Source organism: Bacillus sp. JJ1532, assembly GCF_036965085.1.
In the GTDB taxonomy this organism is placed as follows: Bacteria; Bacillota; Bacilli; order Bacillales; family Cytobacillaceae; genus Cytobacillus.
Genome location: NZ_JBALOW010000029.1, coordinates 1 through 57671, shown reverse-complemented (window position 1 = coordinate 57671; position 57671 = coordinate 1). Strand labels below are relative to the sequence as shown.

54 protein-coding genes, 2 pseudogenes and 1 riboswitch (1 of these 57 running past the window's edge) are annotated in these 57671 nt (G+C 39.7%); of the genes and pseudogenes, 8 read left to right on the top strand and 48 right to left on the bottom strand.

Annotated elements, in window-relative coordinates:
• The 5 genes and pseudogenes from V7122_RS11545 to V7122_RS11525 all read right to left on the bottom strand — a co-directional run.
• Positions 1-227: the 5' portion of a hypothetical protein gene (locus V7122_RS11545; protein ID WP_335526836.1), read on the bottom strand. Its footprint begins 64 nt before the window's first position; only the first 227 of its 291 coding nucleotides appear in the window; the start codon lies at positions 225-227; its stop codon lies beyond the left edge, outside the window.
• A gap of 34 nt (positions 228-261) precedes the next feature.
• Positions 262-1293, bottom strand: coding sequence for an NAD-dependent epimerase/dehydratase family protein (locus V7122_RS11540; RefSeq protein ID WP_335526834.1), 1032 nt, complete (start codon positions 1291-1293; stop codon positions 262-264).
• 135 nt (positions 1294-1428) lie between these two features.
• Positions 1429-1998: pseudogene (locus V7122_RS25750) on the bottom strand (methyl-accepting chemotaxis protein); the annotation flags it as partial.
• A gap of 600 nt (positions 1999-2598) precedes the next feature.
• Positions 2599-4041, bottom strand: coding sequence for a PH domain-containing protein (locus V7122_RS11530; protein ID WP_335526830.1), 1443 nt, complete (start codon positions 4039-4041; stop codon positions 2599-2601).
• Complete coding sequence (locus V7122_RS11525) at positions 4034-4513, bottom strand: PH domain-containing protein (protein ID WP_335484864.1); 480 nt, start codon at positions 4511-4513, stop codon at positions 4034-4036. Before V7122_RS11525 ends, V7122_RS11530 begins: the two co-directional genes overlap by 8 nt.
• A gap of 187 nt (positions 4514-4700) precedes the next feature.
• On the opposite strand from V7122_RS11525, the gene V7122_RS11520 reads away from it, so the two are divergent.
• Entirely contained in the window at positions 4701-5111 is a 411-nt protein-coding gene (locus V7122_RS11520; RefSeq protein WP_335484862.1) for a VOC family protein, read from the top strand.
• A 39-nt stretch (positions 5112-5150) separates the two neighbouring features.
• On the opposite strand, the gene V7122_RS11515 is transcribed toward V7122_RS11520, so the two are convergent.
• The 29 genes and pseudogenes from V7122_RS11515 to V7122_RS11375 all read right to left on the bottom strand — a co-directional run bounded on the left by V7122_RS11515 (position 5151) and on the right by V7122_RS11375 (position 34161).
• The gene (locus tag V7122_RS11515) at positions 5151-6623 is read right to left on the bottom strand and encodes a DEAD/DEAH box helicase (RefSeq protein ID WP_335526829.1); all 1473 of its coding nucleotides are present in this window, start codon (positions 6621-6623) and stop codon (positions 5151-5153) included.
• Between the two features lie 197 nt (positions 6624-6820).
• Positions 6821-7519: an alpha/beta hydrolase gene (locus tag V7122_RS11510; protein WP_335348143.1), complete on the bottom strand. Its 699-nt coding sequence runs from the start codon at positions 7517-7519 to the stop codon at positions 6821-6823.
• Positions 7520-7661: 142 nt separating this feature from the next.
• The gene (locus tag V7122_RS11505; protein WP_335348142.1) at positions 7662-9035 is read right to left on the bottom strand and encodes a globin-coupled sensor protein; all 1374 of its coding nucleotides are present in this window, start codon (positions 9033-9035) and stop codon (positions 7662-7664) included.
• Positions 9036-9494: 459 nt separating this feature from the next.
• Positions 9495-10868 carry a UDP-N-acetylmuramoyl-tripeptide--D-alanyl-D-alanine ligase gene (locus V7122_RS11500; protein ID WP_335526827.1) on the bottom strand — a complete coding sequence of 458 codons (1374 nt, stop codon included), beginning with the start codon at positions 10866-10868 and terminating at the stop codon, positions 9495-9497.
• Positions 10869-10961: 93 nt separating this feature from the next.
• A complete protein-coding gene (locus V7122_RS11495; protein ID WP_335484854.1) occupies positions 10962-12044 on the bottom strand; it encodes a D-alanine--D-alanine ligase in 1083 nt (360 codons plus the stop codon).
• A gap of 319 nt (positions 12045-12363) precedes the next feature.
• Positions 12364-13371 carry a histidinol phosphate phosphatase domain-containing protein gene (locus tag V7122_RS11490; protein ID WP_335484892.1) on the bottom strand — a complete coding sequence of 336 codons (1008 nt, stop codon included), beginning with the start codon at positions 13369-13371 and terminating at the stop codon, positions 12364-12366.
• Positions 13365-14153 carry a DeoR/GlpR family DNA-binding transcription regulator gene (locus V7122_RS11485; RefSeq protein WP_335484852.1) on the bottom strand — a complete coding sequence of 263 codons (789 nt, stop codon included), beginning with the start codon at positions 14151-14153 and terminating at the stop codon, positions 13365-13367. The genes V7122_RS11490 and V7122_RS11485 overlap by 7 nt, the downstream gene beginning before the upstream one ends.
• Positions 14150-15154 (bottom strand): ABC transporter ATP-binding protein, encoded by a 1005-nt coding sequence (locus tag V7122_RS11480; protein WP_335526825.1) that lies wholly within the window; start codon positions 15152-15154, stop codon positions 14150-14152. Before V7122_RS11480 ends, V7122_RS11485 begins: the two co-directional genes overlap by 4 nt.
• Complete coding sequence (locus tag V7122_RS11475) at positions 15151-15930, bottom strand: ABC transporter permease (RefSeq protein ID WP_335526823.1); 780 nt, start codon at positions 15928-15930, stop codon at positions 15151-15153. The genes V7122_RS11480 and V7122_RS11475 overlap by 4 nt, the downstream gene beginning before the upstream one ends.
• Complete coding sequence (locus V7122_RS11470) at positions 15927-16763, bottom strand: ABC transporter permease (RefSeq protein ID WP_335344648.1); 837 nt, start codon at positions 16761-16763, stop codon at positions 15927-15929. Before V7122_RS11470 ends, V7122_RS11475 begins: the two co-directional genes overlap by 4 nt.
• 120 nt (positions 16764-16883) lie before the next feature.
• Positions 16884-17711 (bottom strand): alkaline phosphatase family protein, encoded by an 828-nt coding sequence (locus V7122_RS11465; RefSeq protein ID WP_335344649.1) that lies wholly within the window; start codon positions 17709-17711, stop codon positions 16884-16886.
• A complete protein-coding gene (locus tag V7122_RS11460; protein ID WP_438824783.1) occupies positions 17701-18750 on the bottom strand; it encodes an ABC transporter substrate-binding protein in 1050 nt (349 codons plus the stop codon). The genes V7122_RS11465 and V7122_RS11460 overlap by 11 nt, the downstream gene beginning before the upstream one ends.
• A 326-nt stretch (positions 18751-19076) precedes the next feature.
• The gene (locus V7122_RS11455; RefSeq protein WP_335526818.1) at positions 19077-20543 is read right to left on the bottom strand and encodes a SulP family inorganic anion transporter; all 1467 of its coding nucleotides are present in this window, start codon (positions 20541-20543) and stop codon (positions 19077-19079) included.
• A gap of 408 nt (positions 20544-20951) precedes the next feature.
• A complete protein-coding gene (locus V7122_RS11450) occupies positions 20952-21335 on the bottom strand; it encodes a VOC family protein (RefSeq protein ID WP_335526817.1) in 384 nt (127 codons plus the stop codon).
• A gap of 464 nt (positions 21336-21799) precedes the next feature.
• The gene (locus V7122_RS11445; protein ID WP_335526815.1) at positions 21800-22408 is read right to left on the bottom strand and encodes a histidine phosphatase family protein; all 609 of its coding nucleotides are present in this window, start codon (positions 22406-22408) and stop codon (positions 21800-21802) included.
• Positions 22402-23124 carry an ATP-binding protein gene (locus tag V7122_RS11440; RefSeq protein WP_335526813.1) on the bottom strand — a complete coding sequence of 241 codons (723 nt, stop codon included), beginning with the start codon at positions 23122-23124 and terminating at the stop codon, positions 22402-22404. Before V7122_RS11440 ends, V7122_RS11445 begins: the two co-directional genes overlap by 7 nt.
• The gene (locus V7122_RS11435; RefSeq protein ID WP_335526811.1) at positions 23121-23615 is read right to left on the bottom strand and encodes an ECF transporter S component; all 495 of its coding nucleotides are present in this window, start codon (positions 23613-23615) and stop codon (positions 23121-23123) included. Before V7122_RS11435 ends, V7122_RS11440 begins: the two co-directional genes overlap by 4 nt.
• The gene (locus tag V7122_RS11430) at positions 23616-24200 is read right to left on the bottom strand and encodes a cob(I)yrinic acid a,c-diamide adenosyltransferase (protein ID WP_335526809.1); all 585 of its coding nucleotides are present in this window, start codon (positions 24198-24200) and stop codon (positions 23616-23618) included.
• A 95-nt stretch (positions 24201-24295) separates the two neighbouring features.
• The gene (locus V7122_RS11425; protein WP_335526807.1) at positions 24296-24727 is read right to left on the bottom strand and encodes a hypothetical protein; all 432 of its coding nucleotides are present in this window, start codon (positions 24725-24727) and stop codon (positions 24296-24298) included.
• The gene (locus tag V7122_RS11420) at positions 24679-25284 is read right to left on the bottom strand and encodes a histidine phosphatase family protein (protein ID WP_335344658.1); all 606 of its coding nucleotides are present in this window, start codon (positions 25282-25284) and stop codon (positions 24679-24681) included. Before V7122_RS11420 ends, V7122_RS11425 begins: the two co-directional genes overlap by 49 nt.
• Positions 25242-26033, bottom strand: a complete 792-nt coding sequence (cobS, locus tag V7122_RS11415) for an adenosylcobinamide-GDP ribazoletransferase (protein ID WP_335344659.1) — start codon at positions 26031-26033, stop codon at positions 25242-25244. The genes V7122_RS11420 and cobS overlap by 43 nt, the downstream gene beginning before the upstream one ends.
• A 142-nt stretch (positions 26034-26175) precedes the next feature.
• A pseudogene (locus tag V7122_RS11410) lies at positions 26176-26895 on the bottom strand (cobyric acid synthase); the annotation flags it as partial.
• Between the two features lie 2 nt (positions 26896-26897).
• Complete coding sequence (locus V7122_RS11405; protein ID WP_335353496.1) at positions 26898-27470, bottom strand: bifunctional adenosylcobinamide kinase/adenosylcobinamide-phosphate guanylyltransferase; 573 nt, start codon at positions 27468-27470, stop codon at positions 26898-26900.
• Positions 27452-28528, bottom strand: coding sequence for a threonine-phosphate decarboxylase CobD (gene cobD, locus V7122_RS11400; RefSeq protein ID WP_335526806.1), 1077 nt, complete (start codon positions 28526-28528; stop codon positions 27452-27454). Before cobD ends, V7122_RS11405 begins: the two co-directional genes overlap by 19 nt.
• On the bottom strand, positions 28503-29468 hold the full coding sequence (gene cbiB, locus V7122_RS11395) for an adenosylcobinamide-phosphate synthase CbiB (RefSeq protein ID WP_335526844.1): 966 nt from the start codon (positions 29466-29468) through the stop codon (positions 28503-28505). Before cbiB ends, cobD begins: the two co-directional genes overlap by 26 nt.
• Positions 29465-30934 (bottom strand): heme ABC transporter ATP-binding protein, encoded by a 1470-nt coding sequence (locus tag V7122_RS11390; RefSeq protein ID WP_335526805.1) that lies wholly within the window; start codon positions 30932-30934, stop codon positions 29465-29467. Before V7122_RS11390 ends, cbiB begins: the two co-directional genes overlap by 4 nt.
• 3 nt (positions 30935-30937) lie before the next feature.
• On the bottom strand, positions 30938-31996 hold the full coding sequence (locus V7122_RS11385; protein WP_335526803.1) for a FecCD family ABC transporter permease: 1059 nt from the start codon (positions 31994-31996) through the stop codon (positions 30938-30940).
• On the bottom strand, positions 31962-32936 hold the full coding sequence (locus V7122_RS11380; RefSeq protein WP_335526801.1) for an ABC transporter substrate-binding protein: 975 nt from the start codon (positions 32934-32936) through the stop codon (positions 31962-31964). Before V7122_RS11380 ends, V7122_RS11385 begins: the two co-directional genes overlap by 35 nt.
• Positions 32937-33096: 160 nt before the next feature.
• A riboswitch (cobalamin riboswitch) is annotated at positions 33097-33284 on the bottom strand.
• A gap of 100 nt (positions 33285-33384) precedes the next feature.
• Positions 33385-34161: a hypothetical protein gene (locus V7122_RS11375; RefSeq protein ID WP_335353495.1), complete on the bottom strand. Its 777-nt coding sequence runs from the start codon at positions 34159-34161 to the stop codon at positions 33385-33387.
• A 489-nt stretch (positions 34162-34650) separates the two neighbouring features.
• Between V7122_RS11375 and mgtE the strand changes: the two genes are divergently transcribed.
• Entirely contained in the window at positions 34651-36009 is a 1359-nt protein-coding gene (gene mgtE, locus V7122_RS11370; protein WP_335345148.1) for a magnesium transporter, read from the top strand.
• A gap of 150 nt (positions 36010-36159) precedes the next feature.
• Entirely contained in the window at positions 36160-37353 is a 1194-nt protein-coding gene (locus V7122_RS11365) for an FtsW/RodA/SpoVE family cell cycle protein (protein ID WP_335345147.1), read from the top strand.
• A 71-nt stretch (positions 37354-37424) separates the two neighbouring features.
• Here the strand turns inward: V7122_RS11365 and V7122_RS11360 are convergent, their stop codons facing one another.
• A complete protein-coding gene (locus tag V7122_RS11360) occupies positions 37425-38297 on the bottom strand; it encodes a sulfite exporter TauE/SafE family protein (RefSeq protein WP_335526800.1) in 873 nt (290 codons plus the stop codon).
• A 343-nt stretch (positions 38298-38640) separates the two neighbouring features.
• On the opposite strand from V7122_RS11360, the gene V7122_RS11355 reads away from it, so the two are divergent.
• From V7122_RS11355 to V7122_RS11335, 5 genes are all read left to right on the top strand, one after another.
• Positions 38641-39078, top strand: coding sequence for a Dps family protein (locus V7122_RS11355; protein WP_335484814.1), 438 nt, complete (start codon positions 38641-38643; stop codon positions 39076-39078).
• Positions 39079-39192: 114 nt separating this feature from the next.
• Complete coding sequence (locus tag V7122_RS11350; protein WP_335345144.1) at positions 39193-39849, top strand: VC0807 family protein; 657 nt, start codon at positions 39193-39195, stop codon at positions 39847-39849.
• Positions 39850-39916: 67 nt separating this feature from the next.
• Entirely contained in the window at positions 39917-40810 is an 894-nt protein-coding gene (locus tag V7122_RS11345; protein WP_335484812.1) for a DMT family transporter, read from the top strand.
• Positions 40811-40835: 25 nt separating this feature from the next.
• Positions 40836-41462, top strand: coding sequence for a pyridoxamine 5'-phosphate oxidase family protein (locus tag V7122_RS11340; protein WP_335526798.1), 627 nt, complete (start codon positions 40836-40838; stop codon positions 41460-41462).
• Positions 41463-41691: 229 nt separating this feature from the next.
• The gene (locus V7122_RS11335; RefSeq protein ID WP_335526796.1) at positions 41692-43014 is read left to right on the top strand and encodes a TrkH family potassium uptake protein; all 1323 of its coding nucleotides are present in this window, start codon (positions 41692-41694) and stop codon (positions 43012-43014) included.
• Positions 43015-43351: 337 nt separating this feature from the next.
• Here the strand turns inward: V7122_RS11335 and V7122_RS11330 are convergent, their stop codons facing one another.
• From V7122_RS11330 to V7122_RS11270, 13 genes are all read right to left on the bottom strand, one after another.
• Positions 43352-44134 (bottom strand): serine hydrolase, encoded by a 783-nt coding sequence (locus V7122_RS11330; RefSeq protein ID WP_335526794.1) that lies wholly within the window; start codon positions 44132-44134, stop codon positions 43352-43354.
• Positions 44135-44136: 2 nt separating this feature from the next.
• The gene (locus V7122_RS11325; protein WP_335526792.1) at positions 44137-45159 is read right to left on the bottom strand and encodes an ABC transporter ATP-binding protein; all 1023 of its coding nucleotides are present in this window, start codon (positions 45157-45159) and stop codon (positions 44137-44139) included.
• A gap of 2 nt (positions 45160-45161) precedes the next feature.
• Positions 45162-46091: a C40 family peptidase gene (locus V7122_RS11320; RefSeq protein WP_335526790.1), complete on the bottom strand. Its 930-nt coding sequence runs from the start codon at positions 46089-46091 to the stop codon at positions 45162-45164.
• Positions 46075-47184, bottom strand: coding sequence for a dipeptide epimerase (locus V7122_RS11315; RefSeq protein ID WP_335345137.1), 1110 nt, complete (start codon positions 47182-47184; stop codon positions 46075-46077). Before V7122_RS11315 ends, V7122_RS11320 begins: the two co-directional genes overlap by 17 nt.
• Positions 47185-47248: 64 nt before the next feature.
• On the bottom strand, positions 47249-48169 hold the full coding sequence (locus V7122_RS11310) for a S66 peptidase family protein (protein ID WP_335526788.1): 921 nt from the start codon (positions 48167-48169) through the stop codon (positions 47249-47251).
• Positions 48170-48485: 316 nt separating this feature from the next.
• Positions 48486-50129, bottom strand: coding sequence for a peptide ABC transporter substrate-binding protein (locus tag V7122_RS11305; protein ID WP_335345135.1), 1644 nt, complete (start codon positions 50127-50129; stop codon positions 48486-48488).
• 162 nt (positions 50130-50291) lie between these two features.
• A complete protein-coding gene (locus V7122_RS11300) occupies positions 50292-51290 on the bottom strand; it encodes an ABC transporter ATP-binding protein (RefSeq protein WP_335345134.1) in 999 nt (332 codons plus the stop codon).
• Between the two features lie 5 nt (positions 51291-51295).
• Complete coding sequence (locus tag V7122_RS11295) at positions 51296-52249, bottom strand: ABC transporter permease (RefSeq protein ID WP_335345133.1); 954 nt, start codon at positions 52247-52249, stop codon at positions 51296-51298.
• Positions 52249-53181 carry an ABC transporter permease gene (locus V7122_RS11290; RefSeq protein WP_335345132.1) on the bottom strand — a complete coding sequence of 311 codons (933 nt, stop codon included), beginning with the start codon at positions 53179-53181 and terminating at the stop codon, positions 52249-52251. The genes V7122_RS11295 and V7122_RS11290 overlap by 1 nt, the downstream gene beginning before the upstream one ends.
• A gap of 13 nt (positions 53182-53194) precedes the next feature.
• Positions 53195-54019: a M55 family metallopeptidase gene (locus V7122_RS11285; RefSeq protein ID WP_335345131.1), complete on the bottom strand. Its 825-nt coding sequence runs from the start codon at positions 54017-54019 to the stop codon at positions 53195-53197.
• Positions 54020-54170: 151 nt separating this feature from the next.
• Positions 54171-54488, bottom strand: coding sequence for a DUF3870 domain-containing protein (locus tag V7122_RS11280; protein WP_335345130.1), 318 nt, complete (start codon positions 54486-54488; stop codon positions 54171-54173).
• Positions 54489-54660: 172 nt separating this feature from the next.
• The gene (locus V7122_RS11275) at positions 54661-55872 is read right to left on the bottom strand and encodes an alanyl-tRNA editing protein (RefSeq protein WP_335345129.1); all 1212 of its coding nucleotides are present in this window, start codon (positions 55870-55872) and stop codon (positions 54661-54663) included.
• A gap of 34 nt (positions 55873-55906) precedes the next feature.
• Complete coding sequence (locus tag V7122_RS11270) at positions 55907-57259, bottom strand: D-serine ammonia-lyase (protein WP_335353491.1); 1353 nt, start codon at positions 57257-57259, stop codon at positions 55907-55909.
• Positions 57260-57671: the final 412 nt, after the last annotated feature.

Here is a 57671-nt window from a genome sequence, read left to right as displayed (position 1 = left end):
AATGCAAAAGCAAGCAGGATTGCCCCTATCGTAAGCCCTATCGTCATTCCTAATTGAAAAATCAGCAAAAGGAACTGGCTATCAAAGATAAAGCCTACAAATCCAATCATGCAAAATAAGCTTGTTAAGTAAAATGATACTCTAATTCCTAAATGTATTCCTTTCCCTTTAAATATCATTCCAAGGAATAATGTAGACAGCCCTAAAAATAAGCTCCACCCAAGCATGTTGATCGCAAATGAAAAAGACCGGGGATTAAATTTAATAATTACTTTTTACGGTCGCATGCCACCGTTCTAATAATTCCCTTTCTTTCATATATTCCATGCCTGCTTTACGTTCAATGTCCACCGCCCGGCTAGAGTCCCATTCTAACGTATCACGAATGGTGTCTGCCAAAGAGCGAAATGTTAGACCTTCATTTACTGCTTTTTCAATGTTTAGTGCAAGGAACCCGGGCATATTTAATTTTTCAGGGAGCCACAAAGGCATTTCGGTCCAATATTTCACTTGATTTTTATCTAAAAATTCTTCATCTATCCACGTAAAGATAGCATCACTCTTACTGACTGATTTACATTCCTGAAGAAAATCTCCCATTGTCAACGTATCATTTGGTCCAGTTACGTTGAAAACACCTGATTTTCTTCTCTCAACCATGTTGATGATCCCTGTTGCCAGATCTCTTACATCGATTAATTGAATTTGTTTATCTGGGCTCCCAGGAGCAAACACTTCCCCACCTTTAGCTACTCTTTGAACCCAGTAGGTGAAACGATCGGAATAATCATGTGGACCAACAATCAAACCCGCACGAATGAACAAAGCTCTATTAGGCATTACCTCTTCAATCACTTGTTCACAGGAGTACTTTAAGGGACCATAATATTCGTTATATAAGGGACCAGCTATGCCTTTTGTAATTTCCTCTTCCTTCTCCTTTGAGATTGTAAGAACAGGATGATTTTCATTAATACCTATTTTGGTTAAGTCCGTATAAACGGAGGCACTTGAAATGAAGGTATAGTGCTCCGTTACATCAGATAATAGTTCTGCTGATTCTCTCACGATACGTGGAATAAAACCGCAAGTGTCAATAACTGCATCCCACTTTTTCCCCTTCAATGCTTCTAGGTTCCCATTCCTGTCACCAATAAGCGTGTCAACATCAGGAAACAAATTAGGGTTTTCTTTTCCCCGATTAAAGAGTGTTACCTGATGTCCCTTTTCTAAAGCAGCTTCGACAAGATATCGTCCCAAAAACCTTGTTCCCCCAAGTATTAATAATTTCATCTAAACCTCCTATTAATAATAACTTAAGTTTATGTATTGCCCGTAACTATACCTATTCTTAATAACTATAATCATTCCCTTTTTTCCTTTAGCAAAGAAAAAAACAGTGAAACTCACTGTTTTTTATGGAATATTTTATTCATTATTTTCCTTGAGCACCTTGCCCCAATTGCTTAATTCTGCAACCTGTCTAATACCGCCTTCTAATTTCTCATCAACAACACTTGCATCATTAATATGTCTAATTATCATCTCATTTGCTTGTTCAAAAACAGCTTGTGTTTCGCTTATTTCGCTCATTACATCATTTGAATATTCTCTTTGCTCTTCGATTGTGCCAATCACATCTTTTACCTCAGATTGGACGTTATTAAACACTGTTAAAATGTAGTTTATTTTACTTGTCGTGTCAGTACTAAGCTGAATCCCATTTTCGATTAACCCGGTGCTCATCTTTGTCGATTGCAGTGAGTCCTCAATATCTTTTTGGATATTCTGTGTCAGGACGCTTATATTATGGGTGCTTTCCGCTGTATTTTCAGCAAGCTTTCTTACCTCTTCAGCGACAACAGCAAACCCCTTACCATGTTCCCCCGCTCTTGCAGCTTCAATGGAAGCGTTAAGCGCCAATAAATTCGTTTGATCAGCAATTTCCTTTATCACTTTGACGATAATCTCAATTTCTTTCGATCTTTCATTTAACTGATTCATTTTAACGGATGTCTCATGCAGCTGGTCACCTAATTTGGCAATGAGTCCTTCAACTTTACTAACAGAATCCCTTCCCTCTTCTGAGATTTTCACCATATCTACAGTTGATTCAAATAAATTCTGACCCTTTTCTTGCAGGCCAAGGGATTTATCATAGGACATCTGGCTAATATTGTTTACTTTATCAAACCGTTCATTTATTTTTCCGACTAATTCGCCCAAGACATCGTGCTGCCCATTTACCTTCTCATGCTGTTCAATGGCAATTGTTAATTCACTATTAAAACCCTCAATGAAATCGTTAAGATACTCCTCATTTTGCTGTGCCTTTTCAAAAATAACCTTCAAGCGATTTTTTAATTCTGTGTTTTCTTCTGTCAATTGAATATTTCTCTTCTTAGTCGTAAACAAATAAAATCCCCTCCTGAGTCACAATTATCCAATTCGACCACCTTCAATAGAACGCCTTTCAACCTCCCCCTCAATAGCCGAGAATTGGGTAAAGCTCACTCGAAAGAGGGTTAAGCACCATAAAGAAAACTAGTCCATTATTACTATCGGTTAAAATTCTAAATTTTTAAATACGAAAAGCGCCTAATCGGCGCTTAATTTCGTATAGGAATACCATTTATAAATATCATTTATATCCTGTTTCTCCAAATCTACAACCGTACCGCCTGTTCCGCCTGAACCAGACATAACTACTGCAGTAACAGTCCCTAGCTCTTTCCCTCTTTGAAAATAGCTTTCTTTTATATTCAAAGACTGAATTCGATTTCTTTTCATAAAAACTGTTGTTTTATTTACTGCACGATATCTTAAAATCAACTGTAATTCATCAATTCCCCAGCCCGCATCTTTATACTTAACAAACGCCCAAGCAATAGATAGGAGAACAAACAACAGAGCCAAATACCCCCAAGGTCTGAAAAAGATGACGGGTACTGCCGCAATCGGTAAGCTATACAGAAGCCCTCTAAACATATACCGTTTTAATGCTCGGCTCGGTGCAGATTCGATAACAGACTTAAATGAATAATCATTTAAATAAGGAGTTAATATGTTGGCAATGCGTTCTTTTTTGATAATTGGAAGTATTATGACCCGCGCACTTTCCTGATCAATAGCAGACCCGCCTGCACTTTCTAAAAATACGGTTCCAAATCCAAGAGGCTGTCTAATTAAATTTTCTGATATCCGAATGGCTTGAATCCGGTGTAGAGGGATCGTAATCTGACGCTTCTCTAAAAGTCCTCTCGTTATGATAAGGTCCTCTCCTACGTTCTTTACTGTAAAACCAGCATACTTTACCATAGTCCCTACCAACGCAGCCACCCATGCAATCAAAAACCCTATAAACACTAGAATACTTATAAAAAGGACCCCGTTTGAAATCACATCCTCCAACCCGTTAAACAGTCTTTCATAAGGGATCATTTCTTCAAATTGGAAAACGAAAGCAAAACACGCGGAAAAAACAACACCGACTCCTCCAGAGGTAGACGCCATAAGCAAGAGCTCACCCGGGGTAATTTTATAAAGTATTTTCTCTTGAGTGTCTTTAACAGACACCTCTGCATCGGTTTCCTTTTTTTCGTTTTTTGCGGAAAAAAGAATGTGCTGAATTTGATTTGCCTCTTCCTTTGAAATGGCGGTTAATACAGCTTCAGCTTCCCCTTTGCTGCTTGAACCGGCCGTTTCCACCTTCACTCTTACAAGACCAAATGGACGATGCAATATCCCTTCCGATAAATCAAGACTCTGAATGCGATCAAGTGGAATATATCTTTTCTTTCTAACAAATACACCGTACTCTATCCTGAGCTCTCCCTCTTCTAGCCGGTACGTGAATCTCAGCCAGGATATGATTCCAGCGATTAGGATGAAAACGATAATAACAACTGAAATAATAAGTTGAATACTCCCATCCCTGCTTCCAAAAACAACAAAAACAAGAAATGGAATAATTAAATCTTTCAATTGCTTTAAAAAATTTACAACTGCTGAAATCGGGTGCAATCTTCTTGGCTCAGACATCTTCATCAGCCACCCTTGCCAGCTTAGAAATGAAAAATCTTAGTTCCTCCGCCTCATTCATATCCAAAGCCGGAATTTCATGTACAGTCGCAGCAGTTGAAATGGCCACGGTGGCTAAACCGTATTTTCGCAAAATCGGTCCTTGCCGGGTATCAACATGCTGAACTCTAATCATCGGCACGAGAGTCCTTTTGATGACGAACACTCCATGCTGAAGCTCGATTTCATTTTCCCTTACCTCATACCGCCAACGCTTCCATCTCAAAGTAGGGATGAGCATAATCACTAAATACATATCGATAGCAAATAAAATAAGGGCAACGGCAATCATCCACATTGGCCAATTAAATATAATGGTAAGAGCAATAACTCCTCCAGCTAGCAATAATGAAAAAAACGAATGAATTGCACCGGAAATCCTCCAGACTGTTAATCCTCTTTCGGATATCCTTCTTTGCGGTTCTAAAACCATATGGTACCTCCTAAACTTAGAGCTAAGTATCATTACGTTAATAGTACTAAATAGGATTCAAAATCTAAAATTATCTAACTTGAAATGAATAACTTCCTCACTTGTCGAACACTTGTTCCTTACCTCTGATTAAACATTATTTATAATGGGAAATATGGTATTGGACAAAATTTTAGGAGTGAAATTTATGAAAGGTCAAGCTACACCCTATTTATTTTTCAACGGAAATGCAAGGGATGCACTTGAATATTATAAAGAAGTATTCGAAGGTGAGATTTTAAATTTACAAACCTTTGGCGATGCGGATTATCCAACTCCGCCAGATGCAGACAACCGAATCATGCATGCACAATTTAAAAAAGATGATTTATTCTTTATGGCTTCCGATTCCTTTTCAGATGGCGATGTTCAAATCGGCAATCAGATTTCGTTAGTTCTGGAGTTCGAATCAGAAGATGAAATCCAAAAGGTTTATGACCGATTAAGTAATAAAGGTTCGGTTTTAATGGAGCTTCAAGATACTTTTTGGGGAGCGAAATATGCAAAAGTGAAGGATGCTTATGGAATCGTGTGGGATTTAAACATGACAAAAGCTTAATCCTTAAAAAAGAAGAAGAGAGCATTGCTCTCTTCTAACTTAACGGTAATTATTAGAATTGCTTCGATTGCTGCCATTATTGCTGTAGCGCTTTCCTGAAGATCCTTGGCGAGATCTTACTGGCGCGCTCTGTCTTCCTCTTTGGCCTCCGTAAGATTTGCTGCGATCGTCTTGTCTGCGCTCCCTTTTTGCAGGCATTGGCTTTTCTTCCGTTAACTTAACAGGAGTTGTGTCAGGTTCCTTCGTCAGCATTTTTAGTACGGCCTGAACAATAATCGTTGCATCCTGCTGCTCTAGTAATTCTTCTGCTGCCTGCTTATAGTATTGAAGATTGTTCGATTCCACCGATTGCAGAATACGCTCTACAACCGCTTTTTGCTGTCCTTCAAGAGCCTCATCTAATGTTGGCGGCTTCATTTTTTCTATTTTTCTTTTTGTTGTTCTTTCAACGACCTGCAAGTAAGATTTTTCTCTTGGGTTAATAAAGGTCATTGCCACTCCCGACTTCCCTGCACGTCCTGTACGTCCAATTCTGTGTACATAGCTTTCAGGGTCCTGTGGAATATCAAAGTTATAAACATGCGTGACTCCGGAAATATCTAACCCGCGGGCGGCCACATCAGTCGCAACAAGAACATCAATTGAACCTTCTTTAAATTTCCTTAGAACAGAAATGCGCTTTGCCTGACTTAAGTCCCCGTGAATGCCTTCTGCGTTATAACCTCTTAGGTTTAATGCTTCTGCAAGCTCATCGACACGGCGCTTTGTACGTCCGAACACGATAGCAAGATCTGGAGATTGAATATCAAGCAGTCTTGTCAAAATATCAAACTTGCTTCTTTCCTGTACTTCCAGATAGTATTGTTCAATTAAAGGAACTGTTACTTCTTTTGTCTTCACACGAACAATCTGAGGGTCCTTCATAAACCGTTCAGCCATTCTTTGAATTGGAGGCGGCATTGTTGCTGAGAACAACAAGGTTTGGCGCTCCTCCGGAATTTGAGCAAGAATAGCTTCAATGTCCTCAATAAAGCCCATATTCAACATTTCATCTGCCTCATCTAGAATAGCAGTTTGAACATTTTCAAGATGCAATGTTTTCCGGTTAATATGATCCAATATTCGGCCAGGAGTTCCCACAATGATATGTGGTCGGTTTTTCAAAGCGCGGATTTGACGGTTAATATCTTGACCGCCATAAATGGCTAATACTTTCGTTCTTTTTCCATAGCCGATTTTATATAATTCTTCAGATACTTGAATTGCTAGCTCGCGTGTAGGGGCAATAATAATTCCTTGGATGACATCTTTTTCATAATCTATTTTATCAATCATTGGTATTCCAAACGCAGCCGTTTTTCCAGTACCCGTTTGTGCTTGTCCGATTAAATCTTTATTCTCCAAGCTTAATGGGATCGTTTGCGCTTGAATTGGTGTAGCTTCTTCAAATCCCATTCGCTTCAGGGATTTCATCGTTGCAGGGCTAATTCCCAGATCTTGAAACTTTGTCACTGTTTTCTCTCCTTCTAAAAAAAACTAATCTAAGTTCTGTATATATTCACATCCAATTAATACTACTTGAAAGTGAAAAAAGACATTCTCCAATAGGAGTATGTCCAGGTTTCATGAGAAGTTCCTTTTGGCACTTTGTTGATTATTTTATCATTTTATAAAGGTTTTTGCAATGAATGCAGAAAAGAGAACCCTTTTTAAGCAGGTTCTCTCTTCAATAGAAAGTGATAAATTTCGGAAAAAAGATTTTCTCTTTCCTCACAATGGCAAATGAGATGTTTTGACTCTTTAAGATAAATGAGCTTCTTCGCCGAAGTCCCAATCCTATGGTATAAATATTGTGCACTCTTTGGCGGAACAACACCATCACACTCCCCTTGGGCGATAAGGGTTGGGATTTCAATCTTTCCTAAAATCGGTCTGATTGCAGCAACAAGTCTTCGAAATTGGAGCGTAGCCGTAATAGGAGTAGCTAATATTTTTCTTTTATATCTCATAAACATTTCATTTTCTGTTAATCGACCGCGAAAAGCATCTTTCGCCATCTCACCAATATCTAAGAGCAGCTGCTTAGGATTTACATAATAGGCCGCTGCACTAAGTAACACGAGCTTTGTCACAGGATAGTGGACAGCTAAGTAACTCGCAATCAGACCGCCCATTGAAAAGCCAATGACATACACAGTTTCACACTTCTCAATAAGCTGCTGCAATGCCTGTTCAGCATGTTCGATCCAATTTTTATATTCAATCCCTTTTAAGCTTAACGTATCTCCATGCCCTGGAAGTGTCGGAACTGCAATTTCCCAATTGGTCCGTTTCTTTAAATAGGATACAAGCGGCTCTACTTCAAAAGGTGCTCCCGTAAAGCCATGAATACATAAACATCCAATCACAAAAATCACCACCAGCCAAAATGTAGATAATCATATTTTACACCTATTTCTCGGAGCCATGCTGATTTTTGCTTTGGCAAATATTAATGAAATAAAAGCAAGCCTTACGCACTTGCACAAAGGTTTACAATAAAATCCTATTTTAGCTGTTAAACTTATCAGCTAATTCATGATTCATTCCACTCAATTGTTCAGCCATTTTGGCAATTTCTTGTGAAGCAATCGAAATATCAGCAAACGCCTTTTTGAATTCGTTCACATAATCACTGAAATGACCGATTCTTTTGTCTGTCAATTGTACACTGTCAACGGATTTTTCTAAAATCTTAATAATATTGTCGCTAGCATCCCTGAACATATGTATTTCTCCCACAATATATTGAAAGCTATTTTCAAATTTTTCAATCGTTATCTGTGTCGCTTTAATTTGTCCTTGGATGTGATCAAGAGCGTCTTCTGTTTGATGAGCCAACTTCCTTACTTCCTGTGCTACAATTGAAAATCCTTTTCCATGTACTCCTGCTCGGGCCGCTTCAATTGCCGCATTTAATGAAAGTATATTCGTTTGGTTAGATATCCCCCGGATTGAATTAACTATCTGTCCGATTTGTGCTGAACTTTCACTGAGCTCCTTGGCTAGCGCTTTCGTTGTATCAATTAATTCGACAACTCGATCAACTTTAGATAAGGCATTTGATGCATCTTGCTTGCCTTCCTCTACATGTGTAATCATGTGTTTAGAGGAAACTTGAATCTCAAGTATTTCTTCACGCATTTGCTCCACAACAATTTCCTTATCAGCAATGGTGGATGTTGTTTCTTCAACACTTGCCGCCAAAGTTGCAGAGGAATCTTTTAAGCTGGCTTGAAACTCTCCAATTTCACCCAGCTTCATCATCGATGAAGTATACGATTCTATATAGGTTTCTATTGCTATCTGCATGTCAAAGGAACAGAGCCGCTGAAATGAAGAATAGTATGTAAATACCTTTTCACTTGAATGGATTTCCTTCATTAACACAGAAAGGATTTCGTTTTGAAGTAGTGTGTAAGCACCTAAATACCATTGTGGAAATAAGCCTATCCGGTTATGAACACGGCCAATACTCTTCCGCCGGTTCACATATTTTTCTCCAATTTCCCCTGAGACCATATCAAGTAAATACTGTACAAACGCTTGTTTTAAACGGTCAATTGATGAATGCTGTTGGATAATGTCAAATAAATTAGGCATTGCTTGTACTTTCAAATAAAAGTTATCAACTATATCCTCAGCATTTTTTTCAATAATAGGACGAATCTGTACAAGATTCTCAATATCCGTGTCTGACAATCCTATAAATAATAGTTGAGAATATTCTTTACTGTTTTTTAATTCATCAATAGTGCTGCTAACAAAACTATTTTTGTTAAATGATACCTCTTGATCCTCTGCTTGTTCTATATTCCTTCTTTTTAAAAAACGCAGAGCTCCTTTTTCATTTGCTATTAAAGACTTGAATGGAATACCAATCAATTCATGTTCCCCCTATAGATGAAATTATCCGAAACATATTTGGAAAGTTGTACTGATGAATAAGACTTTAATAAAATATACCAGGAGAGACACCCTGTTATTTCATCGGTAATTCATTAGTTAAGCTTAATAATTATAATGTAAAAAACCTGAAACAGCGTTTATATTTTGTAAAGGTTATATTAAGATTATTAGCTATGTTAAACTTGATTTGTTGATTTCTTGAACCATTCACCTTCTTCATTTGTATAAGAGATAAAAGTGAAGTAAAGGGGAGTTTCATATGGGGAAGGGATTTTGATCGTGTTGATTCATTTTTCAATTAATAAGGATTGGGTTGTAAAAAGGAAAAATCCCCGTTTCGCTTGGAATAGGGATTTTTCCTTTTTAATGTGATATGGTTTCCGCTCAAACGAGTATTTTCAATAAGCGGAAACCAAAACGCTATAATCTCTCCCACTATTGGAGTGCTGCAACAATACTTTCTAGCTGCATGCCTCTAGACGCCTTTACTAATACAATCGTTTCCTTATCAACAAGCTTTTCAAGTTTTTCAATGAGAGGCTGTTTTTCGGCAAATGCGAAAACCCGATCTGCAGGCAATTTCGTTTTGGCCCCTTCTGCAATCCATTCGCCCAGCTTTCCGAACGTAAACACATAGCCGATTTTTTCAGGTTCAATGGATTCACCCATTTTTAAATGATACTCCTTTTCTTGTGGCCCTAATTCAAGCATATCACCAAGAACAAGAATTTTATTTTTGTACCCTGGCAGATGGGAAAGGAGTTCGATCGCTGCATGCATAGAGGTTGGACTCGCATTATAAGCATCATTGATTATTTTTTCGCCTTTTTTGCCTTGTAAAAGCTCGGTTCTCATATTTGTTAGCTTGAGCCCTGCAAATCCTTCATTCATTTTTTCAAAAGGAATACCGAAGTGACTGGCAACTGTCATCGCCGCTAAAGCATTTAAGACATTATGTGTTCCTAGGACAGGGAGCTTAAACTCAATATCCGCAACATTTGTTTTAAAAGTGCTTCCAGTATCATTTTGTTCTATCTCTACTGGATATATATCATTCCTGCCGCTTCTTCCAAAAGTTCTAATCGTAAAATTACCTTTATAGTCAGATAGCTTTTCATCCAGCAGAGGTTCATCACCAAAATAAGTAATTACCCCATTTTCCTGCAGTCCATGAATAATTTCTAACTTAGCTTCTGCAATTCCCTCTCTTGACCCAAGATCGAGTAGGTGCGACTCACCGATATTCGTAATAATCGCAGCCTCAGGCTCAGCTAAACGTGTTAGAAAATCGATTTCCCCTCTACTGCTCATCCCCATCTCAAGGACAGCAATCTCCGTATCCTGATCAAGATCAAGTATCGTTAAGGGCAAACCAATTTCATTATTAAAATTTCCTTCTGTTTTTTGGACTTTATAATTGATTGACAGCAGATTAGCGGTCATGTCCTTTGTTGTTGTTTTCCCATTGCTGCCAGTTACTCCAACAATGCGAACGCCGAGCGTGTGCCGGTAATTTCTTGCAAGCTCTTGTAAAGCCAGCAGTGTATTTTCTACTATTAAAACTGGCAAATGTAATGGAGGATTTGGAACATCCTTTTGCCAAAGGGCTGCCGCGGCTCCCTTTTTTATAGCCTCCTCTACAAATCGGTGACCATCTTGATTCTCGCCTTTAAAAGGAACAAATAAATTGCCAGTCTTTATTTTCCTTGTATCAATGCTTACACCGCTAATGACCGTATTCTGAAAGCCAGAAGTATCATTTTCAAGTTTAATCATCTCGGAAATTTCTTTAACAGTTTTTATTATCATCGGTTACCTCCATATAGACTGCGAATATCCCCAAACACATTATTTATTGAAGAAACACGGCAAATCGCCGTGTCCCTATATGCTCTCGCACAATTATTCCATCGTATATTTAATATGCTGCTTTTCCGCATGTCTTTCAATAGCTAAATTCACAAGGCGCTCGATAAGCTGAGGATACTCGACCCCAGTATGCTTCCAAAGAAGAGGGAACATGCTAAATGGTGTAAATCCAGGCATTGTATTGACCTCATTGATATACCATTTCCCTTCCCTTGTTAAAAAGAAGTCCGCTCTTACAAGTCCGGAACAATCTAACGCTTTAAATGCCCGAATGGCCATTTCCTTTAGCTGATTATACTCAGAATTTGTAATTTCTGCAGGAATAATAAGAGCTGTGTTTCCATCTTCGTATTTTGCCTTATAATCATAGAATTCTTTCTTCGGCACAATTTCACCGGCAACCGAGCATTCAGGATCATCATTTCCAAGAACACCCGCTTCAATTTCTCTTGCTGTCACTCCCTCTTCTATAATGATCTTACGGTCAAATTGGAATGCTTCAGCAAAGGCTTTTTCAAGTTCCGATCTATTTGTACACTTACTGATACCGACACTTGAACCAAGGTTGGCCGGCTTGACGAAGCATGGATAGCCTAGTTCATCTTCTACTTTTTGATAAGCAGCCTCATTCGACTTTTCCCATTCACTACGAATAAACCAACAGTATTTTACTTGTGGAAGACCAGCTTGAGCAAAGATATTTTTCATGATTACCTTATCCATGCCTGCTGAAGAGGACAAGACACCATTTCCTACATAAGGAAGATTGAGAAGCTCAAGCAGCCCTTGAACTGTACCATCTTCTCCATTCGGTCCGTGCAGCAGCGGGAAAATTACATCAAATGAGCTTTTTTCATCTTCTGCAGCCTTAAACAATGCAGGAGCTAAAGCAGTTGGAGGCAGTGCATCCAAGTTGGAAAACGCCAGCTCCTTCACATTTGTAACAGGTCCTGTTAACTGTGGTCCTTTATTCCACCCGCCATCTTTTGATATATATATGGGATAAACTTCAAACTTCTCTTGATCCAAAGCCTTTAAGACAGCCATAGCTGTTTGCATAGAAACTTCATGTTCAGCAGATTTCCCGCCGTATAATAGTCCAACTTTCGTTTTCATAAATAATGTGAACCTCCATTCTCAATCACTTTCCTATTTTACCACTTTGTGAATTAAGAAAGGGAGTGATTAAGGTGTGATTTATTGAGGAATATTTTTCAAACATTCGCCCATTACTTTATATGTATGTAAAAACATCATGTGTGGAAACTAAATTATGTTTTTACAAGCTTTGCACAGTTAATTTTATCTCAAAAAAGAATTACAAAAAACTATTTTATTATTTCAATTTAATTAAAAATAGTTTATTAATTAATTAATGGAATTTCGGTATTTTTTTATAAGATAGTAATTCCCTCTTATCAAAAAAAAACAGACCCTACTGGATCTGTACCATGATTCTTTCTCTTTGCTTAAAGGTTGCTAGATTTGGAGCACCTAATTGCTGCAATAATGACTTGTTTTCTGCAACATATTTACCAAGATCGTCTGGAAAATGTGAATCAGAAGAAAGAGTAATGGGCACACCTTTCTTGACGATTGTCTTTAGGAAATCTACGGATGGACACATCTCCTTAACTGGATAGCGATAATATAGACCCGCATTCACTTCTGTAGCCGTATTCGTTTCTAATAGTGCATCTGCTATACGTTCATACCATTCTTGATTAAATGATTCATTGTTTACTTTGAAATTAAATACTTTTAAATTATCTAAATGGGCAACAAAATCAAACATCTTTGACCGAATCATTTTTTCAACGGTTTCATAAAAACGTGTATATAACTCGGATAAATCTTGCTTTTCAAAGTGAGATACGGTTTGTGGATTATCAAATCCCCATCCATCTACAAAATGAACAGAACCGATCACATAATCCCATGGTTTTCCTTCTAAAAGGGCTGCAAGCTCTTGCTCTTGCCCGACAAAATAATCAGCTTCAATGCCTAACTTTAATGAGACACCTTCATTTTCCCAGCGCTTTTTTGCTATTAAAATAGCTTCTACGAATTCGTCCATCTTTTCCGTCATGACATTTTTCAACCAGTATGACTGCAATGCACCAATTGAATGAGATGGGTCTAAATTCAACGCGGTTTCAAAATAATTCTTCGTTTCTTGAAAGCGATACAAATGATCGACAATGCCAACTTCCTTCAAACCGACTTCCTTTGCTTTTTTCAAATATAAATCCAACCATTCTTGACTATAGCAGCCAGCATTCAATCGTTTGTTCAGCTGATTCATTTCGTATTCAATCTTTGCTTTCGACCCACGTTCAAGTAATTCAATTGGTTGAAAATATCCAAGAGCTTTCGCCGTTCGTTCAAGCCAGCTAAACGAATATGGTCCTTCTTCTAGATGTACATGATAATCGATTAACATTCCACTCGACTCTCCTTTGCGATCGTCCATTTCGTGTACCATTCTTTCCATTCTTTCGGACAAAGCTGATCACTTATGACTTCATCGAATTGGCTCGCCTTAGCGAAAGAAAAAAATGAAGGAACACCTATTTTCGATGAATCCGCGAGCAAAATACACTTCTTACTGCACGCCATCATTTTCGCTGAAACGAGCGATTCATCTAAATCATAATCATAGATTGTATCTGCAACCATTCCACCACAGGAAATAAACGCTTTATCCATATGCATATGACTTAGCCATTCGAGTGTCATAGCACCTGAGACTGAGGATTGCGCGGGATTCGACACCCCACCTAGCATGATGACCTTTCCAGTCACTCGCTTTTCTTCAATCGCTTGATTAAACCGATCGGCTGCAGCAATTGAATTCGTTACAATGGTTAAATTCTGCAAATTTTGAATGAAATCAGCAATATGAACCGTTGTCGTCCCAACATCGATCGCAATCGTATCTCCATCTTCAATACGTGATATCGCTTCTAAAGCAATTTGTACTTTTTCGATCCGATTGATATCAAGCTTTCGTAAAAAGGCTTGTTCTTCTTCTAGTTTTGTATACAGGACAGCGCCCCCATGTACTCGAGTTAACTGTTCAAGCTTCTCTAGCTCGTTCAAGTCTCGGCGAATCGTTTCTGGCGTCACAGAAAACGCTGTCGCCATTTTTGCAACGGATACACGCTTCTCTTCTTTCACCCATTGAATAATTAAACGATGTCGTTCTTCCTTTATTTCATTCATGATAAAGCAATAACATCCTCTGGTTCGACAAATAATTGATATTCCATCCCTTGCACAAAAGTAGGGGCACGGTGATGCAATTGTTCCGTCGTAAATTGCTTGTCATTGGCATAAAATGTTGTCCGGATCACATTTCCATTCATAACAGAATCACCGGCAATTGCTCGTAATGGGTAAGAGGATGGTTGTGATTGTATATGAATCGATTCTGGGCGAATCGCGTATTTATCAGCAGAAATCGCTAAATTTTTCTCAAATAAACTTCCTAGTTGCTCCTTTGAAAAAACATTATATCTGCCAATAAAATTGGCAACAAATTCCGTTTTAGGCCTTGTATAAATTTCAGATGGTGTTCCTTCTTGCGCAATTTTCCCCTTATTCATGACGAAAATGCGATCAGAAACAGACATTGCTTCTTCTTGGTCATGTGTAACAAGAATCATCGTCATATTCAGTTCACGTTGAATCATGCGCAGTTCGACTTGCAAATGCTTCCGTATTTGTGCATCAAGCGCACTTAACGGTTCATCAAGCAACAATACTTTCGGACGAACTACGAGTGAGCGAGCAAGTGCAACCCTTTGCTGCTGACCCCCGGAAAGCTCATGCGGATACGCTTTTTTCTTTTCTTGCAGTCCAACAAGCTCTAACATTCTTTCTACACGTTGTTCTACTTCATTTACTGGTTTTTTGTTCATTTTTAAACCAAATGCAACATTTTCAAACACCGTCATATTCGGAAATAATGCGTATGATTGAAATACCATCCCCACTTTGCGCTTTTTGGGAGGAATGTTCTTCATGTCTTTTCCATCGATCATCACCGTACCGCCGGTTGCATCTGTTAGGCCGGATAATATTCGCAAGATTGTACTTTTTCCACAGCCACTCGGTCCAAGTAACGTAACAAATTCACCATCTTGAATATTCATATCAATTCCAGTAAGAACATTTGTATCTCGATATTGTTTATGGACGTCTTTTAACAATACATGACTCATACACGTGTCATCCCTTTCGCTTTATTCGTTAATACCGCCATCACCATCGTCAAAATCCCCATTAACACGATGTATACGAGCACAATTGCACTCGCAATATGACCGCTTGTACTTAATTTTGCCATTAAATATATTTGAACGGTTTCAAAGCGAGAACCAACCACAAGGTTAATCAAAACAAATTCGCCAAATAAGACAGAAAACGATAACAGTGCTGATACGAATAACCCCGGATATACTGCTGGAAGTAACACTTTACGGAAAGCGTCCATTTTTGAAGCACCTAATAATTCTGCAGCATCCATTAATTGACGGCCTTGCACATTCCTCAAGCTATTTCGTGTTCCTTGGTACATATATGGGAGCACACTGATAACATATACTCCGACTACAGCGAGTATCATTGGCAAACTTGTGCCTGAATAAAATCGAATTAATCCAACTGCTAGAATAACACCTGGGAAGGCGTACACCATCACAATACTTGCTTGAAACCACTTTTCTAATGATGGAAAATATAAGACGATTACGAAAATCGCCGGTACAATAAACAAGATCGAAATGATAACTGCTCCTCCAGAAAGAAGTACAGATCGGCCGAACGCCTCGATAAAGCGAGCATCTTGAAAGAGCATACTAATCCATTCGAACGTTAAGCCTTCAGGTAAAATGGTTTTATTCCATTCTGTTGAAAATGCATACAAAGCTGTTGCGAGAATTGGCAAAGCTAAATATATTCCGATCAGGGTGAGCATAATGATTGTAAATTTTTTCATCGCTTCAACAAATCCCTTCTCGTTTTTTTGACAAGCCATTCACTAAGCGACATAACAATTATCATGATCATACCAAGCAGAACGGCAATAGCGCTCGCTAATTCTGGTTGAGCAAAGATATCTCCTGTAATCAATGCCCCGATCCGAATAGCCGCTAAGTTAAAATTACTCCCCGTTAAAGCATAAGCAGATGCATAGGCACCCATCGCATTGGCGAACAAAATGGTAAACGTTCCTGCAATACCTGGAAAGATAATAGGAAGACCGATTTTTCTCCAAAATACAAGCGGTGAAGCGCCTAATAAAGAAGCGGCATCTTTCCACTGCTGCTGTATTCCGTAATAAATCGGATATAAAAGCATAATTGCCAGAGGAAGTTGAAAATAAATATAGATGAGTAAAAGCCCTGACCAACTATAAAGCGAAAAGGATAGGTCCCAGCCAAACGAATGAAGTGCTAATGTAAAAAGACCGCTATTTCCAAGCAACACAATAAATGCAAAAGCAAGCGGAACACCTGCAAAGTTAGAGGTTAAATTGGACAAAATCAATAACCTTTCGCGGATTTGTTCGGGAAAATATGTCATCGCAAACACCCCAAGTAAAGAAACAACGAGGGCAATGAATGCTGAAACGACAGACAAAGCGAAACTATTTTTAAACCCTTGTAAAATATAAGAGCTTGATAACGCTTCTTGATAATGTTCTAACGTAAACCCATGACTATTAGAAAAACTGCTTACCAACATGTAAACGAGCGGGACGAGAAAAAAGAACGTCATCAATAAAGCGAACGGAACTAATATAAGAAGTACGCTTTTTTTTCCATTCATAATCATGTTGTCTCCCTTTTTATCGCAGATTAGTAACTAACCATCAATGGGGGGATGGCCGATGAAGAAACGCCATGTCCATTATGTTGGAAACCCCCAGTGATAGAAGCTTCTTTCACATTATTGATCGACTAGACCCGGCATGAGCAGAGGAACCATTGCTTCAGAGGGATCGATTCCAAGTAAATGACAGGCAAGTGGCGCCAATTGCAGCTGTGAAACGACCTGCTCTTGAATAATCGGTTTCACTTTATTAGAGGCAATAAATAGCGGAACATGACGATCATCCGTTGTATTCCCACCATGATTCCCATCAGCCGTCATCCCATGGTCAGCTGTTACGATGATGTCATAACCAAGGTCCATCCAAATAGGCAACGTCTGTGCCAATAGGGCATCTGTAGCCAAAACGCGATTTCGATATTGAACCGAATCGGCTGTAAATTTATGTCCATCATCATCTACATTCATCGGATGAATATAGAGAAAATCCGGATTTTTTTCTGAAACAAGCCATTGAGCTTCGGCAAATAAGTGACTATCTGGGTAATGATCTTCAAAATAAAACAGTCCATTTTCAATAGGTGCATCCTTGTCCAATTGAATTCGATCGATACCATGTCGAAAAGGCGCATGACTATAAAGTTCGCTTACCCAATAATAAGCAGCTGCAGCGGTTTTCTTCCCGCTGCGTCTTGCTAAATGAAATAGACTTTCTTGAGTCGATAATCGAATGACTCCATTCCCGACAATGCCATGAACGAAAGGTGATGTTCCAGTTAAAATAGTTTCGTATAAAGGTCGAGATAGCGAAGGGACTTCCGATTTCACTTCATAACGCGCGACCCTTCCTTGTTCAACCAAATGCTGCATAAATCCCATATGTGAACATGCCGTATCAAAACGTAACGCATCCACAACGATCATGATTAAACGATTATTTGACATGGATTAACACCTGTTCTTGCCACATTTGCGGAATCTTTTTTGTTGTGTCTTCCCAAGCTTTTTGATCGCTCACTGGTTGAGCATTTTTATACATTTCATTTGGTAATAAAAGAGATTGAACTTCTTTTGATAACTTAACGTTTTCACGAATTGGACGAGCATATCCTTTTGCTAAATTTTCTTGCCCCTCATCAGAAAGAATGTATTCACGAGCTAACATCGCCGCATGAGGATTTTTTGCGTACTTGTTAAGAATAGTGGCATAACCAGATGTAACAGAAGCCTCTCCTGGAATCGTTACGTCAAAACGCGCTTCATCAATTTGTTTACGATAGCCCAGTGCGTTAAAATCCCAAACTAAAGCAACATCAATTTCACCTTTTTCAAGATTAGCTACACTTGGATCCCCAGCAGATAATCGGCCTTGTTTCGCTAATTCTGCAAAGAAATCAATACCTGGCTGAATATTCTTTTCGTCTCCGCCGAATGCATAGGCAGCTGCTAGAATAGCAAATTGTGCTTGGTTTGCTGTTAGGGCATCCCCTATGCTAACTTTGTAATTGCCATTTTTCAGATCTGCCCAAGACGCAGGTGCATTTTTCACATTATTTTTATCGGTAATAAAAGACATCGTGCCTGTATATCCAACAATCCAGTCTCCATTATCATCTTTTGCCCAAGCTGGAATGTCATCCCAGTAAGATGTTTTATAAGCAAGCGTCAAATCTTGCTCCTCTGCTATCGGTCCAAAGGCAATTCCAACATCACCAATGTCAGCTGTTGCATCTTTCTTTTCTGCTGCAAATTTCGCTAGCTCTTCAGCACTAGACATATCTGTATCCGAATGTTGCAAATTATACTTTGCTCCCAACTCATCCCATGTTTCCACCCAGTTTGCCCAAGTATCTGGCATCCCAACTGAATTTACTTTACCTTCTGCTTTTGCTTTTTCTTCTATTTGAGCCAATGTCAATTGGTTAAAATCCGTTTCTTCTCCTGCGCTTTTAGTGCTATCGTTTGAGGAACAAGCTGCTAACATAGAAATAGTCATTACACCGATGATTCCTTTTTTCCAATTACGAGTCCAAGACATGGTCATTTTCCTCCTGAGATGTTTGTTTTTGTTTTGTTTTACAATATAAATATACAAAACAAATATTAAGCAAAAACCCTTCAAACACTAATCCTTTGTAAATTCCAATTTACAAACCATTTACATCCCACATTTGATTAAATTAAAACAAAGGAACTATCGAAATAATAATTGCAAGTGGAAGTTGGTATGAAATTTTATATACCTAAAGCAAAAGGGACTGTCCAAAGTCAGGTTAATTGACTTTGGACAGTCCCAGTTTTTTATTACCTTTAGTGTTCTGATAGTTTCGCCCCTTGCTTATAATGCACAGCTAAGCGGTCTATTAAATGAGAACTTGGAGCATTTAACCCAACAAACCGAACGGATGCCCCATTTTCCCGCAACTTTATAACAATTTTATCAATAGCTGCTACAGCTGAATCATCCCACACATGCGCTTCACTAAAATCAATTTCTACATTCTGATCGTTGCTGCTAAAATCGACAAATGAAAGCAATTCAGTTACAGATGCAAAGAATACTTGTCCTTTTACTGCATAGATTTTTTTATTGCCAACAATTTTTGATGTTACATGAACCTTCGATATTTTTGCTACGAAGAAAATCGCACTTAAAATAATTCCTGCAAATACTCCGATTGATAAATTATGAGTAAATACAACCGTTACGACTGTAGTAACCATTACAATCGAGTCCGTGACAGGCATCTTTGCCATTCCTTTAATAGAAGACCAATCGAACGTTCCAATAGATACCATAATCATGACGCCTACAAGAGCCGCCATTGGGATTTGAACAACCACTTTTCCTAAAACTAAAATAAGGAACATTAAGAACGTCCCGGCAACAAGAGCTGAAAGTCTTCCTCTGCCGCCAGATTTAACATTGATAACGGATTGGCCAATCATGGCACATCCAGCCATTCCGCCAAAAAGGCCAGCGACAATATTCGCAATTCCCTGTCCGCGACTTTCTCGGTTTTTATCACTAGCTGTATCTGTCATGTCATCTACGATAGTAGCAGTTAGTAATGTTTCTATTAAACCAACGATGGCTAAGCCAATTGAATAGGGAAAAATAATTTTTAACGTTTCAAAATTGAAGGGAACATCCGGAATTAAAAAAGCAGGCAGAGATGAGCTAAGGGCTCCCATATCTCCTACCGTTCTGACATCACTCTTCGTCATAATGGCAATGATTGTAATAACTATTATTGCCACTAGTGGAGAAGGAACAGCCTTCGTCATTCTCGGAAAAAGATAGATGATGGCAAGCGCCCCAGCAACCATTGCATACATGACCCAATTGGCTCCAACAAATTGCTCAAGCTGAGCCATAAAAATCAAGATCGCTAACGCATTAACAAAGCCAATCATTACCGATCTCGGAATAAATTTCATAAAACGGGCTAACTTAAGAACACCAAATAAAATTTGGAATATTCCCGTTAAAATGGTCGCAGCAAATAAATACTGTAAACCATGATCCGCAACAAGTGTAACCATTAGCAATGCCATTGCCCCTGTTGCAGCAGAGATCATTCCTGGTCTGCCTCCAAATATTGCAATCGTAACAGCGATACAGAAGGAAGCATAAAGTCCAACCATAGGATCGACCCCAGCAATTATTGAGAAAGCAATCGCCTCAGGTATTAGAGCTAAGGCAACGACAATCCCAGAAAGAATATCTCCGCGAATATTGCCGAACCATTGTTCTTTAGTTGTTTGTACTTTCAAATAAACACTCCTTTTTTTGAACCTTATACACTTATTTGCATTCGGAACTTGTTTTGAATAAAACGACTTCGAACTCTCATCGAAGTCAGGGCCGTTAAAAACAAAAACCATCATACCATATATTTAGAAAACTGTAATATAAGTGGAAGCGTTTAAATAGGGCTGGATCTTTAATATTCACTAATAATCTCGTTTTTTAGATGGTTAGAAAAAAATTATTTTAATAAAGAAAAACCCACCATTTTTCTGGCGGGCGAAATCTCTCATTTAGTTATAATTAAACGTTTGATTAGTTTAATTAATCGTTTGATTAGTTTGATTTAACCCCATGGTTGACCTTAATTAAACGTTTGATTAATTTTAATTAATCGTTTGATTAGTTTAATTAATCGTTTGATTAGTCTCCTCTCACCCTATCGGAGAACAAATCTCAATATAATGTCCATCAGGATCCTCGACATATGCAACTTTTTGACCCCAAGGCTTTTCAACCGGTTCCATAAGGATTGATACCCCTTCTTCACGAAGGCCTTCAACAACTCCCTCTACGTCCTCCGTAACAAATCCGAGTTCAAAGGTTTGTTCCTTTCTAATACCATTTGGAATCGGAAGACTTGTAACCTCACGACCCCCTTCTCTTGTGTTAAAAGATAGAACTGTAGATCCTGTGTTAAATTCTATATAAGTTCCAAATTCATTCCTTAGTTCTAACCCTAATAAGTTTTCATAAAAATGCTTTGTTTTCTCAAGATTTTCAACATATAAAATGACATATCCTAACTTTAGATTCATGAACTCACCCGCTTTATTTTTTTCAATACTTTCTTAAAATTCTCTACGTATGAGCCAATTCCCTTTTTATTTACATGTGATATACGAGTGGATAAAGCTGAAAAAAAGGTAATGGCTGAATTAATAAGCTATGATTCCCGTTTTTTCCTTTTTTCACTCCGACCGGTCACCATTAGTGCTCTTTGATTACCGCTTCATACCTTTTCCACCCCGACCGGTCATCATTAGCGCTCTTTGATTACCGATCCTGGCCTGTTTCAACCCGTTCGGTCACCATTTGTCCTCTTTGATTACCGATCCTGGCCTTTTTCAATCCGCTCGGTCACCATTAGTCCTCTTTGATTACCGTTCGATTCCTTTTTCACTCCTAACGGTCACAATTAACCTAGAAATTAGTACCAGTTCTGCTGAGTTCGACAACTCCCCCTAAAAGAACAAAAAACTAGACTTACTAATAAGCAAGTCTAGTCGCAATGCGCTGTACAGCCTTCCAAAATTAATTCCATTTTTCCATCCTGCATCTTAATCGTTGTAAGACTCGTTCCATGGATGAAAGGGGGGTTCCAAATTTCTTCAATAGGGGCATTTCTGCATAAAAGATAAAGTGCTTTGATCACGACTCCATGTGTAACAACGAGAACATTTCCAGAAGGAGTGGCTTTCTCTAGCTCTAATAAAAACTCAAGTATACGCTCTTTCACATCAGAAAAGCTCTCTCCACCCACACTTTCATACAAAGCCGGCAAATTCCAGTAAGCATGAAAATGAGTTGGATATTCCTTCTCAATATCCGCTTCCACTTTCCCCTGCCAATCTCCCAAATGGATCTCCATCAATCTTTCATCTGTTTCAATAGCCACTGCTCTTTCCCCAACAACTAACTTAGCTGTTTCTAATGTTCGATTGCTAGGGGAGGAAATAATCCGCACAAAATCTGTCTCCCTTAGTCTATCTCCCAATGATCGCGCGTCTTTCTTGCCCTTTTCTGTCAAATCAGAATCTAGCCGCCCCTGCATCCTTTTTTGCGTATTCCATTCCGTTTCCCCGTGTCTAATCACAAATAAATTTAACATTTGATCACTTCAACTTTATGAAAATAGGAACTAGCTGCTTTCATAATATCTTCCTTTTTCTCTTGGCTAAAAGCAGCCAGAAAACAAGTGGACGGTCCCGATGATTTTTTCACATCTAAATCGGCAGCTATCTCCGTCTCCCTAAATGTCCGATTCACAAACAATTGGTTCATTTCATAGAGAATCCCTTTCGAGCCTACAGGCAACAGGATGACACCCTCCAATAAACAAAATTGCTTAAATAAAGATAGAGGCGCGACTTCCGCTTCTAATTCGACAACCTCATTTCCAACCAATGGCTTACCAATAACCGCAACCATCGTCTCCTCTGAAAACTTCAAACTATGGTCAACAGTATCGTTCTTCACCTTTCCAAGAACAGTTAACCCAACTGCTGACTGTACTAGCGAAAAGTTACTTTCCGTACTGCCATTAATCTGAATCCCCTCTAAACCGAGCTCTTCAATCCCTCGATTAATACCGTCCATTAATGCGGTCCAAGCATGTTCTCCACAAAAATTCTGTACCGTAACAGCAAAGGGCTTACCCCCTGCTGCCATACACTCCATAACCGCTACTCGGAAGCTATAATAAGCTACCGTCTCATAAGGAACTTGGACTTCATCCATCTCCTTTAAACCCATCCCTCCGCTATTATCACTAGCCATGACAAGAGATTCTTCCCCATTAAAAGGGATGATCAGCACATCCCTCATTCGTATGTTCTCACTCTAGAGAGCATAGGCTCGACCAATCGGGCTAGTCTCGGAATTAGAATGAAGGCCAGGACGGTGTTCAAGGCAGAGCCAATTAAAAGAGACGGCACAATAGACAAATAAAATGCTTCACTAATTAAAAACATAAACGGAAGCGGCGCGGCGAACGAATTGCCAAGAATAAAGAACATACCTGCCTGCCACTTCATCCCTTTTCGGTAAAGAATGGCAAAAACATAGGCTAGGATGGCCATCTCAACAGCAACAATTCCATGAAACGGCCCCATCGGCATCCCGCCTAGCAAAGCTGACAGCAAATGCCCCATAGCCCCAACGACAGCACCCGAAGGACCGCCTATTATGGCCGCGGCAAGCAGCGCAGGAAATGCATCCAATGCCACGCTGCCGATAATCGCAGGAACTTTAATTGCAGCACCAATGGCTGTCAATGCCACTAATAAAGCAATTAAAGCCATTTTCATGCTTTTCATTTACTTATCCTCCTTGCGTTTCCCTTCACGAAAAACCTTCGCACTGCGGATATATTCAACATCCTTTTCATTCAAGCGGAAGTTGATAACCCTGGCCAACGCAAAGAAATAATCTGATAGTCTATTCAAATATTGCTGGGCTGCCTCTGAAATTTCAGGGTCTGCCTTTTTTAAAGAAACGACTAATCTCTCCGCTCTCCTCGTTACCGTTCGGGCAATATGGATCGATGCTGCAGCAGGTGTTCCCCCTGGTAAAATAAATCTTTCTAACTTAGGTGCCTCTTCAATTAATTCATCAATTTTTTTCTCCAAGTATTCAACGGATTCCTTTTGAAGTTTCAGCTCACGATCTTTCTTAACATTCGCTAAATCGCCGCCACAGTCAAATAATTCATGCTGGATTTTTTCCAAGTCATCCAAAATATCTTTAAATTTGTCTTGGTCCAGCTGTGCCATTGCCTGACCAACGAAGCAGTTCACTTCATCAACCGTTCCATATGCTTCAACCCGAATATCATCCTTATCCACTCTTCCACCGATAATGCTTGTTTTCCCTTTATCACCTGTACGCGTGTAAATTCTCATTGTCACTGCCCCTTTATTAATTTATGGTTTATTATATGGCAATCTGTAACTCACACTTCTCTTAAAATTAAACTCTTACCTTCATAGGCATTTACTTATTTTAACCGTTGGCTTATCCCATACCAGATTAAATCTGCTCGGCCTGCTGCTCGAACGGCATCCTGATAAGCCCAGCCCGTAAGATCACGCCACTTACGATCTTCTGCAAGCATAGGAACAATTCCTTTATTCATATCTGTTCCTATTAATATTATTTTTCTGCGCGGATCTTCATTCTCCCAATTCATCCACTCAGAAAACTGAAGCTGCCATTGCTCCCTAGCCTGACTGATTGCATTTCGAGCTGATAAATCCTTTAGCAAAAGTTCAATTCCTTCAAGAATAACGATTGGATCATCATCAAATCTCAATGGAGCGAGTTCATGTTTATTACAGGAAATCCATAAATGAGGAGTATCCTCTAATTGATAATATTCTGTTACCCATCTAGATTTGCCATTAAAGGCGCCTCCCGTAACAAAGTGCATCTTTCACCCCTCCTAAGATCTTCCCGATTCCAGATGAGCTCATAGCCTTTACCATGGGGGACTTCCCATTCCCAAAAGCCCTTTTCCATCGGTGCCCATTTCGTTAATAATGCCCGGATGACCCCTCCATGTGTGACAATTGCTGCTTTTTCCAAAGAAAGGTTATAAATTATATCGGTCACCTTGCTCCAGCCTAAATCCACTCGTTCAGAAAACTCATCAAACGATTCTCCCGCTGACGGCTTTTTGGTAAAGGAATCGGAAAGCCAATGCCGATATTCCTGATCATTCTCAAGCTCTTTATATGTTTTTCCTTCCCACCCGCCAAAGTTCATCTCCCGAAATTCTTCCATTCTATGAACCGTGTCATTAGGAAACATCATGTTTGCCGTCTCTAAGCATCTTCCTAAATCACTTGAAAAGAGATAATCATATTTTTCCGAAACTCTTTCTACTTTTTGACATAGGGGTGAATCCGTCCAGCCAAGATAAGCTTGTCGTTTATTTGCCTCTGTCAGCCCATGGCGAAATAATGCAATAACCACAATGTCATCCATAGCAGCACCTCCGTCCCCTCTACACTTGCTCCGAGCACATCCCCTGTCATTCCGCCAAACCAGCTACTAATTTTTTTTCGTAAAAAAAGAAAAAGGAATCCTGAGACAAAAATAAAGAAGAGCATCCCCCAAATGACTTCCTTTAGAAAAACTGCTGCAATGATAAGCAAAATGACGATATAAATCGGATAGACAACGAGGGTTCTTTCATTAGCCGCTTGTTTAAACAGCGTGCCCAAGCCTTCTTTTTTAGCCGGTTTCACTTTTAATAACAAAACACCCATCACTATTTTGCTGAAAAACGGCAGCAATGCGATCATCACATATGAAACCGAATGGATCATTTGGATAATCTCATAAATAAATAGAAAACGGGCGCTTAATAATACGATGACAGATAACACACCAAAGGCACCTGTCCGCGGGTCACTCATGATTTCAAGCCTTTTCTCTCGGTCCCGATAAGAAAAGAACGCATCACTTACATCCATCCACCCATCAAGATGGATCCCGCCAGTCAACATAATCCCCGCAAGCCACACTGCAAATGCAGCGGTTAAAAGAGAAAACGGAGTCCAGTGGAGAAAGCCATAAAGAATCAATGCATATATGACCCCTTGTATGAGGCCCAGAAGCGGAAAAGTCTTAATCGATTTTTCAAGATGGGCTTTATCCATTGACAGTTCGAAAGGGATTGGAATCGAAGTAAAAAACTGCAGGTTGATAAGTAATCCTTTAAACCACTTCATCAGCCATACCCCAGCTAAAAATAATCTCCTCTAACCTTTCCCAATCGAGATGCTCCAATAATCGGGAGGAGAGTTCGTCATACTTCTCATCCTCTAATTCATTGGGACGGGATGCTTCGATAACAAAGGCTTTCCCGGTAGGCATTGAAAGAGAGTCTTCCTCTTCAATCATATGATTTTCTACATAAGGAAGAACGCCCAGAACAGGAACACCCGTCCTTTCCTCCAGCCATTCCACTCCATCCTCGAATAACGTAGGGTCACCGCGAAACTTATTGATAACGAGCCCCTTCACCCTGGCTCTTTCTGCAGCAGAAAGTAACTCTAATGTGCCGACAATGCTGGCAAAGACACCGCCTCTTTCAATATCTGCTACTAATATCACCGGAACATCAGCCATTTCGGCAACCTTCATATTAACAAGCTCTTTATCCTTTAAATTGATTTCAACCGGACTCCCTGCTCCTTCCATCACAAGCAGGTCAAATTCTTTTGATAAATTCTCAAGCGCCGTTTCAATCGTTTGCAATCCCTTTTCGTAAAACAAATCCCGATAGCCTTTTCCAGAGACAGTCTCCAAGGTCTGCCCGAGTAAAACAATTTCTGAATTCTGATTGGGCCTTGGCTTCAATAATATAGGATTCATCCATTCAGTAGCCTCTGTTTTGGCTGCTTCAGCCTGCAGTCCCTGAGATCGGCCTATTTCCTTGCCGCCCTTAGTTATATAAGAAAAATTGCACATGTTCTGTGATTTAAATGGTGCTACTTTATAGCCTTTATTAGAAAACGCCCGGCAAAGGGCAGTAACAATTAAGCTTTTCCCCACGTCTGAAGCTGTTCCCTGTATCATAATCCCTTTCATGCTCATTCTGTTCCTTTCATCAGGATGGGAATGCCTGCCTCCACAAGAAAAGCTTGTTTAGCTTTGGCAACGATTTGCTGATGGAGCTGACCAAGCATTCTCCTATAAATGAAGACTAACTCATTGCTCCCTTGCGGTTCATTTAATACTTCATTGCTGACGACAATGAGCCGATGGCAATTTCGCGAAATCTGTTCAAGTCCCTCTAGAATCCCTTGCATGACCTTTTGTTGAAATTCAGGTTTCATCCATTGCTCATCCACACTAAAGAACTCATTATTTAATAGAGTTGTTAAACAGTCTAACAATATAATATCTGTATTGGTAAAGACACCCGAGAGTTCTTGCAGCTTAGTGGGCTTTTCCCACGTCTGCCAGCTTAAGCCACTATTCAGACGGTCCTTTTGATGCCGTTGGATTCTATCCTTCATCTCCGAATCACTCGCTTGTCCTGCAGCAACGTAATGAAGCTGTCCGCCTGTATTTTCCGCTTCACCTGCTGCAAGCTGTTCAGCGAAGCTGCTTTTTCCGCTCCGAACACCGCCGCTAATAAAGATTATGGACGACTCCGCCATTCCTCTATCGCCCCCATAAGTTTGTCATTCTCCTTTGGACCCTTTATTGCAAAACGCAGCCAGGCACCTTCTAGTCCTGGAAAATTCATCGTATGCCTTGGAATGATTCCTTTTGAGAGTAAAAATTGAAAAAGCGGAAGCTGATTTTGAACCAATGGGTCCTTTAATAAATAAAAGTTAACTCGTGAAGGGGATAGCATTAACTCTTTCTGACTATAAAAATTAAATAGTCTTTCTCTTTCCCTATCAATTAACTCCCTAATTTCCTTTACATAAGATTCACTTTCAAGACACCATTCTCCTGCCTGTAAGGCAAGTGCGTTTATGCTCCAATGCGGCTGAAAGCTTGCCAAATGATCAATGATGGCTTGATTTGCCATCACGTATCCTAATCGCAAACCTGGTATCGCAAACATTTTCGTCATGGATCGAATGATAAGCAAGTTCGAGAACTCATATATGTAAGGAACCATTGACTCATACTCGTAAAGGAAATCATAAAAGGCTTCATCCATAATGAAAAGGCAATTTTGTTTTTGACATTCATTCATCAGTTCAATCAGTTGAGACTTAGAATAATAAACACCTGTTGGATTGCATGGATTACACAGAAATAATGCGTCCGTATAGTGCAATTTTTCTGCTAGCGCTTCTACATTCAATTCCCATTTGTCTGGATTCAACTGATGATAATCGATCGTACAGCCGTTAATCCGGCACGCTTCTTCATATTCTGAAAAAGCTGGCTGAACGATCATAACTCTTTTTCCGGCAAGCATCCTACCGATAAGTGAAATCAGCTCCGCTCCCCCATTACCAATTAATATTTGTCTTTCCGATAGGTTTTCTTTTTCAGCCAGTTTCTTTTTAAACTTCTGTCCCTTTGGATCGGGATAATCAGCTATCAAGGAAAAAAGCTCCCCCCATTTTTCCTTCAAGATCGGAGGTGGGCCCAGCGGATTAATATTTGCGCTAAAATCAATCATATGATCTGGCAGCGGCATATTTAATGCAGTAAATAAATACTGAGGATTAGAACCATGTACGGGCCAATTCAATGAGCATTCCTCCTATCCACAGCAAGAATAAAAAGATTGGAATAGTACGTGTAACAATATGATTTGTCCTAAGAATATGCTCTTTTTCAAGTTTAAAAATCGGATCCCCCATAGTTGCCCGATTCGAAACGATTCCTTTGTAATAATTGATGCCGCCGAGCTGAATACCTAATAGCCCAGCAACCGCCGCCTCTCCCCAGCCAGAATTTGGGCTTGGGTGTTTTTTTGCATCACGTAAAATAATTTCCTGCACTTTTTTCGTACTAGTGTGCAAAGAACGGTTTCCAAACAGCATGCAGACAGACGTCAGCCTGCTCGGAATCCAGTTAACCGCATCATCTAGACGGGCAGAAGCCCAGCCAAAGTCTTCATATTTCTCGTTGCGGTAGCCAACCATCGAATCACATGTATTAATCGCCCGATAAATAAGTGCAAGAGGAGCTCCTCCAATTAACGCCCAGAAAAGCGGAGCCGTAATCCCATCACTCGTATTTTCAGCAACGGTTTCAACGGTCGCTCTTACAATTTCAGGCTCGTCTAGCCTATCAGTATCCCGGCCGACTATATAAGATAGCTTATGTCTAGCCTCCGCGAGATCTCCCTTTTTCAAAGGATTGTAAACAGTCAGAGCAGCCTCTTTTAAACTTTTTTGTGCAATGGCGGTTGAAATCAAAATAGCTTCCCCAAGTATGCCAGCAAGCGGATGGATCCCATACATGACATTGACAAGCAGGAGAGATATACCACCTACTGTCAGTAAAACTGTTAACAGCATGACTGTTCCTTTTAATCTTCTCGAGCTTCCTTTATTCCAGCTTTTGTCTAATTTATAAATAAGAGAACCCATCCATTTAACAGGATGCGGATAGTGTGGCGGGTCACCTACGACTAGATCGATTAGTATGGCAATCGTCAGGGCAATCAGGTGATACAATATCATTTCTTCACCCTTTTTCTGCTCTTTTGAATCGCTTCCTTTGTACATTCATAGACGCCTTTACCGATCATTTTTCCAAGCGGCGTGATGGTGCCGGCATATTCTAGCTTCTGGCCTCTTTGAGTAGATGCAATTAATATACTGTCTGTCGATGTTCCTGTGGCGATTGTGCCTGTAACAGGGTCCTTTACTTCTAGGTCTTGCAACGCTTTTACCTTTGCTTCCGTAGCGGTCATGATACTCTGGATAATGGCCTCCTCCGTCATGTCTCCGCTGACAAAAACCCATGTATTAATCGTACCCGGCTGTAATTGAAAAGCATGTTCATCAGCTTTGGCTGCGTCAACAGCGTTTCCTACACCTGCTGTTACAATAATAAACGCTGCAAAACTTTCGTCTTGATAAAGCTGATAGCTCACATCCTGAAGCATGACGGCTGTCATCATACCCACTGTTTCTCCTGGCTCAAACCCATGAGCCTTTAAATACTCAACCATCTCTTTCCGATGATCACTGCAGTCATAATTTTTATCCACATGGCGATTCACAAATAGTTGATGCCAGCCTGTTCCGGAGCCAACAACTCCCGATGACATTGTTCGAAGAGGGATAGGCGACCGGAAAACAACATGTTGATCAGAAAGCTCTAGATAACTTTCATCTAGGCATAAACATTCCTGATCCCTTGCTAGGTCTTCAGGGAGTAACACCATTTGAGGGGCAGGCACCTTTGGATGGGGATGCTTTTCAATCTTCGTCTTGTAGACCCCTCGTATTCGGTCTTCCCGCAACACTTCATTTGGTGTGTCGTTTATATTAATTTCACCCTTCTCTAACAGCAAAAGCCGGTCACAATATAAACCTGCTAAATTCAAATCATGAAAAATAGAGACAACCGTCAGGCCGCGATTTTTTGTCCAGCTTTTTAATAAATCAAGCAAATCCTTTTGAAAGGAAAGATCGAGATGGTTCGTTGGTTCATCCAGCAGCAAAATTTCAGGCTCCTGCGCCAGTGCCTGTGCTAAGAAAACCCTTTGTCTTTCTCCGCCTGAAAGCTCATGAAGATTATGGCTTTCAAAATGCCCAACGCCTGTCTGTTCCATTGCCTGCTTTACTATCTGTTCGTCCTCCTGTGACCACGAATGAAACCATCCCTTTTGATGAGCATACCTCCCTAAAGAAACCGTTTCCTTTACAGTATAAGAAAAGCTTTGATTGGAATGCTGCGACAGAACAGCAATGATTTTCGCTAATTCTTTAGTGGAGTAATCACTTAATGATTTTCCTTTTAATAAGACCTGCCCGCTGCTAAAAGGCAAAATGCCACTAAGCATTTTGAGCAACGTTGTTTTTCCGCTTCCATTCGGACCTAATATCCCGAATAACTCTCCTTTTTCCAGTTCAAAGGATACATTCTTGATGACAGAATCTCCTGTATATCCTCCTGTTATCTGTTGGACGCTAAGCATGATTTATCCTCTTCTTTCCGTTCTTCGTTTCATCAAAATGATTGCAAATACAGGTGCCCCAATAAGCGCTGTAATAACCCCAATCGGAAGCTCGGTTGGAGAGATAATGGTTCTTGCTACAAGATCGGCAAGAATAAGGAAGCCGCCGCCTGTTAATATGGATAAAGGCAATAAATGCTTATGATCCGGTCCCCACAGCATCCTAGTCAAATGCGGAATAACGAGCCCTACAAAACCGATCGTACCCGAAACCGCCACAGCCGCTCCTGTAAGCATCGAGCCTGCAATAAGAATCATCATCTTTCTTCTCTGCACATTCACGCCTATATGCTGGGCTCTTTCTTCCCCAAAGGACATAGCATTCAGTTCATTGCTATTTATGATCAGGATAACTGACCCAATAATAAAGAATGGAATGATAATTTTGATATAAGCCCAGCCGCGCATCGATACACTGCCAAGCAGCCAGCCAATAATTTGCCTTAATTCCTCGCCTGTTAAAGCAATCATCAGTGAGATGAAAGCTCCTAAGAAGGAACTGAAAATAATACCTGTTAAAATAATCGTCTCTACCTTCATCGACCTTTCCACTTGGCGGGCAAACAGCAGGACAAGAAAAATGGTAGCAAAGGAAAAAAGGATGCTTAATAACGGGAGCGTAAATAGGCCCAAAAACGGAATGGAAAGTCCGAAGAATAGAGTAATAACAGCTCCCACCGAGGCACCTGAAGAAACGCCTAGCGTATACGGGTCTGCGAGAGGATTTCTCAATAAACCTTGGAAGGCGGCTCCCGCAATTGCGAGAGATGCGCCAACCAAGCCTGCCAGAATAACCCTAGGAAGACGGATATTCATAACAATATTTGAAAACATCGAATCAACTTGTTCATTTGGTGTCATGCGGAAAATTTCTGCACCAATAATTTTAATAATATCCATCGCAGGAACAGAAACCGTTCCAATGGAAATGCCTAGCAGCATGGCGGTAACTAGAAATCCGACTGCAAATATATAAGCAAAAATTTTATTATTTAAATGTTTCCGGGTAAATAGCTTTTGCAAGTAGTTCTACTCCTTCAACAAGCCTTGGGCCTGAACGGGTAACGGTATCAGAATCAACGTCTACCACTTGATTATTTTTAACTGCATTAATTTCCTGCCAGCCATCGCGGCCAAGCACGTTGCCAATAGGGTCTTCTGTATAATATCCGTGAGTTGTAATAATTACATCCGGATTTCTTTCAATTACCGCCTCTGGATCCATTTTCGGCCAGCTTTCTTCGGTTACAACGTTATCTGCATGAATCATTTTAAGCATTTCATCCATAAACGTGTTCGCTCCAACGGCATAAATTTCCGGAGCAGGGGATACTTCAACAAAAACTTTTTTTCGATCTGCATCCTGGATTGTTTTTGCTTTTTCTTTAATCTCTTCAAGCTTTGCTTTCATACTTGAAACAAGCTTTTCAGCCTCTTCCTTCTTTCCACCAGCTGTACCTATCATATTTATGGAATCAAACACTTCATCAAAATTTTTCGCATCATTGACTACGAGAACAGTAATCCCCGCATCTCTTAGTTGCTGAAGACCAGCTTCTGCATTATGAGCGCTAGATGCATGTGCCAATACTAGGTTCGGGCTTAAGGAAATAATCTTTTCAACATTAAAATCCATACCGCCAATTTTTTCTTTCTCTGCAGCTTCAGCCGGATAATTGTCAAAATCAGATACCCCAACGACTTCCTCACCTAAACCTAATCCAAATGCAATCTCTGTATTACTTGGAAGCAGAGAAACAATTTTCTCAGGCTTCGACTCTATAACAACCTCATTATCGAGGGCATCCTTAATTGTAACCGGAAAATCGGCCTTCTCCTCTTGTGCTGGCTGCGTTTCCTTCTCTGCAGTATTTTCAGTTGGTTCTTCTGCACTTCCCCCGCATCCTGCCAAAACGCCGATAGCCAGCAGCAATACGAATAATACTGAATAAAGCTTTTTCATTCTAAATTCCTCCAATTTTGAATTACGGGATAACCCTGATCTGAATCCCACATTTTTTGAAATAAAAAAACATCCCCACATGTAATATGGAGATGTTTGCATAGGCATACGAGAAAATAAAGGCTTGTACCTGTCAAACACCTCCTATCCTCGTAGGCTTGTGGTGCATAAGAATTAGGCAGGTCTCCTGGCTCATGGTCATCGCTTTTCTGCGCCTTCCCATACATTGCTTGTACAGTGGTCAAATGCAGTAAGCTCCCATTTACAGTGGCGGGACCGCGTTGGAATAACACCAACTTCCCTTTTAAGTCTTCCTTGTAAGAAAACACCCATTCTTTAAATTATGTATGAAATTTTTCCGCACTTCTGATTATACACTATATTTTTAGAAAATGGGGTAAAGTTATATTTTACTCATGCAAAAACCAATAACAGATGTCTACCTCTATTATTGGCCGTACATTTTCCATTCCCTCAGTTTTTTATCAAAGACAAGCTTTGCAGCACATGGAGTTTTCACTATATATTCGTATTCCTCATACATTTCATCCATATCGGCAAAATCGCCTATCGGCCAAACTGGAATTTCAATTTTTGCCCGACTTTGGTCAATATCCTTAATAGACAGAATGACCCCTTCTCTCATAAGGGGTTTCAATGTACGAAGAATATCATTTGATATCGGCGGATAGGTTTTCTTTTTCTTCAAGCCAAGCAATGATTTCTCTACTTTTGTATGGACCATCTTTTCAGGAATGACTTCCCCAAGCATTCGGAAAAAATCATTAAAATCCCGATAATACGTTTTATTAAACCAGCCGTCATCATGGGCTAAATAAACATACCGATTGCTCAAATTATTATAAAAGGGCGGTTTCAGATGCTCCTTCAAATGGCCAATGTATAAAAGCTCTGCGATGGCTTGGCCCGAAAGCTCATTTAAATCCTCTTCTTCTTCGAAATCAATCCAGCAGAAATCACCATACCCATATACATCTTTATCCATTAGCTTTCTCAGCTTGTCTTTTGATACATATTCATGTAAGGTGTGCATATTAAAGTCAGCATCATCATAGCGATGCTTTAACAATAGCAGATTGTTTATCGAATCGAACAAAGCTTGTGTGAACTCAGAAAATTCAATTCCGTACGTCATGACATATTGCTCACGTTCATTCAAATGAATATAGATGATATCTCGAATATTATGATTCCTCTTTTTCAATGGTGAAACCTCCGTACGTATGATAAGTGAAACTTCAATCAGTGGGGGTTTACCAACGCACAGACGTGCTAGTGCCAATGTTTGCCACAGGACGTGACAATCTTAGTCGGCTTTCATCCCCCACTGATTGTTAGTTGAACCAATCGGACCTTTACGGGCTGTTGATCCTCCACTTAGAAATTTTTAGTTTTACTCAACTTCTTGAAGTGGGGGGTCTTACAGCCCGTTAATCTGCGATAAAAAATGCTTACATCTTCAGAATAAAAGAGTCAATTTAATAAGATATTTAATAACAGAATCATCTTATCAATAAAAAACAAGGTAATGAATCACTTTATTTTATTTTCCTCAAAAAAGTTTCAATTATATTTATCATAACGGCATTTCTTTCAATAGCAAATTTTTTTATAATAATCATGGTATGTTATTCATTATGGCGCAAGTGCCTTAAAGATTAAACCTCATTCCCGCGAAAGGAGTGTGAGTTGAATGATTCAGAATATGACAGAAAATCAAATCACTCTTCACATTATTAAAACATTAAAAGAAAATAAGAAAAAAGAGTTTGAAACCATTCTCGATGAATTGCAGCCTTATGATATTGCCCAAATTTACGAAGACCTTCCAGAAAAGCATAAAACACGTTTTTTGCTTTATATGAATGTTGACCGGCTTGCTGACTTAATTCAAGAGCTAAGCAAAGAGGATCAGCTTGAGGTTTTAAATAAATTAGGTATCGAGAAAACAGGAGAAGTTCTCGATTTAATGGACAACGATGACTTAGCTCTTCTCTTGGATGATTTATCCCCTGAAAAAATCGCTTCGCTTCTTTCAGGAATGAAGAAAAGCGAATCCAAAATTGTTCAGGACATTATGAATTATCCGCCAGAAACAGCTGGGCGGTTGATGACAAACCGCTTCGTTTGGATTCGGGATTATTATACCGTTATGGACGCGGTTGGAAAACTGAAATCATTTGTTGAATTTGCTGAAACCATCAATTATTTATATGTCATTGATCAAGACCGGAAACTGGTCGGCGTTGTATCTTACCGTGACCTCCTGATTGCTGAGCCTACCGAGGTCATTAAAAATATTATGTACGAACGAGTTATTTCGGTTTCCGTGACTACCGATCAGGAGGAAGTAGCAAGACTCGTTGAAAGATATGACTTTCTTGCGATCCCAGTTGTCAGTGAAGAAAATGTGTTGATGGGGATAGCGACAGTTGACGATATTATTGATGTTGTCATTCAGGAAGCAAATGAAGATTTTGAAAAACTTTCTGCTACAGGGAAGTCGATTGATTTCGAAACAAAGGCTTTCGTAGCTGCCTATCGAAGGCTCCCATGGTTGATTTTGCTCTTATTTATCGGAATCTTATCAGGCAGTATTATTAGCGGCTATGAAGAAACTCTGCAGAAAGTCGTGGCTCTAGCCTTCTTTATGCCTATGATCTCTGGGATGACAGGAAATACCGGAACTCAATCTCTTGCTGTCGTTGTCAGAGGGCTTGTTTCTAATGATATCGACAAGAAAGTGGTAATTCATCTCATTATGAGAGAATTTGGGGTAAGCTTGATTATTGGTTTGATTTGCGGAGTTTTAATTTCACTCATTGCCTTTTTTTGGCAAGGCAACGCAATTCTAGGCGCCGTGGTTGGCAGTTCCTTATTTCTAACATTAATCATTGGGACATTAGCAGGAACCATCATTCCTTTAATTTTGTACCGTTTCAAAATCGATCCTGCTGTTGCTTCAGGACCGTTAATTACAACATTAAATGATATTTTCTCACTTGTGACATACTTTGGGATTGCGACAATGTTTATTAATCATCTTATGTAAAGGCATGGATCTTTTTCCGTGCTTTTATTTTCGGAAACTTCTAGGCTTATTTTTTCGTCATATAAGTATGCAGCAGGAAAAGGCATTGAAAGGGTATTTTTTCTTTGTTACGATGAAATGGAAAGAATAATAGGAATAGGTGTATGCTTAATGAATAAGCCAATAAAAGTAGCCGAACGATTCGATTGGACATTGTGTCTTCTTTTATTTATATTTTTTTTAATAAGTTGTATAGCTATATATAGCGGGCAAGCATCTGGACAATATGAAGGTAATTTTGTGTTGAGCCAGGTAAAGAACTATGTAGTAGGGATTGTGATAATTGGAATTGTCATGTATTTTGACAGTGAACAAATTAAAAGACTCTCTTGGATTCTTTACGGGCTGGGAATCTTGCTTCTCATTGGGTTGTTTATAGCACCTCTAAGTTTAGTACCAGAGATAAAGGGTGCAAGGCTGTGGTATAAAGTTCCTGCACTTGGTTCCTTTCAGCCATCTGAATTCGTTAAGGTTTTCCTTATCATTACCTTAAGCAGAGTCATTGCCAATCATTACGAAAAGTTCATCGTCAAAACGATAAAAACTGATTTATTTCTTTTATTTAAACTTGGAATCATAACAGCTGTTCCGTTAGGTCTGATTATTATTGAGGATTTAGGCACAGCCCTAGTAATCATCGCTATTGCAACAGGCATTATTTTAGTATCAGGGATCTCTTGGAAGATTATTGTCCCCATTTATGGATTAGGTACCGTTTTTGGCGGAACCATTCTATACCTAGTCATTTGGGCACCTGAGTTTTTGGAAAAACACTTTAATATTCAAACGTATAAATTGTTTCGAATATACTCCTGGATAGATCCAGCCGGCCACAAACAGGGCGCCGGATTGCAGCTGTATAAATCATTGCAGGCCATCGGCTCCGGCCTTTTAACAGGAAAAGGCTTTAGCGAAAGACAGGTTTATATTCCTGATAGTCATACTGACTTTATATTTAGCGTAATAGGCGAAGAATATGGATTTATTGGCGGCAGTTTGGTCATTAGTTTATTTTTCCTCCTCATTTATCATTTGACGAAAACAGCTCTTGAAACGAAGGATCCATTTAATACTTATATTTGTGTGGGTGTGATCAGTATGATTACTTTCCACGTTTTTCAAAATATCGGGATGACCATTCAAGTTCTGCCGATTACAGGTATCCCCCTTCCTTTTATAAGCTATGGAGGAAGCTCCTTAATGGGCAATATGATGGCAATGGGTCTTATATTCAGTATTAGGTACCACCATAAAGCTTATATGTTTGCATCTGATTCCAAATACGTGGCTAAAAGAGCCAACTAATCTAATATGATAGGTAGCTAATGTACCATTCCCCTCATTCACAAAAAATCGGGCATTTCCGCCCGATTTTTTCATGCTGATCCTTTTATTTTTGCACGATAGCTTTGAACCTTCATCATTGATTTAATAAAGAAATACAGAATAAAGCAGCCTAATAAAATAAGTCCGACTATACTTAAACCGATAAGTTTAAAAATGACACTTATTAAGGTTGCAATATAGATGCTGCTAAGCAGCAGGGTTATTTCTTTATTTTCATAATATCTCGTCAGCTTCGCGCCAAAGGATGAGCCAATTAGACCACCTGCAACAAGAAGCAAACTTACTTTATAATTGATCGGAACCGTGAATGCGTAGGATAAAAAAGCTACTGGAACGATTAGAAAAATGGTAAAAAGACTTGTTCCGATCGCTTTCTTTGGTTCTAATCCCAAAAAGGCAACCGAGAGCGGCACAATAATAAAGCCTCCACCTACTCCTAATGTTGCAGAAACAAATCCTGCGAATGCACCGATAAGAATCATTTTTATCATTGATGGGGCAACAGGATTGCTTTTTTCAGACCCCTCTGCCTTACGCCCTTGTTTAAACATTTTCATTGCAAAATACGAGAGTAAAATGATATAAAAAATCGGGATAACCCATTCATCTAAGCCTCTATTTTCCAAGAAAAGCACAAATGGCTTTGCCAGCTGAGTGGCTGCAATTCCGCTTATGCCGAGAATGACTCCATTTTTCCAAAGGATGTTTTTTAAGCGGATATGTGTTGTGATTCCTGAAAATGAAGTTCCAAGTGTAAATAATAAACTTGTCGTCACCGCTTCAATAGGAGAATAGCCAAAAAGCATGAGCAGAGGTGTTAAGATAAATCCTCCGCCAACCCCGAAGAAACCAGATAATACACTAATACAGGCACCTAATAGAAAAAATAAACCAATGAGCATCATAAAACTCCTTACTGAATGCGACCTTTCCTATATTGTAGATGATTTATCCGCTTAATGCTAAACTTTTTCAGCCTTAGCTTGATACGCCGCTTTCAACATTCTTTTCCTTTAACATGACGTGCCTCCATAAAATGAATTGCATCAAAGGAGAATGAACATTGGTAATATTATTTATGTATTCATTTGAAAAATGAAGAAAAACTAATAACAATTACTCCTAGCTCTTTTATGGCTAGGTTTTTTAATATTTAATACTAAATTATAATTATTATAATTTAGTATTGATTTTAACATTGTATATGTTATAATAAATTTAGACATAACAGAGGAGGATGAAATTATGGAAAACTTATATTCAGCATTAAATGTTCAAATTGCAAATTGGAGTGTCCTTTACACAAAACTTCACCGCTATCATTGGTTAGTAAAAGGCCCATTCTTCTTTACGCTTCATGAGAAATTCGAGGAGTTTTACAATGAGGCTGCAAGTGTTGTAGATGAAGTTGCTGAACGCCTGCTAACAATTGGCGGAACACCTGTCGCAACAATGAAGGATTACTTAAGCCTGGCAACGATCGAAGAAACAAAAGGCGAAACAACTTCAGATGAAATGGTTTCAAGTTTGATTGCCGATTACAAGCAATTAAAATCGGAGCTAAAAGAGCTAGCCGATTTAGCTGACGAACAAAATGAAGACGCGACTAATGATCTAGCTGTAGGGCTGATAGGGAAAATTGATACACATATTTGGATGCTTAGTGCTTACTTAGGAGAATAATATAAGACAGATGTAAAGTCAGTGAGATTTCTCACTGGCTTTTTTTCGTTTAAAAGAGGAATTGGCTTCTAAATCGTGAACTATTACAATAACTATTTTGTAGGATGTGGTTAATTGAAGAAATATATTGTTCTGCTTGATATTGTTTTTTACGTTGTGTTTCCCTTGGCAGTATGGAACTTAGGCCGCGAGTGGCTTGGGGACTACTTGGCCATGATTCTATCTACAGTACCAGGTATTCTTTACAGCCTATACCGCTTTTTTGAGCTCAAGAAAATTAACTTCTTCGGTATTTATTTACTAACCAATCTGATCATTACCTTCCTCATTGATGTACTAGCAGGTTCAGCCCTTCAGCTCCTTTGGAATAATGTCATTTATTCCTATATTTTAGGCGTTGTTTTCTTTGGGACCATCATTGTCAAAAAGCCCATTTTTTTATATATGGCGCTTGATTTGACGGAAATGCAAGGGCAGGATCGTTCAGAGATGAAATCCCTTTTCTTTGAGAAGAAAATATTAACCATCTTCGGCTGGATTACCGCTGGCTTTGCCCTTAAGTTTATCATTTTGGCAACTATTAAAACGTGGCTTATTCAACAATATGGTGTAGAAGCATTTGATAAAGGAATTATTTTAAGACAAATACTAAACTGGGGCTTTACGATTGTGTCATTGAGCGGTTTTTATTTTATAAACAAGGAGTTAGGAAAATCTTCTCATGATGATGACAAGGAGCCTTCTCAAGGAGAAAGTCCAATACTTAAATAATAATCACTCAGGATTGTAAGAAAATGTTAAGATTAGCTTATTGAATATGTTTAAGGAGCAACAGCATATGAATAACTTGAAGTACTCACTCTTTATTTTCATCGGTGCCTGCAGTTATGGGATTTTAGCTTCTATCGTCAAAACAGGTCTAACAGCCGGCCATACGGTTTATGAGTTAACTGGCAGCCAGTACTTATTTGGTTTTTTGTTGCTTTTAATAACTTATCCATTTATTAAACGGGTAAAAATTAGCTTTAAACAAGCTGGGGCACTTATGTTAACCGGCACTGCCTTAAGCTTGACAGGTATTTTTTATGGACTAAGCCTCGAGCGTGTCTCTGCTTCCCTAGCAATTGTTTCCTTATTTCAATTCACATGGATTGGTATATTAATAGAAGCCCTATATGAAAAGAAGATGCCAAGCAAAAATAAGATTCTTTCTGTCATCTTTCTAATTATTGGTACGGTTTTTGCTAGTAATCTTTTGAGCAGCAGCGCCCAGCCTCTTCAAATTGATGGTTTGGTTTATGGATTTTTATCTGCTGTTACGTATGCATTATTTATTTTTGCAAGCGGGAAAGTGGCAACAGGTGTGCCGACTATTCAACGAAGTGTTTTTATTACACTTGGAGGACTTATCGTACTCTTATTCATTGCAGGTCCTATGCTTATTACAAATGGGGTTAACCTCGATGGCCTGTGGAAATATAGTTTATCCATGGCGTTTTTCGGAGCGATTTTTCCAATCGTCCTTTTTGCAATTGGAACACCGAAAATTGACGCTGGGCTAGCTACCATTGTTGGGTCTGCCGAACTGCCTGCTGCAATTGTCGCTGCCATGCTTATATTGGGGGAGAAAATAACAAGTGCACAAACAATTGGAATTGCTCTTATCCTAATCGGCATTTCCATTCCCCAGCTTCGATTTATAAGAATGTCCCGGAATCGATTAGGAGCTTGAAAGATTTTTAGGAGGGAAATATATAATGATTTTTAAGGAAACCATTTCTTCCGAGGAAGAACTTCGCACATTATTAGGAACGCCCAGCAAAAATGTGGCAAATAAGGTAATCCATCATATAGATCATCACTGCAAGGATTTTATCGCAAAGTCTCCAATTCTATTTATTTCAACCTCGGATACACATGGAAACTGCGATACCTCTCCTCGCGGGGATGCGCCAGGTTTTGTACATATAATAGATCAACAACATATAGTTATACCTGAAAGACCCGGAAACAAACGGATGGATTCGCTGAGGAATATCATTGCTAATCCCCATATCGGTCTTATCTTTGTCATTCCAGGCCTCGAAGAAACTTTAAGAATAAATGGAAAAGCATGCATTATTAAAGATTCGGATGTTCTCGAAAAAATGGCGGTTCAAGGCAAGGTCCCTTCACTTGGCATCGGGGTTCGGGTAGAAGAGTGCTTTATACATTGTGCCAAGGCCTTTAAGCGTTCTAAGCTTTGGTACCCTGAAACTTGGTCTTCGAAAGATCAATTACCATATCCGCCGCAAATATTAGCAGATCATATTAATTTACCAGATGTAAATAGTGAAACCATTCATACATCTCTTGAAGAAAGCTATTCTAAAAGACTATATTGAAATGAATGCAGAAAAGGAGTGGTTCTAACAGAGCCATTCCTTTTTACTTTTATTAAAAGATTCCCCCCACTTCCCTTTATAACTAAGAATTTTTTATTGACATTTCCCTTTTTCAGGAGTATTTTATTAAACACGTTATTTTGGGGAACTCTTTAAAATAGCTCAAGTATCGGGGGGATTTTCATGCAAAGGCATTTTTGTTTTATTAGGAAAAAGGTGCATATTAGCCATGATGAATAAAACATTAAAAATCAGTCCACCACGTCTTCTTGTACTTGTTTTTGCTTTCTTTATTGGTGTAGGGACGATCCTATTAAAACTTCCCATAGCTACGGAGCACTCCATTTCTTGGATTGATGCACTTTTCACAACCACATCTGCTATGACAGTAACAGGTCTAAATGTAGTTGATCCGGGATCAACCTACACTTTATTTGGAGAGATTGTTATTATGTGTCTCATCCAATTAGGCGGCTTAGGTATTATGTCGTTTGCTGTTTTGATTTATTTCATGCTTGGAAGGAAAATAGGCTTTCAAGAGCGGCTCGTTATGCAGCATGCTTTAAATCAGACTTCACTTGGGGGAGTTATTAGGCTTATTCGGAATTTATTTATCTATTCTTTTGCGATTGAGGGCTGCGCCGTCATTTTGCTTTCGATACGTTTTGTCCCTGAATACGGTTTAGCAAAAGGTCTTTACTACAGTTTGTTTCATTCTGTTTCAGCCTTCAATAATGCAGGTTTTGCTCTTTGGGAAGATAATCTTATGGGTTTTGTAGGTGATCCTGTCATTAATCTCGTGATTTCGCTTTTATTTATTATTGGCGGTATTGGTTTTACGGTTTTAATTGATTTGAAAAGAGCAAAAAGATTTCGAGATTTATCTTTACATTCAAAGCTTATGATTATTAGTACGATTGCTGTAAACATAGCATCAATGATTATTATTTTTCTTTTAGAATACAATAATCCAAACACATTAGGCCCTTTAACTGGCTGGGAGAAATTCTGGGCCACTTATTTTCAAGCCGTTTCCCCTAGAACTGCTGGATTTAATACGGTTGATCTCAGCGGTCTTGAGGATCCCACTGCATTTTTCATGACTTTACTCATGTTTGTTGGTGCAGGGAGTGCTTCTACAGGCGGGGGGATTAAGCTGACAACCTTTATTATTTTTATTCTAGCTGTAACAACCTTTATACGAGGGAAAAGCGCTATTGTGGTTTTTCGAAAAACCATTGCTGATACATTCGTTATTAAAGCTTTAGCCATTACAATGATTAGTATCCTGTTTATCTTTATCGCGATATTCTTCCTTACCATTACAGAAAATCAGCCTTTTATAAAACTTGCTTTTGAAGTCCTGTCTGCTTTCGGTACCGTTGGACTCACAATGGGATTAACAGGAGACTTATCTGAAATTGGGAAACTGATCATTATCTTTATCATGTTCCTTGGAAAATTAGGCCCTTTAACATTAGTATTTTCATTTGCCCGTCATCAAAAGGAACAGAAAGTGCGTTATCCAAAGGAAGATATATTAACAGGATGAAAATATACTGGTTGGCTTGTAGAAACGGTTCTTCTACAAGCTTTTTTGATATTATTAGCTGAATAAATTTCATTTTGTTAGCAATTTCGAATGACTTATCAGCGAAATATTGATTTGTCAGCTAATTTAAGGATTTATTAGCCAAATCGATCTGTTTTGTCAGCCAATTTGGGGTTTAATCAACCCAATCGACCCGTTTATCAACCAATTTAGAGATTTATCAGCCAAATCGACTCGTTTATCAGCCAATTTAGGGATTTATCAGCCAAATCGACTCGTTTATCAGCCAATTCCAGCTCCGAAAAAAAACGCCCTATCCTCTAAGATAGAACGTCCCTCAACTCTTCATAAAATTTGAAAGCACCTTGCCGATTTGTGCTAGCGTCTGCCTGCCTTCTGCCTGCTTGGAAAGCTGATCAATCAAAACAGCAGCATAAATTGTTTTTCCACCATACTTAATGATAGCACAATCGTGTTCGACACCAGGTAATTCTCCTGTTTTATTAGCAACTTGCATGGCCTCTAAATCTATCGATTCAGAAAGCTTATTCTTAAACTGTTGCTTTTCCAGTATACCAAAAGCCTTTTCTGAGTTTTCCTTTGATAAAAAACGATGTTGATCAATGACCTTTAAGCAAGTAACCATATCATTTGGAGTTGTATAATTGTCCATTCCAATTTTTATTGCTTCAAAATCCATCATCTTTCGGTTAAGTTCAGTGCTTTGCAGGTTTAGAGCTTTTATACACTGATTAATTTCATTCATTCCTAGCCGATCGATTACTAGATTTGTCGCACTATTATCGGAAACAATGATCATTAATGCCATTAAATCGATTATTTTTAAATTCAAATCAGCCGACAAACCTTGTATGATCCCCGCGCCTCCTACTCTTTTAGAGGGGAAAGCGGGTAAATATTCGTGAAGGTCAAGAAGTCCATCTTCACATTGTCGAAATCCCTCTATTAAAATAGGAATTTTAATCAGACTCGCTGCAGAAAACTTATCATTATGATTGATTTCTATCCGGCCTTCACAAGTTTCAATGACTAATCCGACTCTACCTTCACAATGAGCAACAAGTTCAGAAACCTGCTTTTGTAAATTTCCATGGCCCATCATTACTCTTTCGCACGAAACGTAACAGCTACTTGCGAGTTGTTAGAGTCACCTGTCACGTTCTTATTATATAAATGGCAAGCAACAAAATGGCTCTCCTCCACTTCCTGCCATTCAGGCTTCATCGTTGCACAAGCTTCCATCGCATATGGACAGCGAGTTCTAAATACACATCCACTCGGCGGATTAATTGGACTCGGAAGCTCGCCCTGTAAAATAATTCGTTCACGCCTGTCTTCTACATCCGGATCTGGAATCGGGATAGCTGATAAAAGAGCCTGTGTATACGGGTGAAGAGGATTTTTATAAAGATTAGCGCTTTCCGTCAATTCCACAAGGTTCCCTAAATACATAACACCTATCCGGTCACTAATATGTTTAACCATGGATAAATCATGGGCGATAAATAAATAAGTTAACCCCTTCTTCTTTTGTAAGTTCTTTAGAAGGTTGACGACCTGTGCCTGAACAGATACATCCAGCGCGGAAATCGGTTCATCTGCAATAATGAAATCTGGATCTAACGATAGAGCGCGGGCAATACCAATTCTCTGTCTTTGACCACCGCTAAACTCATGCGGATAGCGATTCGCGTGATCCCTATTAAGACCAACGTCCTCTAATAATTGATATACTCTTTCGAGTCGCTCCTGCTTATTCGGATATACCCCATGAACCTCCATTGGCTCAGAGATGATTTCCTTTACGGTTGAACGCGGATTTAATGAGGCATATGGATCTTGGAAAATCATTTGCATCTTTCTATGGAAAGCAAACTTTTCTTTTTCATTCATTTCATGGACATTTTTTCCTTCAAAAATAACTTCGCCCTCTGTCCGATCATATAGCCCGATAATGGTACGTCCGGCAGTCGATTTTCCGCAGCCAGATTCCCCAACAATTCCGAACGTTTCTCCCTTTTTTATATAGAATGAAACATCGTCAACCGCCTTTAATATTTGTCCTTTTCCTAAAGAAAAATGTTTCTTAAGATGCTTTACTTCTAACAATGCTTCATTTGTCATAACTATTCCCCCGTCTCTTGCCAATAGCGTCTAGCTGCACATAATTCCTTTTCGTATACTGTGTCCTTTAATTCGATGATCTCTATACTTTTTCCTGTATTAGGGGAGTGCAGGAGCTTTCCTTCCCCGTAATAAATGCCAACGTGATGAATTTTGCCCTTCCCTTCCTCATAGGCAAAGAACAGGAGGTCGCCTGGCTTTATTTCGTTCAATTCAACATTTTCCCCTGAGGCTGCCTGATCATGTGCATCACGTGGAATCGTGTATCCATTAGCTTTGCACATTGAGTAGCTAAATCCTGAGCAATCATAGCCGTAGCTGCTCATTCCTCCCCATAAATAAGGCAATTGAAGGAATTGTACACCTGCCGCAACTATGCTTTCTCCATTACCTTTAGGACGAGCATGCAAGGTTTCATACTGACTGATTTCTCCAGCCTTTAACAGGCCATCTCCTGATGGCGTTTGAACCCGTACCCAATCACCCTCCAACCCTATTATAGGCAATATGGTTTGATAGCTTAATATCATAATAGGCTCATAATCGCTTCCGTATAGAATACTCTTTTTCTCGTCTACGACTGCAATTGTTCCCTCTTCAAGCTTCCAGTCTTGAGTCTGAATGAGCTGAGCCTTCGGAACCCATCCTGGATATCCTTTAGGATTTTTGGACGAAGCTTGGTCGAGAACAATGATTTGCGCCCAATCCTCCTTCTCTTCTGTAATCAGAACCTCTTGACCGAATAACACTTGTGTTTGGACGAGGTTTTGATTACATAGCCCTAAGCTCGTTTCATAGGTCAGGCCATTTAGCCACGCTTCCACATCAGCCGGGTACTCTACTGCTTCTTTATCGATTTCCCTCGCGGAGTCATAAGATGTCCAAACCGTAGCTACCGGAACATTTACTAGCCATTTATATTGAGTTGCCAAGTGAAACCCCTCCCTCTACATGAACATGGCGTATGCCTAGCCCTGGCTCTGATGGCAGGGTAACTTTTCTGCCGTTATATTTAATGCCACCTTCCACTAGCTCCTTCGCCAGCATTAATGGAGCGTCAAAATCAAAGCGGGTTATATTTCTCTTACTGGCTGCAAAGTGTGCTGCAGCTGTAATACCAATCCGCGTTTCAATCATACTTCCAACCATACATTCCATTCCGTTTACCTCTGCAAGCTGATTGATGATTTGGGCCTGATAGATTCCCCCAGATTTCATTAGTTTAATATTAATTAAATCTGCACTTCTAGTTTTAATCACCTCAAAGGCCTGCCGCGGTGAGAAAACACTTTCGTCCGCCATTATCAAAGTATCCACATGATCAGTCACCTGTTTAAGACCAGCTATATCCCAGGCTTTTACAGGCTGTTCAACAAGCTCAATATTTAAATCCATTTCCTCCATTTTACGAATGGCTTGAATGGCTTCCTTCGGTGACCAGCCCTGATTAGCATCCAGACGAATTTTTATTGCCTTGCCTACACGTCCCCTTATTTCACGAATCCGCTCGATATCAGTTAGAACATTATCCTTTCCAACCTTAACCTTCAGTACATCAAAGCCCTGCTGAACATAAGCAACAGCGTCTTCTCCCATTTCTTCAGGTCCGTTTACACTTACGGTAAAGTCGGTTTCAATTTCCTGTTTATGGCCCCCTAAAAACTGATAAAGCGGGAGCTTGCATTGCTGTGACAGACAATCATATAGGGCCATATCAATCGCCGCTTTTGCACTCGAATTTCCGATTAAAATCGATTGAATTCCTTGAAAAAGAGTTTCATAGCTTAATAGACTTTGCTGCTCTAAATATGGCTTTAATACATGGTGAATGGCTGATTCAATGCTTGAAAGAGTTTCTCCAGTAATGACAACAGTTGGCGGAGCTTCCCCCCAGCCGATTATTCCGTTGTCACATGAGACCTTTACTAAGATGGACTCAGCCGTAGTCACAGTGCGAAGTGCCGTTTTGAATGGTTTAATAAGTGGTATTGCTACCCTGTATGTCTCAATTTTGTCTATTTTCATATATACCACCTTTTAAGGTAGTTCAAAAGGAACAGAAGCATAGCACCCTTTGAACGAAATCATTTTACTGTATGCCACTTTCGATTATTAATTGTTTATTTGCAGTATCCAGTTCCGCATTCACACCAAGAGGGATGGAAATATGCGGAGAGCAATGACCAAATCTAAATCCCTTAATAGCAGGCTTATTAGCTAAAAGCGCATAATGATGTATCACCTCATCAAGAGATAAAGAAAGCTCCCTTTCCGGAACACAGTTATTAAAATCACCAATAATGAATCCTGCTGCATCATAAAGCTTCCCTGCCATATGCAATTGATTTAGCATTCTATCTATAGAACGAGGCTCTTCATTAATATCTTCAATTAATAAAAGCTTGCCTTTAGTATCAATCTCAAATGGGGTGCCGATTGTGCTCGCTATAAGGGACAAATTCCCCCCAGTTATTTCTCCGTTGGCTTTGCCTTCAATTAAAGTTTCTAATGGAGAAATTTCTTCGTTATATTGGATCTCAGTTGGATTGAATAATTGCTTAAAATATTCCTTCGAAAGTGGATCTGCATCCACTTTTCCGATATCAGATGCAAGCATAGGGCCATGAAAAGTAACAAGTCCTGCTAGCTTGCGAATAGCCGTATGCAAAAAGGTAATATCGCTGTAGCCCCAGAAAATTTTCGGGTTGCTTTTAATAAGCTCGTAATCAATATGGGAAGCAATTCTCCCCGTCCCATATCCTCCGCCTGCACAGATAATTGCCTTTACGTCATTATCTGCAAACATCATATGTAAATCTGCTAATCGATCTTCATCTTTTCCAGCTAAATATCCATATTGATCATAAACATGTTTTCCGAGCTTTATCTTTAATCCCAAATCTTCTATGAAAGCGAAAGAACGATACAAATTCTCTTGATTTGGCGGACTGGCTGGCGCAATAATACCGATGGTGTCCCCAGCCTTTAACGCGCGAGGTTTTATTAACATGCTGGCACATCCTTCCTGAAAATTTGACCTTTCCTTAATCAAAATATAAAAATTTCTTCATATTCTTTTTAAAAAAAGGGATGTTCAACCGAACACCCCTTTTGAAATTTAATTTAACTTACAAGTAAGTTAGCATAGATATCTAGCTCCAGCGCCTAGGGGCTCGCCGACTAAGAACGCCGCGTCCTGTGGCAACATCGGCACTAGTACGTCCTGTACGTCGGAGGTCATAAGCCAATCCGACAAGAAGGTTAAAGGGCAACCTTCTCGCCGGCTCGTCTTATGCTTGTCGCCCCTGGGCAAGGCGCTTCCGCTTTTAATTTTTATCCGCCCATTTCAGTTCCATATATCCAACAGGATGGCGAACGATGCCTGAAACAGCTTCATTCTCTAAATTAACTTGGTTATAGAAATAAAGTGGGACGATTGGCATTTCTTCAAATAGGATTTTCTCAGCCTCGTACATCATTTCATAGCGCTTTGCTTCATCTGCTTCATTTTTTGCATCCTTAATTAATTGGTCATATTTTGCATTGCTCCAGCCCGTACGGTTCATAGATAGACCAGTCTGGAAGTTTTCTAGGAAGTTAATTGGGTCCGCATAGTCAGCAAGGAAAGAACTGCGCGAAAATTGGAATTTCAAGGCTTTCTGGTCTTCCGCAAATACGTTCCACTCCATATTTGCAAGCTTCACTTCTACACCCAGATTATCCTTAAACATTTGCTGAAGAGCCTCAGCAATTTTCTTATGTGCATCACTTGTGCTATAAGTGATTGTTACTTCAGGAAGTGTCTCATAGCCTTCCTCTTCCATTCCTTTTGCTAAAAGAGCTTTTGCTTCTTCAACATCTGTTTTTACAAGATCGCCTGCTGTTTCACGGAAATCCTTTCCGTTCGCATCATTAAATCCATATGCAACGAAGCCATAAGCTGGCTTTTGTTTGTTTTTTGTAACAAAGTCAACAATTTGCTGCTGGTCAATGGCCATAGCAAAGGCTTTACGAATATTTACGTTTTGGAACGGCTCCATCGTTACGTTAAAACGATAGAAATAATCCCCTGCCTGATCTTCAACCTTAGCTTTTCCTTCTGAGAGAATTTGTTCAGCTAGATCTGCCGGAACTTCAGAAACGTCAAGCTCACCAGTTTGGAACATTTGGTATTCCGTATTTGTATCATCGATAATGGCCCAATGAACTTTGTCTAGCTTCACTGTTCCAGCATCCCAGTATTGGTCATTCTTTTCCATTACGAAATGGCTGTCATGCTGCCATTCTGTTAAGTTAAAAGGTCCATTTCCAACAAATGATGCTGCTTCAGCAAACCATTTTGGATTTTCAGTTGCTACCTTCTCATTAATTGGGAAGAAAGCCGGATTTGTAATAACACTTAAGAAATAAGCTTGTGGACTAATTAAAGTTACTTCGAAAGTTTTGTCATCAACTGCTTTAACCTTCACATCATCAGCTGAACCTTCGCCATTGTTATAAGCTTCTGCTCCCTCGATGAAATAGCCAAGGAATGCAGCTGGAGATCCTGTTTCAGGGTCTAAAAGGCGTTTCCATGCAAATACAAAATCGCCTGCTGTTACGTCATCGCCATTTGACCATTTTGCATTATCGCGAATGTGGAAAGTATATGTTTTCCCATCCTCTGACACATCCCATTTTTCAGCAGTTGCTGCTTCAGGGTCATGACTTTCACCTAGGCGTGTCAGCCCTTCCATTAAGTTATTTAACCCAGCCCAAGAAACATTATCAAAACCGATTGGAGGATCAAACGAAGTTGGCTCCATGCCATTGTTTAAATAAAGAACCTTTTCAGTTACTACCTCTTCTTCTTTATTGCCATCATCCTTCTCTTTTTCTACAGGCTCTTTTCCTGCATCCTGCTTTGCTGTACAGGCCGCAAGTACCAAAATCAATAGACCTGTTAGCAAGAGTGATAAAACCTTTTTCATGCCATTTCCCCCTTTTTAATATTAATGACCATTTTTACTATTCTCAGCTATATGATAATCGCTGATAGAAAAGAACCTTCAAAGGTCTCATGCCTTCGTACCCTTCTTGCTATATGCAATTAGGGCTATTTAAAAAGCTAGAAACCCTCTGAAAGGTCTGACCTACTTCATACTTGCCAGCATTTTCACAGCACGTTCGTCCTGCAGCCAGCAGTCAACTTGATGTTCATTACTTAGGTGGGTTTTAAATGGATAAGCCCGCTCACAAACCTCCATCGCATAGCTGCATCTTGCTGTAAAAGGGCAGCCTTTCGGAGGTGAAAATAGATCTGGAGGGGAGCCTCCTATCGGGACAAGATCAGCGCCTTCTAAGTCAAGACGAGGAACAGAGTTTAATAAACCCTTCGTATATGGATGCTGCGGTTGATAGAATATTTCTCTTCTCGAACCGGCCTCTACGATTTTTCCGGCATACATGACCGCAATCCGGTCAGCCACTTGGGCAACTACACCAAGATCATGGGTAATGAGTATAATAGATACACCTGTTTTCTTCTGAATATCTTTAAATAAATCTAGTATTTGTGCCTGTATCGTTACATCCAGTGCTGTCGTAGGCTCATCAGCAATCAATACCTCTGGCTGGCAAACGAGAGCCATTGCTATAACAATACGCTGCCTCATCCCCCCGCTAAATTGGTGAGGATAATGCTTTAACCTCTCCTCTGGATCTGGGATGCCTACTAAATCCAGCATTTCTAATGCTGTCTTTTTGGCCTTTTGTCTGGAAATGGATTTATGCTGCAAAATCCCTTCAATAATCTGTTCGCCAATCTTTAAAGTAGGGTTAAGAGCTGTCATCGGATCCTGAAAAATCATCGATATATCTGCCCCACGAATATTTCTCATTTCCGGCTCTTTCAATTTAGTTAAATCGTTTCCTTTAAATAGAATCGAGCCATCCACAATTTTACCTGGCGGATTTGGGATAAGGCGCATAATACTTTGTGATGTTACACTTTTGCCGCAGCCCGATTCTCCCACGATAGCTAGTGTTTCCCCTTTGTATAAGTCAAAGGTAACCCCTCGGACAGCTTTCACTTCTCCTCCGTATGTCTTAAACGAAACATGGAGATTATTTACTTCGAGAACTTTTTCCATGATGATTACCTCCTTAACTTCGGATCAAGTGCATCCTGGAGTCCGTCCCCGAGCACATTAAACGAAAACATGGTCAGTGAAATAAAGAATGCAGGGAAAAATAATCTCCACCAATGACCTGATAGAATAGTAGACAAACCATCGCTCGCCATTGACCCCCAGCTAGCAAAAGGCGGCTGAATGCCTAGCCCCAGAAAGCTTAGAAAAGCTTCTGCGAAAATAGCAGATGGTACAGTTAAAGTCATTTGTACAATAATCGGCCCCATTGTGTTTGGAAGCAGATTTTTCCTAATAATCCTTGATGTTTTCGTTCCGAATGTCTTAGATGCAAGGACAAATTCGTAGTTTTTTATTTGCAGGACCTGCCCTCTTACAATCCGGGCCATTCCAATCCATCCTGTTACAGTAAGGGCGAAGATAATTGTAAATAAACCTGGCCCCATGACAACACTTATTAAAATAACTATTAATAAATATGGCAGTCCGTATAAAATTTCAACTATTCTCATCATGACATTGTCTGTTTTTCCGCCTTTATATCCGGCGATTCCTCCATAGACAACCCCAATGGCAAAATCAATTAAGGCAGCTACGATCCCAACAAACAGGGATATTCTAGCTCCATACCACGTTCGAGAAAATACATCTCTGCCCAGTTCATCTGTCCCAAACCAGTGTTTACTTGAAGGGGGCAAATTTTGATTCATGAGCTTTTGTTCTGTGACATCATGTGGAGAAATGATTGGTCCAAATATCGCCATAAAGGCAAGAAAAATGAGAAAGGTCAGTCCCGCCATGGCTAATTTATTCTTTAATAGGCGTCTCCATGCGTCCTTCCAGTAGCTAAGACTTGGACGAACAACGGCCTCAGCCTCAGCTTGATTACTTTTTTTCGGAACAAACCATTCATCTGGAATGTCTGCTGCAATATGTCGATCATGCTGTTTTTTTAGTTCCATTAGGCCGCCTCCTTTTTATGCAGCTTGATTCGAGGGTCGAGGATGCCATAAGCAATGTCCACTAAAAATAGCATCATAATTAGAATTGAGCTGTAAAAAACTGTTGTCCCCATGATGACAGGGTAGTCTCGTTGATTAATACTTTCCACAAAATACTTTCCCATGCCCGGGATGGCAAAAATCTTTTCGATAACAAATGTCCCCGTCAGAATACTGGCTGCAAGTGAGCCTAATACTGTAACGACCGGCAATAGTGCATTTCTTAATGCATGTTTAAAAACAATTTTCACTGGTGACAATCCCTTTGCTTTTGCTGTCCTAATATAATCCTGTGTCAGTACTTCAAGCATACTGGCTCTCGTTAACCTGGCGATGATGGCCATTGGGCCTGTTGCAAGTGCTAACGTTGGCAGGATCATATGCTTCGGACTCACCCATGTAGCAACAGGAAGGATACCCCAGTTAACAGCCACTTGTTGAATAAGAAGGGTGGCCATTACGAAGTTTGGAATCGAGATCCCGAGAACAGCTATCGTCATGGCCATATAATCAATGAAGCCATTATGACGAAGGGAAGCAATCACTCCAAGTGTGATACCGGATAGAACCGCAACAATTAAAGTCACAATCCCTAGCTCAAACGAAACCGGGAATCCCCTTCCAAGCATTTCGTTGACGGTTTGAGATGATTTTTTAATTGAAGGTCCAAAGTCTAATGTAGCAACTGATTTCAAATACATTCCATATTGAACATAAAGCGGTTTATCCAAGTGATAGAACTTTTCCAGGTTCCTTTGAACCGTCTCATTCGTAGCCCTTTCCTCGTTAAATGGAGAGCCTGGTATCGAATGCATGAGAAAAAAGGTAAGCGTAACGATTAGCCAAAGTGTTACCAGCATGGCAATGAGGCGTTTTACAATGTAAGTTGTCATTTAATAACACTTCCTAACAGAATGATGTTCTCATCGCTAATTCAACCATGACCAGCATTGCTCTATAGGCTTCAAGAATATCCTTTGCCTGATAACGGACGATGGTCGAGTTTTCTTCAATCTCAGTACCTGGCATTAAAGCAGCCCATTCTGCTTGCCCGTAGTTGGCAAATTCGATTCTGAGAAGCGGATTATCTGGCGGTGCAAGCGGTTTCACTAAATCGCGATTTTTCAGAGCCTCGGCAGTTTTCTCTCTTAGAAGCTCGCCTGCTTTTGCAGGTGTTAATGATTTAACGGCTGAACGGGTAATCGTTTCCTTTACAACCGCAGTGGTTACATTTGGAATTAGCTGCTCCGCTTCCAATGCGGCACGGTCGTCTCCCGCTACCATAATGACAGGAACTCCATAGTAGCCTGCAACATAAGCATTGAGACCCATCTCTCCGACTGCCACGTCATTGATATACATATTGCGTACGCCAAAAATCATCGAATGGGACATTGCTCCCTTCATGGAAGCCCTTGCATGATAACCGACAAAAACAGCTCCAACGAAAGTTGAATCCAACCCTTGGACCATTGAATAAGGCTTAACATCTCCTACTATTACTTGAGCCTCTGGATGGAGGTTTTCTATGAGAAGATTATTCATTTTCGAATGGCTATCATTTACTAATACCTCTGAACAACCTTGGTCATAGGCTGCTGTAATAACATAGTTAGCCTCTTCAGTCATAATCCTTCTGCTTCGCTCGTAATTATGCTTGGAAGAATCAACATGTGTATAGTCAGCCAGACCTGTAATCCCTTCCATATCAACAGATATGTATAGCTTCATTTATATGTCCCCCTATTATAGTTTAATAGAATTTATCAAAAAACAACTTCTTTTGAAGAAACATACAGTATTTGAAATAAAAACCCAGCTGCCAGAGAAAATAATCATCTCTAACAGCTGGGTTTCATCTGCGTTTAACAGAAAAAGCAGCTTATTTATTCATTATTTGGGTATATTTAATATTCGCATTCTTAAAAGCCACCATTAAAGCCTTTTGAGATGATCCAAAATAACGCTGTTCAATTTCTTCCAGCACATGATCCACTTCTAGGATGGATTTTCCTACAAATAGTGATTTAATAAAAGATGAAGTCAATGCAATCGTGGATGAACATTCCGCATCAACTATTTGGTCGGTTTCTCGGTTGATGACAAGACCAATGAAGAAACCATTATACTTTTGCATAATCGGATTGTTCGAAGAAGTCTTACTGTCGCCAATAATATAAACAGTATTTTGCTGAAACATGAACATGCCTCCTGCAGAGCAAGGATATTACATGGGGTGTTAATGTGGTTAACATAAACATTCAATGTAATGCATAAGCCCTTACTAGGATTGTAATACAACAGAGTCAGACTGACAACCACTTAATAAGATTTTTCTAAATATTTTATTAACTGTTATTTTATTTTATTGCTTATTTTACGTCCAATAATACCTTGTCCCTTGCATGCTGAAGAAGCAGTTCACCCGTTATTAGTTTCTCTCCTCCGCCTTGAGCAAACTGATCGTTTCCTCCACCCTTTCCATTTATTAAAGGAAACAGCTCACTTGAAATACTCTTCATACTAACAGTCTGCTGGGCGCCTCTTGCACATACAAATTGCAGCTTGCTTTCCGTTTCATTCACTAAGAAAACAATAACTTCATTAGAAAGAGCAGTCATCAATCGGGCTAGCTTCTGAAGATCCTGAATAGACCGATTCTGAAAAACTTCATTAACGATCTTCCTATTTTCTGTATGATCTATTGAACTAAGAAGATCCTTTGCTTCATAGGACAAAAGCAATTCCTGCATAGCTTCTAATGACTTTTCGCGATCTTTTCCATTCTCTATTAGCTTTTTAGCTGCTGCCGCAAGATCTTGTTCCGGTGCATTTAACAGATCTGTCAACTCCCTGAGTACTTTATGCTTTTGATGGAGCTGGGTTAAAACCCGTCCTCCGCAAACAAAGTGAACCCGGATTTTATTTTTTTGCCGTTCCCAATCCAATATTTTGATAGGCCCAACTTCAGCCGTGGATTTCGGATGAGTCCCGCCGCAGCCGTTATAATCAAAATCAGGAATGATCACAAGGCGGATATTTTCGGTAACAGCAAGTTCCTTCCGTAATTGAGATTTGGAAAGTTCATCCTCCGAAACCCATTTCGTTTCGATTGGCCGCCCCTCTAACACAATTCGATTCGCTAACAGCTCTGCTTCCATCGCCTGTTCCTCTGTAAGCTCGCTAACATCTAAATCAATCGATACCATTTCTCTTCCTAAATGAAAACCTATCGTTGCAAAATTAAAAAGCTCTACAAAAGCCGCCGTTAAAATATGCTGGCCCGCATGCTGCTGCATATGATCAAAACGCCTGTCCCAATCAATTTCACACGCAACCATGTCAGCAGTTTCACCAAGCTCGGCCTCTAAATAATGGCGGATTTCTCCGTCAATTTCTTCCACATCAATAACCTTCACACCATTCAAGGCGCCAGTATCATAAGGCTGGCCCCCGCCCGTTGGATAGAAAGCTGTTTCATCTAAAACAGCAAACCATCTGCCCTGCTCATCCTTCTCTTGTTTCAGTAAATGGGCACGGAAGGATTTCATATAAGGATCTTTATAATATAACTTACCGTCCAATGTTTTAATCCCCTTTGCTTTTTCTTAAAAACACCTATTCTATCGTTTGTTTTCCTCTTTCGTAATATTGCTTCATTTCTTTCTCAGGCACCATGCTTCCGCCTGTTCCCCAGACGATGTGCACTGCATTGTTTAAATTTGACTGAAGCTGATTCTTTTCCGTATATGCTTTCCCCGTTTCGGATTGTAATAATTCGATATAAGTTGAGAAACCTGCAAGAGCGGATGGCTCTAGAAAAATCCCCTCTGTATCAGCAAGCAATGTCAGGAAGGAAAATAATTTTTCATCTTCTACAGTTGAAATTCCACTAATTTTATTTTCAATCGTTTTGCCAATAAATTCAGATGGGCGCCCAACAGCTAGTCCGTCAGCTTCCGTTTTGTTATCAATGCCAAAATCCTGAACGGCTACTTTATCATGAAGTCCCGTCATTAAACCAAGGAGCATACATGGGGAATGAGTCGGCTCTACGAAGAAACAATGGACATTATCTCCGAATACAAGCTTAAGGCCGAATGTGACTCCTCCTGGCCCTCCACCTACACCACATGGCAGATAAACAAATAATGGATGCTCCTCATCCACCTTAATATTCGTATCCTCCAGCTGCTTCTTCAAACGAATGGCTGCTACTGAATAGCCTAGGAAAAGATGCTTAGAGCTTTCATCATCAACAAAATACATATTCGGATCCTCATTTGCCTGCTTTCTGCCCTGTGCAACGGCTTCACTAAAATCCGATGCATGCTCAACGACAACTACTCCCTTTTCGCGAAGCAAATCCTTTTTCCACTGCTTGGCATCAGCCGACATATGAACGAACACTTTGAAGCCGAGCTTCGCGCTCATAATGCCGATGCTAAGCCCTAAGTTTCCTGTTGAACCTACAGCAATGGAGTAGCCTGAAAAAAAATCTTTATATTTTTGCTCAGCCAATATTGAATAATCATCCTCTAGCGAAAGCAGCTCATGTGTTAGGGCTAATTCCTCGGCATATTTCAGTACTTCATAAATTCCGCCTCTCGCCTTAATAGAGCCAGAAATCGGAAGGTGGCTATCCCCCTTCAAAAACAAATTTCCAGGTAAAACATGTTGATAAAGCTCTTCTAACCTAGTTTCCATATTCGGAATCGGAAAGAGCGGTGATTCAATAAATCCCTTTTCCTTCGCCGTTTCTGGAAATACCTTTGCAATGTACGGGGCAAAGCGCGCCAATCTTTCTTCCGCATCGATGACATCTTCCATCGTCATGGAAGAGTGCTCCGCGATTGACTTGTACTTCGGATTCGTCCAAAAAACTTCCTTTAACTTAGTCATTTCTGAAAGCACCGGGTATTCCTTTTCCCATTCTTCTATCGATTTCCCTTGAATAACATCAGTTTGCATCAAAATCATCTCTTTTCTACATTTTTATCTTGTTATTTTGAATGAAAAGAGGCACTTTTACAAGGTAAAACGCGAAATAATCGAAAATTTATTATTTGAGAAACAAGTTTGACAATTTAATATGAAAATAACAAGAGCAGAAAAGGACGGGTTTGTCGAACCGATCTTTTCAAAAGTGGGGATTGATACGTATCACCGATTTCCCCTTCATATGGATGATCGAGGCGTATATAAAAAGTTGTGACTTCTCCTTTTAAGGATGCCAAAAATTTGGCTGGGTTTGATGACCGAAGTTGACTATTGTTGGTAGGAGCGGGCACCTAAACCGGCTACTGATGACCGCTTGCACCTCAAAACCCTTGGAGCGGGAACCATTGCCTATGTTTGGTGACTGTGATGGGCTATTTTGGAC

Coding starts and splice junctions, on each gene's coding strand:
- V7122_RS11540 (WP_335526834.1), bottom strand. CDS start 1,293: ATGAAATTATTAATACTTGGGGGAACAAGGTTTTTGGGACGATATCTT.
- V7122_RS11530 (WP_335526830.1), bottom strand. CDS start 4,041: ATGTCTGAGCCAAGAAGATTGCACCCGATTTCAGCAGTTGTAAATTTT.
- V7122_RS11525 (WP_335484864.1), bottom strand. CDS start 4,513: ATGGTTTTAGAACCGCAAAGAAGGATATCCGAAAGAGGATTAACAGTC.
- V7122_RS11520 (WP_335484862.1), top strand. CDS start 4,701: ATGAAAGGTCAAGCTACACCCTATTTATTTTTCAACGGAAATGCAAGG.
- V7122_RS11500 (WP_335526827.1), bottom strand. CDS start 10,868: ATGATAATAAAAACTGTTAAAGAAATTTCCGAGATGATTAAACTTGAA.
- V7122_RS11495 (WP_335484854.1), bottom strand. CDS start 12,044: ATGAAAACGAAAGTTGGACTATTATACGGCGGGAAATCTGCTGAACAT.
- V7122_RS11490 (WP_335484892.1), bottom strand. CDS start 13,371: ATGTTAATCGATTATCATGTACATCTAGAAGAAGGACCATATTCGTTT.
- V7122_RS11485 (WP_335484852.1), bottom strand. CDS start 14,153: ATGAATGAAATAAAGGAAGAACGACATCGTTTAATTATTCAATGGGTG.
- V7122_RS11480 (WP_335526825.1), bottom strand. CDS start 15,154: ATGAGTCATGTATTGTTAAAAGACGTCCATAAACAATATCGAGATACA.
- V7122_RS11475 (WP_335526823.1), bottom strand. CDS start 15,930: ATGAAAAAATTTACAATCATTATGCTCACCCTGATCGGAATATATTTA.
- V7122_RS11470 (WP_335344648.1), bottom strand. CDS start 16,763: ATGAATGGAAAAAAAAGCGTACTTCTTATATTAGTTCCGTTCGCTTTA.
- V7122_RS11465 (WP_335344649.1), bottom strand. CDS start 17,711: ATGTCAAATAATCGTTTAATCATGATCGTTGTGGATGCGTTACGTTTT.
- V7122_RS11460 (WP_438824783.1), bottom strand. CDS start 18,750: ATGTTAGCAGCTTGTTCCTCAAACGATAGCACTAAAAGCGCAGGAGAA.
- V7122_RS11450 (WP_335526817.1), bottom strand. CDS start 21,335: ATGAATCTAAAGTTAGGATATGTCATTTTATATGTTGAAAATCTTGAG.
- V7122_RS11445 (WP_335526815.1), bottom strand. CDS start 22,408: ATGTTAAATTTATTTGTGATTAGACACGGGGAAACGGAATGGAATACG.
- V7122_RS11440 (WP_335526813.1), bottom strand. CDS start 23,124: ATGAGGGATGTGCTGATCATCCCTTTTAATGGGGAAGAATCTCTTGTC.
- V7122_RS11435 (WP_335526811.1), bottom strand. CDS start 23,615: ATGAAAAGCATGAAAATGGCTTTAATTGCTTTATTAGTGGCATTGACA.
- V7122_RS11430 (WP_335526809.1), bottom strand. CDS start 24,200: ATGAGAATTTACACGCGTACAGGTGATAAAGGGAAAACAAGCATTATC.
- V7122_RS11425 (WP_335526807.1), bottom strand. CDS start 24,727: ATGCACTTTGTTACGGGAGGCGCCTTTAATGGCAAATCTAGATGGGTA.
- V7122_RS11420 (WP_335344658.1), bottom strand. CDS start 25,284: ATGGATGACATTGTGGTTATTGCATTATTTCGCCATGGGCTGACAGAG.
- cobS (WP_335344659.1), bottom strand. CDS start 26,033: ATGAAGTGGTTTAAAGGATTACTTATCAACCTGCAGTTTTTTACTTCG.
- V7122_RS11405 (WP_335353496.1), bottom strand. CDS start 27,470: ATGGCGGAGTCGTCCATAATCTTTATTAGCGGCGGTGTTCGGAGCGGA.
- cbiB (WP_335526844.1), bottom strand. CDS start 29,468: ATGATATTGTATCACCTGATTGCCCTGACGATTGCCATACTAATCGAT.
- V7122_RS11390 (WP_335526805.1), bottom strand. CDS start 30,934: ATGCTTAGCGTCCAACAGATAACAGGAGGATATACAGGAGATTCTGTC.
- V7122_RS11380 (WP_335526801.1), bottom strand. CDS start 32,936: ATGAAAAAGCTTTATTCAGTATTATTCGTATTGCTGCTGGCTATCGGC.
- mgtE (WP_335345148.1), top strand. CDS start 34,651: ATGATTCAGAATATGACAGAAAATCAAATCACTCTTCACATTATTAAA.
- V7122_RS11365 (WP_335345147.1), top strand. CDS start 36,160: ATGAATAAGCCAATAAAAGTAGCCGAACGATTCGATTGGACATTGTGT.
- V7122_RS11360 (WP_335526800.1), bottom strand. CDS start 38,297: ATGCTCATTGGTTTATTTTTTCTATTAGGTGCCTGTATTAGTGTATTA.
- V7122_RS11355 (WP_335484814.1), top strand. CDS start 38,641: ATGGAAAACTTATATTCAGCATTAAATGTTCAAATTGCAAATTGGAGT.
- V7122_RS11345 (WP_335484812.1), top strand. CDS start 39,917: ATGAATAACTTGAAGTACTCACTCTTTATTTTCATCGGTGCCTGCAGT.
- V7122_RS11340 (WP_335526798.1), top strand. CDS start 40,836: ATGATTTTTAAGGAAACCATTTCTTCCGAGGAAGAACTTCGCACATTA.
- V7122_RS11335 (WP_335526796.1), top strand. CDS start 41,692: ATGATGAATAAAACATTAAAAATCAGTCCACCACGTCTTCTTGTACTT.
- V7122_RS11330 (WP_335526794.1), bottom strand. CDS start 44,134: ATGGGCCATGGAAATTTACAAAAGCAGGTTTCTGAACTTGTTGCTCAT.
- V7122_RS11325 (WP_335526792.1), bottom strand. CDS start 45,159: ATGACAAATGAAGCATTGTTAGAAGTAAAGCATCTTAAGAAACATTTT.
- V7122_RS11315 (WP_335345137.1), bottom strand. CDS start 47,184: ATGAAAATAGACAAAATTGAGACATACAGGGTAGCAATACCACTTATT.
- V7122_RS11310 (WP_335526788.1), bottom strand. CDS start 48,169: ATGTTAATAAAACCTCGCGCGTTAAAGGCTGGGGACACCATCGGTATT.
- V7122_RS11305 (WP_335345135.1), bottom strand. CDS start 50,129: ATGAAAAAGGTTTTATCACTCTTGCTAACAGGTCTATTGATTTTGGTA.
- V7122_RS11300 (WP_335345134.1), bottom strand. CDS start 51,290: ATGGAAAAAGTTCTCGAAGTAAATAATCTCCATGTTTCGTTTAAGACA.
- V7122_RS11295 (WP_335345133.1), bottom strand. CDS start 52,249: ATGGAACTAAAAAAACAGCATGATCGACATATTGCAGCAGACATTCCA.
- V7122_RS11290 (WP_335345132.1), bottom strand. CDS start 53,181: ATGACAACTTACATTGTAAAACGCCTCATTGCCATGCTGGTAACACTT.
- V7122_RS11285 (WP_335345131.1), bottom strand. CDS start 54,019: ATGAAGCTATACATATCTGTTGATATGGAAGGGATTACAGGTCTGGCT.
- V7122_RS11280 (WP_335345130.1), bottom strand. CDS start 54,488: ATGTTTCAGCAAAATACTGTTTATATTATTGGCGACAGTAAGACTTCT.
- V7122_RS11270 (WP_335353491.1), bottom strand. CDS start 57,259: ATGCAAACTGATGTTATTCAAGGGAAATCGATAGAAGAATGGGAAAAG.